Origin of the sequence: Streptosporangium pseudovulgare (genome assembly GCF_014648055.1) — a bacterium.
In the GTDB taxonomy this organism is placed as follows: domain Bacteria; phylum Actinomycetota; class Actinomycetes; order Streptosporangiales; family Streptosporangiaceae; genus Streptosporangium; species Streptosporangium pseudovulgare.
The window spans coordinates 225,268-281,727 of sequence record NZ_BMQJ01000013.1 but is presented as its reverse complement, the minus strand read 5'-3'; the positions used below and the strand labels follow the sequence as shown (position 1 = coordinate 281,727).

Below are 56,460 nucleotides of genomic sequence, written 5' to 3'. Positions count from 1 at the left end.
GCGCCACCTCCGCCAGCTCGTCGGAGCCGCGGACCGCGATCCTGGCCCGCAGCTCGCCCTCGCCCAGCAGACGCGCCGCCCGGCCGAGCTCACGCACCGGACGCAGCACGCCACGGGTGGCCAGCAACGCCAGGATGACCGCGAACGCCAGGGCCGCCCCGCCGATGAGCCAGGCACGTGTGGCGAGCTCGTCGATGCTCTGCTGTTCGGGAAGCAGGTTGCGCGCGACGTAGACCTCGATGCCGGACATCCGCGTCGTCCGGCCCCTCTCGGTGATCAGCAGCGGCGTGCCGATGAGCAGGAAGGGGGTGTCCTGCCACACCACGCGTTGCCACGCGGTGTCGCCGCCGGCCACCACCCGCCGCAGCTGCTCGGGAATCACCTCAAGGTTCAGGACCGCCGTGTTCAGGCCCGGACCCCCCCGTCTCGGAGGTGGGGGAGGGCCCGGCGGGAACGGCGAGTGCGTCCCGCGGTAGACGGCGACCGCGAGCATGCCCTGGTCGGCCGCGGCCGCGGCGATCCCACCGAGCTCCTCCGGGCCCGGCGTCGCGCTCCGCAACGGGTAGAGCGCCTGCAGGCGGCTGGTCGTCGCCTTCACCGCGGCGTCCTGGGTCCGCTGCAGGATGGCGCTGCGGGCCTGGACGTAGACGCCGCCGGCCACCGCCGCCGCGGTGACCACGCACAGCAGCGCGAAGGCGGACAGCAGCCGGGCACGCAGCCCCAGGCTCGGCCGAGGCGTCACCGGCGGTTCACACCGGCCCGAACCGGTACCCGAACCCACGCACCGTCTGCACGTAGACGGGCGCCGCCGAGTCGTCCTCGATCTTCGCGCGCAACCGCTGCACGCACGCGTCCACCAGACGCGAGTCGCCGAAGTAGTCGTGCTCCCACACCGACTCCAGCAGCTGCTGGCGGCTGTGCACCCGGCCCGGCGTGCCGGACAGTTCGAGCAGCAGGCGCAATTCGGTCGGGGCGAGGCCCACCGGCACGCCGCGGCGGGAGACCGTCAGCGCGGCCCGGTCGATGGTCAGGTCCCCGTGCCGCTCCAGCTCGGCCTGGTCCCGGCCGATCCGCCGGAGCACCGCGCGGATGCGCGCCTCGAGCACCCTGGGCTGCACCGGCTTGACCACGTAGTCGTCGGCGCCCGCCTCCAGCCCTGCCACCACGTCCATGTCGTCGCCGCGCGCGGTCAGCATGATGATCGGTGTCTCACCGATGGCCCGGATACGGCGGCAGACCTCGAACCCGTCCATGCCGGGCAGCATCAGATCGAGCACGACGACATCGGGAAGGTCCGCGCGCAGCCGCTCCATCCCCTGCTCGCCGGACTCCACCGCGCGCACCCGGTGCCCGTGCCGGCTCAGGGCCAGCTCAAGGCCCTCCCGCACGGCCGGGTCATCCTCGATCAGCAACACCCGCGACACGCCGCCGAGCACCACAGCACGCTCCGTAACTCGCCCCCGGTCAACCCCGTCCACTGTCGGCCGGCCATATCCCCGCCTCGTCCGCGCCGTGTCATGGTTGTGTCACGGTCGCGCCGGTGATGGCCGCCGTCGATGAACCATGACATGCGGCGGACGACGCGCGCACATCAGGCGCCAATCGTAGTTCGGCATGAGCGAACCACGCATCCTCCCACCTCGGCCACGAGACCGGCTGTTCGCCGTGCTGCTGCCCGCGGCGGCCGTGTCCGCCGTCCTCGCCGCCGCGGGCTGTACGGTCTACGGCGGCGCGCGGGGCAGGCCGTCGCCGTCGTCGAGCTCCAGGCCGGCGCCGGTCACCGCGGCCCGGCCGCCGGCTCCGCCCCGGCCGTCCGCTCTGCCCTGGCCGTCGACGGGGCAGGCGGCGGTCGAGTTCACCGGGCGGGTGAACGGCCTCAGGGTGCACGGCGAGCAGCGGCCCGTGCCGATCGCGAGCCTCACCAAGGTGATGACCGCCCTGGTGATTCTCCGCGACCACCCGCTCGGCGGGAACGCCGCGGGGCCGTCCATCCGGGTCGACCGGCAGGCGGCGATCGAGGCGGGGAACCGGGACGAGTCGACGGTGCCGATCACCGCGGGCCAGATCCTCACCGAGCGGCGGCTTCTCGAGCTGACGCTGATCCCCTCGGGGAACAACGCCGCGCGTCTGCTGGCGCGCTGGGACGCGGGCTCGGAGCGGGCCTTCGTCCGCAGGATGAACGCGGTCGCCGCCGAACTGGGCATGAGGGACACCATCTACACCGGGGCGAGCGGATACGAGCCCACCACGGTCAGCACGGCGGTGGACCAGCTCAAGCTGGCCAGGCAGGCCATGAGGAACCCGGTGCTGCGTGACATCGTCGCCACCGTCAGGACGACCGTCCCGGGCATCGCGGGCGAGATCGTCAACAGCAACAAGCTGCTCGGGCTGCACGGGGTGGTCGGCATGAAGACCGGCACCAGCACGGCGGCGGGCGGAGCGCTGCTGTGGGCCGTCCGTCCCGCTTCCGGGGACCGCGACCGGCTGATCCTCGGGGTGGTCCTGCGCCAGGGCGACCCCGGGGACACGCTCGCGGAGAGGAAGGAGGCCGCGTTCACCGCGAGCAGGAGACTGATCGCGGCGGCCCGGCGGCACGTGGACTCCGGAACACCGGCTTCGTGAACGCCCCGGCCGTTCTCGTCACACCACGGGTCCCGGCCCTGCGCTCGCACGGCCACGGCCACGGCCGACGGAGTCGATCCGGGACCGAGGGCCTTTCAGGCTCCGGGTGGTGAGCTCGATGAGGGTCGTCCTTCCCGTGGGAGGGCCTCCCAGGTGGCGGTGATGTCGCGGACGACATCACGCAGGAGGTCGATGAGCATGCCCGCGAGCGGTGTGAGGCCGGTGTCGGTTCTGGTCACGGCGTGGAGCCGGCGGTAGGGCCTGGGGTGGGCCGGTTCGCGATGGGTGGTGCCGGGCACATGGGTCAGGGCCAGGCGCGAGACCAGGGCCACCGCGATGCCTGTGCCGACGAGGGCCTGGGCGACGTCGTAGGACTCGGTCTCGAACCGCACGGTGGGGGTGAAGCCGGCTTCGCGGGCGGATATCTCACCGGCCTGATCACCACCCTCGGCAATCCCAAGGCGGGCGTGTTCGCCGTCTCGGTGCTGCCCCGGTTCGTGACCGCGGAAGGCCCGGGTTCCTGTCGACCGTCGCCCCTGGGAGTCCTGTGGGCGCTCGTCAGCGCCTCCTGGTACACGTTGCCCACCTGGGCCGTCAGCCGAGGGCGCGCCCTGGTGCCGCAGCCGGCCGTTCTGCGGGGACTCAGCGTGACCACCGGCGTCGTCCCGCTGGGGCCGGGCGCCGCGGTGGTGGCAGGCGTCTGAGGGCCGCATCGCCTCGCATCCCGCGTTCCCCGATCGTCCCACCGCTGTTTTGGGCCTTGTAGGAGCATCGGTGCGGAGTTAGCATCCGCCTAACTGTTAGTAAACTTTCCTAAAAGAAAGGGCTTCTACATGCGCCGATGTGTCTCCGTGCTGTTAGCCGCCGCCCTGGCATTTGCTTTCGCGGCCCTCGCCGTACCCGCTGAGGCCGCCGCCCGCCTCACCGCGGCCTTCACCCTGACCGGGACCCAGGGCAAGTTCGTGGTGAGCAACCCCAACCCGACCGCGGTCACCGGCTGGTCGATCGCCTTCGACCTGCCCGCCGGGGTCACCGTCAGCGGCGCCCAGAACGCCACCGCCTCCCAGACGGGAACGCGGGTCAAGCTGACCCCCGCCTTCTACATCAACACGGTGCGCGCCGGCGGCAACACCGAGCCCTACAGCCCCACGTTCACGCTCAGCGCCGCGGCCCAGCCCACGAGCTGCACGATCAACGGCGCCGACTGCGACGGCAGCGGTGATCCGCCTCCGCCTGACGCGCCCGTCACCGCGACCTACTCGGCCAACGGGACGCAGGGCAGGTTCGTGGTCAACAACAACACCGACGCCGCGCTCAACGGCTGGTCGATCACCTTCGACCTGCCCGCCGGGGTCACCGCGGGCAACGCCCAGAACGGCTCGCTCAGCCAGAGCGGACGTCAGGTCACGCTGAGCCCGGCCCACTACAACACGTCGGTGGCCGCGCACGGGTCCACCGAGCCGTACAGCCCCGCGTTCACGCTCAGCGCGTCCGCCGAACCGGCGAACTGCCGGATCAACGACGTGAGGTGCGACGGCTCGGCCGACACCCCGCCCGCCGCGCCGGGCAACCTGCGCTCACCGGTCAAGACCACCAAGACCGTGTCACTGGAGTGGGACGCCGCGACCCCGGGCAGCCTGCCCATCGTCGGCTACCAGATCTACAACGGCGCCGCCCTCGCCACGACGGTCACCGGGACGACGGCGACCCTCACCGGTCTGACCCCGAACACCGAGTACACCTTCACCGTCAAGACCAAGGACCGCAAGGGGACCCTCTCCCCCGCCAGTGCCGCGCTGAAGGTGACGACCAACAACGCAGGCGACGACACCCAGCCGCCCACCGCGCCCACCGGCCTGCGCAGCACCGGCAAGAACTCGTCGAGCGTCTCCCTCGCGTGGAACGCCTCCACCGACAACAAGGGCATCGCCGGATACGAGGTCTACACCGGGACGACCCTGGCCGCGACGGTGACCGGCACCTCGGCCACCGTGACCGGGCTGTCGCCGTCCACCGAGTACACCTTCACCGTCAGGGCCCGTGACCTGTACGACAACGTCTCGGCCGCCGGTGACGCGCTGAAGGTGAGCACCGACGACATCGTCGGCAGCGGCTACGCCAGAGTCGGCTACTTCGTGCAGTGGGGCATCTACGGCCGCCAGTACTTCGTGCGCAACCTCGACACGACCGGCGTCGCGGGCAAGCTGACGCACCTCAACTACGCCTTCGGCAACATCGACCCGGTGAACCTGACCTGCCTGCACGGCGTCACCAAGGGCACCACGGCCGACCCCCAGGATCCGAAACAGGGTGACGGCGCCGGTGACGCGGACGCCGACTACGGCAGGCCGATGAGCGCGGCCCAGTCGGTGGACGGCGTGGCCGACACCGGCTGGGAGAAGCTGCGCGGCAACTACAACCAACTGCGCAAGCTCAAGGCGAAGTACCCGAACCTCAAGGTGCTGATCTCGCTCGGCGGCTGGACCTACTCCAAGTACTTCTCCGACGTGGCCGCCACCGACGCCTCCCGCAAGAAGTTCGTGAGCTCCTGCATCGACATGTACATCAAGGGGAACCTGCCGGTCTACAACGCCGCGGGCGGCCCGGGAAGCGCCGCCGGGATCTTCGACGGCATCGACCTGGACTGGGAGTGGCCGGGCGCGGAGGGCCACGCCGGCAACCACATCGGCGCCAACGACAAGGCGAACAACACGCTGCTGATCGCCGAGTTCCGCAGGCAGCTCGACGCCCTGACCCAGGAGACCGGCAAGCGTTACCAGCTGACCGCGTTCACCCCGGCCGACCCGGCGAAGATAGCCGCCGGCTGGGACCTGCCCGAGGTCGCCAAGTCCCTGGACATCTTCAACGTGCAGGGCTACGACTTCCACGGCGCGGGGAGCGACAACTCCTGGGAGCCCAACCGCACCGGCCACCAGGGCAACCTGTACGCCGACACCGACGACCCCTACTCGTTCCACTTCAGCGTCGAGAACGCGGTCGACGTCTACCTTCGGGCCGGGGTGAACCCCCGCAAGATCACCGTCGGCCTCGCCTACTACGGGCGCGGCTGGCAGGGTGTCGCCGACGGCGGGAAATCCGGTGAGTGGCAGTCGGCCACCGGCGCCGCTCCCGGGCAGTTCCAGGAGGAGGCGGGCACCCGGGGCTACGCCAACCTGCTGGCGAGTGTGCCGGGGTGCACCGTCAAACACGACGAGCAGGCGGTCGCGACCTACTGCCACACCGGCAACGGCGGGCAGTGGTGGACCTTCGACGACGCGTGGTCGATCGGCAAGAAGACCGCCTGGCTGCGGAGCAAGGGCCTGCTCGGCGTAATGATCTGGGAGATGTCCGGCGACCCCGGAACTCTGACCACCGCGGTGGACGCGGGCCTGAGGTGAACCGGAGGCGGGAACCCGCGAACGCGGAGGAAGGGACAGCCGGAAGAAGCCGTGACACACGCGTGAAGTGAACCGTAGACGACCTCTTGGACGGGCCGCCCCCGCTGTGCCGCCGGGGCGGCCCGTAGGCGTGGTCACAGCGGTGGCGGCCGCCGCCGGTCAGGTGCGGCGCGGGTTCCGCGGCCCGGGTCCGGCTCGGCCGGCCGGGGTGTGCCGTCTCCTCACCTGGGGCGATGTGGTGGCGGTGCGGCCGGAGGCGGAGCGAGGACCTCGGCGATCAATTGGGTGTCGGTGTACTCGGTGATCTCGGCGACCTTGCCGCCGCGCATGACGAAAACCCAGCAGTAACGGTTGGGGTAGTCACGCCCTGACGCTGTGGCGCTGTGATTGCGGCCTTCGACGACAACTACGTCATCGTCGGCCACGAAGCGCTCGGCGCTGACGATGTTACGTCCGCCGAGCTGTTCCGCGAGCGGGCGGAGCAGTTCCTCCAGTACGGCACGCTTCCCCTCATAGGTGCGTGACCACGCGGTCTGCCCGATGATCGTCCAGCGGACGTCGTCGGCCAGGGCGTCGATGAAGGGCCGCCCGTTACCCTTCGCGGTCTCGGCGAAGACTCCCTGCAGAAACGCTCTGTTGTCGGCCTCGGACACCTTGGCGGACCTCCTAGTAATCCGGTAAGGCTTCGCGGTCTTCGTGGTGAGGTGGCATGGAGACGGCCATCGCGTGATCATTGGGAGTCTGTGAGGACAACCGAAGATCGCGTGATGGCCGCGGCTGACAGCGTGGACCCCGGAGGCTGGGTGGTCACCTTCAACGACCTGATGGGCCGGATCGCCGGTCGTTTCGGCCGCGTCGAGCCCCGTCGCACCGCCACCGCCTACGTTCGTGGGCTGCTGGACCGGCGCTGCCGCCACCGGCGCAGACTCAACCATGATCGTGAAGTGTCACTGGAGTACTAGCCGGCTACGGCTCGTCTTTCCTGTGATCTCACCCAGGCGGTGAAGCCCTCGATCGCGTCGACGAGTGCCTCGAAGCGGAGCGAGTGGTACAGGTCGAAGGCGTGGTTCCCGCCACGCAGCTCGGCGTAGACGACGGGGTTGGCCGAGGTCCGGCGTAGGCGGTCGGCGAATTGCCGGGCGTCGGTCACGGGCACCAGCGGGTCCAGATCGCCGTGGGCCACGAGGAACGGCGGTGCGTCCGGTGCGATGCGGGCCAGCGGCGAGGACTCGGGGCCCTGGCCGAAGTAGGCGCCGTACCAGCCGTTCAGGTAGATGGCGCCGGTCACGGAGGTGTCGGCGTCCTCGAAGCCCGGCTGGAAGGCGGGGTCGTTCTGGGTGAGCGCGGCCAGCGCCGCCATGTGCCCGCCCGCCGAACTGCCCGCGACGAACAGCGTCGACGGGTCGGCGCCGTACTCGTGGGCGTGCTCGCGCACCCAGGCGATGATCTTCTTGAGGTCGATCAGGTGGTCCGGGTGCTGGGCCTGGGGCCGTAGCCGGTAGTTGGCGCTGACGCACACCCATCCCCGACCGGCGAGGTGGTGGAGCAGGGGAAGTGACTGGCTGTTCTTGTGGCCCCCGGAGTAGCCGCCGCCGTGCAGGTGGATCATCACGGGCGCGCCGGACGGGCGCGAGCGGTGGTGGTAGAGGTCGAGCAGGTTGCGACGGCCCGCGTCGCCGTAGGCGAGATCGGCCACGCGCCGGACGTCCAGGCGGCGCCGGAAGATGGGCAGGAGCAGGACGCGGGCCAAAGGGGGACGGCGCCGCAGTCCGGCACTGAGGTCGGCGTCGATGGCGGCGCGCCACCCCGCGCCCAGCCCGACGTCCATCGCGCGCTCGATCCTGGCCCGCTCGCCCAGCGCGCGGTAGGCGATGACCGCGAGCCCGATCGCGGTCACGGCGGCCAGGGCGACGACCGCCCAGCCGCCCGCCGAGTCGATGTCACCCTCGGCGAACGCCAGCGCGGTCGGGAGCAGCAACAGCCAGAGGAAGGCCGCGAACGGCAGTTCGTTGGCGGCCAGGCCGAAGTAGTAGCTCGGGCGGCCGAGCGGGCGTGAGAACGGCACCGGCCGTAGCGCGAACAGCGTGCCGATCGCGACGAGCGCCACAGTGAACAGATACCCGACGGGCACCGAGCCTCCAAAGATCGAAATTCGGCACCGGGGCGTGACCGCCCAGGTGTGGTCAGAAGCAGCCGGGGCCTCGGCGAGGTCGGCGCTGCGGCGTTGCCACCGGCGGCGAGCGGGCGGACCCAGGGAGCGCAGGTGCGCGGCCGGAGGTGTTCACGTCGGCCATCCTTGCCCGGCCGGCCGGGTTGCCGCATCGGGCTCGTGGTCGTGCTTCACCCTTCCCCGGTGGGGTTCGGGTCCTCCTTTGGTAGGTGACGGCCACGCCGTGGCGACCACTAGCCTGAGCCGGTGAGTGAGAGGCGATCTCCGCGGTCCACGATCATGGTGAGTGCGATCCTCGGAGCGGGCGCGCTGACCTCCGCGATGCTGTGGGGGCAGGCCGGCGGACCCTTCGTGGGATTGGACGTCGTCGTCGCGGTGGTGAGCCTCGTCGCGATGCTCGCCCAGCTGCGGTGGCCGGTCCCCGGAGCGCTCGCCGCCACGCTCCTCGCGGTGATCTCCCCGGTGGCGACGCCGGCGGCGACGCTGGGGGCGATGCAGGTCGCTCAGCGCAGGCGGTTCGGCGTCGCTGCGGCGGTGGCGGCGGCGGGCATCGCGGCTCACCTGGTCCAGGCGCTGTGGCGGCCGAACTCCGGCATCTCCTTCGGATGGTGGCTGCCGCTGATCTGTGCCACGTACGGCGCCCTGCTCGGCTGGGGCGCGCTGGCCCGTTCCCGTCGAGCCCTGCTCATCTCGTTGCACGAGCGCGCCCGCCGCGCCGAGACCGAGCAGGGCCGGCGGATCGCCGAGGCGCGCATGGCCGAGCGCCGCACGCTCGCCCGGGAGATGCACGACGTGCTGGCCCACCGCCTGTCGCTGGTGGCCACCCACGCCGGGGCACTGGAATACCGCCCGGACTCCTCCCCCGACCAGCTCGCCCGGGCCGCCGGAGTGGTCCGCTCCGGAGTGCACCAGGCGCTGGAGGAGCTGCGCCAGGTGATCGGCCTGCTGCGTGAGGAGGACGACCTCCTGGACGAGCGGGAGCCCTGGCCCACTCTGGCCGACCTGCCCCGGCTGGTCGCCGAGGCGCGCGAGGCCGGCCAGGACGTACGCGTCAGCGACGAGACCGCCGGCGCCGTCCCGCCTCCCGCCGGAAGGACCGGCTACCGCGTCGTCCAGGAAGGGCTCACCAACGCCCGCAAGCACGCCCCAGGCCAGCCGGTGGAGGTGCTGCTGCGCGGTGCTCCCGGCACACCCCTGCTGATCACCGTCACCAACCCGATGCCGCCGCCGGGCGCGGCACCGGCCTCTCCCAGCAGTGGCACCGGGCTGGTCGGGCTCACCGAGCGAGTACGGCTGGCCGAGGGACAACTGGACCACCACAGCACCGGCGGACGGTTCCGGCTCCATGCCCGGCTACCATGGCCGGCATGATCCGCGTGCTCCTGGTCGACGACGACGCGCTGGTCCGCGCCGGGCTGGCCATGATGCTGGACGGCGCCGCCGGCATCACCGTCGTCGGCGAGGCGGCCGACGGACAGGAGGCCGTCACCGCCACCGACGCCCACGCCCCCGACGTCGTCCTCATGGACCTGCGGATGCCCCGCGTGGACGGCATCACCGCCACCCGCCGGCTCCGCGCCCGGGCCCGCCCGCCGGAGGTGATCGTGCTGACCACCTTCGACACCGACGAGAACATCCTGCACGCGCTGCGCGCCGGCGCCGGCGGGTTCCTGCTCAAGGACACCCCGCCGCCGCAGATCGTGGATGCGGTCATCCGGGTCGCCGCGGGAGACCCGATCCTGTCCCCGCGCGTCACCCGGCGGCTGATGGACCGCACCGTCGCCCAGGCCGGGGCCTACGAGCGGGCCCGCGCCGCGCTGGCCACCCTCACCCCCCGCGAGCACGAGGTGGCCCTCGCGATCGCTCAGGGCAGGGCGAACGCAGACATCGCCGCAGAACTCGCCATGGGCATCACGACTGCGAAAGCTCACGTCTCCAGCATCCTGACCAAGCTCGGCCTGGACAACCGCACCCAGATCGCGCTCCTCGCCCACGACGCCGGCCTCACCTGACCGGCCTGTGCCCACGGGAGCCGGGCGACAGCGGTGACGTCCGCCGGTTTCGGCCGGGACGGCGTCTCCGGCCGGTGCGCACCGGAAACGGTGCGGCCACCGCGTCGCCGAGCAGCACCGGCGGCCGGTCGCCATGAATTCATTCCGTTAATTCGCCCGCCATTTGCAGCATGCTAGATTCGGAGCGTCTAAATGCATAAAAGAGCATGAATTCCTCCCCCATTGGAGAAGCATGGAGTCGCTGGTCGTAGAACGGGTGGATGTATTCGTCGTTGAATTGCCGTCCATCCGGTCGTTCAGCATTTCCGGAGGAAGCGTCACCACGGCGGGAAAGCCCGCCGAGCGGGTTCTCGTCAAGGTGACGGCCGACGGGCGTACCGGCTGGGGGGAGGCGACGCCGACCCCCGCCTGGACCTACGAGACCGTGGAGTCGATCTCGACGACGATCGCCCGCTATCTCGCGCCCGCGCTGGTCGGACGACTCGCGTGGGATCTGGACGGCGCCTGCGCGGCCTACGAGAAGGTGATCAACCGCGGTCTGACGATCGGTTCCCCCATCGCCAAGTCCGCGCTCGACATCGCGCTGCACGACCTGCTCGGCCGGGCCCTCGGGGTCCCCGTCGGCGTGCTGTGGGGTCAGCGCCGCCTCGACCGGATCACGCTCGGCTGGATCGTGGCCGGCCAGACCCCCGACGAGGTACGGCAGGCGGTCGAGGAGGGGAGGGCGCAGGGCTATCACGCCTACAAGGTCAAGGTGGGCCTGCACGACGAGGCGACGGACGTCTCCGTCGTGGCGGCGGTCAGGGAGGCGGCCCCGGACGCGCCCATCTGGGTGGACGCGAACCAGGCGTACACCGTGGACGGCGCGCTGCGCATGGCGCGCAGGCTCGCCGACCTGGACGTGTCGGCGTTCGAGCAGCCGCTGCCGGCCAACGACCTCACCGGGCTGCGCAGGCTGCGCGACCACAGCCCCCTGCCGGTGGCGCTGGACGAGAGCCTGCGCCACCCCTCCGACCTGGCCACGTTCGTGAAGCTCGACGCGGTCGACATCGCCATCGCGAAAGTCCAGCGGTCGGGCGGTCTCACGCTCTCCCGCAGGCTGTGCCAGCTCGCCGAGGACGCGGGGCTGCGCATCATGGGGTCGGGGCTGACCGACACCGATCTGGGGTTCGCCGCCTCGCTGCACCTGTTCGCCGCGTTCGGCGTGGACACCCCGGTCGATCTCAACGGACGGCAGTTCGTCCGCTCGGCGTACGTCGGGGGGAGCACGGTGGAGGTCGTCGACGGCACGGCCCTGGTGCCCACCGGGCCGGGCCTCGGCGTCGAGGTGGACGAGGACGCGGTCCGCGCCCTCTCCACGGCGCACTGGAGCGTCTGACCGGCGGCGCACCACACCGCACCACGGTCGCGGCCCGGGGCCGGGGGACGCACTCCCCCGGCCCCGGGCCGCTGTTCATACGCGCTCAGCGCAGCCAGTCGTCCAGGCGGGCGGCGACGAAGTCGTCGTCCGACAGCCAGGGGTAGGCGGCGCGCACCCGGGCGATCTCCTCGGCCTGCCCCGGGGACAGCCCCTCCAGCGGGTCGAGGCACCAGGTGCCGGCCAGGAGGCCCTGCCCGCGCAGCACCTCGTGGACCCCGGCGATGCAGCCGCGGAAGCCGCCCGCCACGTCGAAGACGGCTCCGTTGGCGTCGATGAGGTCGGCGGCGCGGCCCAGCAGGGAACGGAGGACCTCGTCGTCCCCGGCCCAGGCCCGCCGTACCTCCTCGAACATGAGCACCGCCGCCCGGGTCCACACCGCCCATTGGCCGAGCAGCCCGCCGACGATGCGGCGCCCCGCGACGGGGGTGAGCAGGTCGGCCAGGATGTTGTCGTCGTTGCCGGTGTAGAGCGCGATGTCGTCGCCGCGCCCCGACGCCGCCACGGCCCGGACCACGTCGACCGTACGGTAACGGTCGAAGGGCGCCATCTTGATCGCCACCAGGGACTCCTGCTCGCTCAGCGAGCTCCAGAAGGACGGGCTGAGCCTGCGGCCGCCCACCGCCTCCTGGAGGTAGAAGCCGATGACGGGCAGCACCTCGCCCACGGCCCTGGCCCGCTCCAGCAGCTCCGGCTCGCCGGCGCCGGGCACCTTGGGCGACAGCAGCACGGCGTGGTAGCCCAGCGAGGCCGCGAGCTCCGCCTCGGCGACGGCCTGGGCGGTGTCGCCGCACGCGCCGGCGACCATGACGAAGGGCCGGTCCGTCTCCTTCGCCACCACCTCGGCGGAGATCTCCAGCACCGGCCGGAGCAGCCCCGCCTGGCGGATCTCGAACTGCGTCGTGTGCACCGCCACGGCCACGCCGCCCGCTCCCGAGGCGAGGTAGTAGCGGGTGAGCGCGCGCTGGCGGCGCTCGTCGAGCGTGCGCCCCTCGGTCAGCGCCAGCGGGTGGGCGGGGATGACCGTCCCCGCCCTGAGCAGGTCGATCGACATCTCAGAACCTCCCGTCGCGCACCGCGAACTTGGTCGGCTTCCCGGACAGGGGCAGCCCGCGTGACAGCCAGTCGGCCTGCCACGCGATCAGCGTGTCCAGCGGCACGTCCGGATAGCCGAACAGGCCGTGGCAGCGGGAGGCGTCGTTCAGCAGGGCGGTGCCGCTCTCCTCGCCGCTGAAGGCCGCCTCGACGCCGAGCGCGGCGGCGACCCGGGTCGCCGTGCGCCGCACCGAGGCGGTCTCCGGGCCGGTCAGGTTGAGCGTGAACGCCTCCGGGGCACGCGCGTGCCGCAGCGAGCGCAGCGCGACCTCGTTGGCGTACCCCTGCCACACGACGTTGACGTGCCCGGTGGTGACGTCGACCGGCTCGCCCGCGGCGACCGTGGCCGCGATGTCCGCGATCACGCCGTAGCGCAGGTCCACCGCGTAGTTGAGGCGCAGGATCGCGACCCGGGTGCCGTACACGGCGGCGGCGTGCTCGAAGATGCGTTCCCGGCCGAGGCAGCTCATCGCGTACTCGCCGACCGGTTCCGGCCGGTCGCCCTCCGCGCTCCCGCCGGAGGCCACGTCCACCAGCGGGTACACGTTGCCGGTGGAGAACGCCGCGATCGCCGAGTCGCGGTAGCGCCGGGCGACGGCGGCGGGCAGCGCCGCGTTGACCGCCCACGCCTGGTACGGCGCGGCCGACGTGCCGAACTTGGCCCCGACCATGAAGACGACGTTCGCCGCGTCGGGCAGCGCGGCGAGGTCGCCGTCGCCCATCAGGTCGTGGCGGACCACGTCGACGCCCTCGTCCGCCAGGGCCCGCGCCGCGTCGTCGTCCGACCAGCGCGACACGGCGTACACGCGGGCGGAACCCCGTCCCGCGGCGTCCAGCGCGCGCCGGGCCAGCCGGACCAGGCTCGGCCCCATCTTGCCGCCGGCGCCCAGCACGACGAGGTCGCCGTCCAGTTCGCCGGCATCGGTGACCAGTGCGGCCGAGGGGGTGGCCAGCCGGTCCTCGAGCTCCCGCTCGGATGTGAACATGTCACGCTCCTTCGTCGTGTGGCCGCCGGTAGCGCACGCCCAGCCGGTCGAGGAGCGGCAGGTGGGCGGTCAGCCGCCGGGTGAAGTCGCCGAGGTCCCGGCCGGAGGACCAGGCGGCTTCGGCGACGGCGCAGAGGCGGGGGAAGGCGTTGTAGTCGAGGCGTTCCCTCGTGGGGAGGTACTCGCCCCAGAGCTGCGCCTGCGTGCCGAGGACGGCCCCGCCGGCGTCGAATCCGTAGACGGTCTCCAGTGGAAGCGGCCCGGCGATGCTCACCGGCTCGCCAGGGGCGTCCGACTCGGCGTAGTCGAGGTAGGTGTGCGTGTGGGGCGCGGCGACCACCTCGTGTCCCGCCCGCAACGCCGCCTCGATCCGGTCCACGCCCCGCCAGGCCATGATCACCATGTCCTCGGGCGGGTCGTGGTCGAGCATGTCGTCCCAGGCCACCGCGCGGCGGCCGAGCCCGCGCAGGTGGTCGGCGAGGAGCCGGCCCCACCAGCCGTGCAGGGCCGCGGGGCCGGCGAGCCCGGCGTCCGCCACCCGCCGCGCGGCCTCGGGGCTGGTGGCCCACTCGTCGCCGCGGACCTCGTCCCCGCCGATGTGGACGAACCGGGACGGGAAGACGTCGCTCAGCTCGTCGAGCACGTCGCGGGCGAACCCGGCGGCGCGGTCGCCCACGTTGAGCACGTGCGAGGAGATCCCCCACGAGGTCCGCACCTCGACGGGCGTCGCGGACGGGTGGCCGAGCCAGGGACAGGCGGCGATCGCGGCCTGGGAGTGCCCGGGGAACTCGATCTCGGGGAGCACGGTCACGCCGCGCGCCGCCGCGTAGTCCACCAGGTCGCGCAGCTCCCGCTGGGTGTAGAAGCCGCCGTGCGGGGTCCCGTCGAACCTGCCCTCCCGCGCGTGCCCGGCCGGGGACTCGGCGCGGTGGGCGCCGATCTCGGTGAGCCGCGGGTGCCCGCGCACCTCGAACCGCCAGCCCTGGTCGTCGGTGAGGTGCAGGTGCAGGACGTTGAACTTGTGCAGCGACAGCAGGTCGACGTACGCGCGCAGGAAGGAGACCGGGCGCCACCAGCGGGCCACGTCGATCATGACGCCGCGCCACGCGTACCTGGGCACGTCGCGGACGGTGCCGCAGGGCACGCCGCCGGGGCCGTGGAGCTGGCGCAGCGTCTGGACGCCCCAGCGCAGTCCGGCGGCGCCCGCCGCGGCGATCACGGCCTCCTCCGGGGCGACGGTGAGGACGTACCCCTCCTCCCCGAGGGACGGGTCGGTCACGAGGCGGAGGACGATCTCCCCGGGGCCGTCGCCTCCCGCGTCCAGGCCGAGCAGGTCCCGCGCCGTCTCGGCGTGCGGGCCGCTCACCCGCGTGCCCCGGCCGAGCGGGAACCGCCCCTCCGCCGGATGCGACGAGCCGACCCGCGGGATCACCTGCGGGCTAACTCTGGAGGTCATCGCCCGAGCACCTCACGGAAGGCGGTGAGGGCCTCACCGATGGGCGGCGCGTCGGGGTACCAGGCGCGTTCCCATTCGAGCGCGAGGTAGCCGGAGTATCCGATGCGTTCGAGTTCGGCGAGCACGCCGGGCACCCCCACCGCGCCCCGGCCGGGCAGCACCGGCGCCAGTTCGGTGGGCGTCGCCGCGTCCTTGATCTGCACGTGCCTGAGGTACGGCGCCAGCGTGTCCGCGGTGGCGGCGACGGTCTCCCCCGCGCGCCACGGGTTGACCACGTCCCACAGCGCCCCGACCCGTGGCGAGCCGACCCCGGCGAGGACCCCGGCGATCGCCTCGCCGGTGAGGAAGACGTCGTGGGTCTCCAGCAGCACGTCGACACCGTTGTCCGGCAGCCGGTCCGCCACCTCCGCGAGCCTGCGGGTCGCGGCGGCGGCCGGATCGTCCTGCCCTTCGACCCCTCCGAAGACCCGCACGTACGGCGAGCCGAGCGCCTCGGCGATCTCGACGTGGCGCAGCACCTCGGCCACCGGGTCGCCGTCCGGCCGGGCCACGCGCGTGTAGGAGCAGACGGCGATGATCTCGACCCCGGCGGCGGCGAACGTGCGGGCCACCGCGCGCAGGTCGCCGGGGGGCGTCTCCGGCGAGACGATCTCACCGTCGGCGCAGCGCAGCTCCACTGCGGCGCAGCCGTACCGGGAGGCGGTGGCGATCACCTCGTCGGCGGAGGCGCCCGGCATGCCGAGCGTGCTGAACGCGAGCGGGTTCACATCTGTCCCTTCACTGTGACGGTGGAACCATGACGGGCGGACTCGTAGACGGCGAGGGCGACGTCCAGGACGGAGAGCGCGTACTCCGGCGTGACCTCGGGCGTGGTCCCCGTCGCGCAGGCCCGCGCGAAGTCGGCGAGCTGCGCGGCGAACGCCTTGGCCATCTCACCGGGTTCAGGTGCGGCGACCTGGGTGGCGACGCCGCCGCGGAAGGACCAGACGCCCTCGCCGCGGCTGATCCGTACCGCGCCCTCGCCGCACACGATCTCGGCCTCGTCGGTGAACGGCAGGCCGGTGCCGGTGACGGAGATCGTCGAGCGGGTGCCGTCGGCGTGCCGGGCCAGGGCCACCGCCTCCGTTTCCACCGATCCGCCGGCGGACCCGGCGATGTGGCCGGTGACCTCGACGATCGGCGAGCCGACGAGCATCTGGAGCTTGTCGATGCTGTGGGTGCCGACGTTGAGCACGATCCCGCCGCCGGCCATCTCCGCGTCGAGGAACCAGCGGGGCCGGGACGGGTCGGCGTAGTCGGCGGTGCGCCGTTCCGAGGCCACCACGACGTTGCCGAGCTCGCCCGAGGCGAGGAAGGCCGTGGCGGCGCGCAGCATCGGGACGAAGCGCAGGACGTGTCCGACCGCGCACACGACGCCGGCCGCGCGGCAGGCGTCGATCATGCGGACCGCGTCCTCGCGCGTGGTGGCGATCGGCTTCTCCACGAGCACGTGCAGCCCGGCCGCGGCGGCGTCCAGGGTGATCGGAGCGTGCAGGGCGTGCGGGACGGTGATCACGACCGCGTCGAGGCCGCCCGCGTCGATCATCGCCCGGTGGTCGGTGAAGACGCGGGCGCCGGCCTCCGCGGCCAGCTTCTCCGCCGCCTCGGCCCGCACGTCGCACACCGCGGCGATCTTCACCTGCCCGGCCGTCTGACGGGCGGCGGCCACGTGGAACTCCGCGATGGTGCCCGCACCGATGACGCCCAGGCGCAGCCCGGATGTTGTGGTCACGATTTCCTTTCTGGAACGGATGAGGATTCTCAGCCCTTGAGTCCCGCGGACATGGTTCCGCGGACGAAGTAACGCTGGGCCAGGACGAACACGACCAGCATCGGCAGCAGGCTCATCATCGCCGCGGCCGTGACGAGCTGGTCGTTCCCGACGAACTGCCCCTTGAGGCTCAGCACGCCGACCGGCAGCGTGTAGTTCTCGGGTGAGGTGAGATAGATGGTGGGTTCCAGCACGGCCTTCCACGACGTGGTGAAGGTGAAGACCGCGAGGGTGGCCAGGGCGGGCTTGGCCAGCGGGAGATGGATCCGCCAGAACACCTGCCAGGGGTTGGCCCCGTCGAGGCCCGCCGCCTCCTCGAAGTCCTGGGGGATGCCGAGGAACGTCTGCCGCATCAGGAAGATCCCGATGGGCGTGGCCAGCCAGTACGGCACGATGAGCGGCAGCAGGGAGTCCAGCCAGCCCAGCGAACGGAACAGCAGGAAGTTCGGGACGATCGTGATGACGGTCGGCAGCATCATGGTCCCGAGGGCCATGGTGAGCAGCGTCTGCTTGCCCGGCAGGCGCATCCTGGCCAGGGCGTGCCCGACCATGGCGCTGGTGAGCACGTTGCCGGCGACGGCGAGGACCGCGATCACGAGGCTGTTGACGAGGTAGAGCCCGAACGGGGTGCGCCGCCACACCTCCGCGTAGTTGTCCCACTGGACCGGGTCGGGGATCCACACCGGCGGGACCTGGATGTACTGCGCGAAGCTCTTGAGCGAGTTCCCGAGGGCCGCCGCGAACGGCAGCAGCATGACCACCGCGCCCGCGAGGACCAGCACGTAGGAAACGGTCTTACGCATAGTGCACCCATCTGCGCTGGAGCCGGAACTGCACCAGGGTGAGCGCGAGCACCATCACGAACAGCACCCACGCGATGGCCGAGGCGTAGCCCATCTGGAAGAACTGGAAGCCCTGCCGGTAGAGGTAGAGCACGGTCAGCTCGCTCGCGCCGTGCGGGCCGCCGTCGGTCATCACGAAGACCTGCTCGAACGACTGCAGCGTCTCGATGGAGGTGAGCACCAGCACCAGGAACGTGGTGCCGGAGATGCCCGGCAGGGTGATGTACCGGAACCGGTTCCAGGCCGACGCGCCGTCGATCTTCGCCGCCTCGTAGCGGTCCTCGGGGATGGCCTGGAGGCCCGCGAGGAAGAGCACCGTCATGTAGCCGACGCCCTTCCACACCGCGACCGCCGCGAGCGTGGGGATCACCAGCGCGGGATCCTGCAGCCAGTTCTCGGCGGGCAGCCCGAACAGGCCGAGCACCTGGTTGGCGATGCCCGTCTGCGGGTTGAAGACCGCGTCGGCGACGTACGCGACGACGACCCACGAGGAGACGACCGGGACGAAGTAGGCCGCGCGGAACAGGGCCATGCCGCGCAGCCGCTGGTTGAGCGCGATCGCCAGGGCCAGGGCCAGGGCCGTCTGGGTCGGCACGAACAGCACGGCGAAGTACGCGGTGTTGCCGAGCGTCCGCCAGAAGACCGGGTCGCCGAAGAGGCGGGTGAAGTTGTCGAACCCGACGAACTTCGGCGAGGACAGCAGGTCGTAGTCGGTCATGCTGAAGAACAGCGAGGCCAGCAGCGGCCAGGCGGCCAGCGCGACCAGGTGGAGGATGTAGGGCGAGGCGAAGGCGAACGCCCAGATCCGCTCGCCCGCGTGCCGTTTCCGGGCGGGTGGCCGCTGTTCGGCGGCCACCTTCCCGGTCTCTTCGGTGAGCACCGTCACTGCGTCTGCCCCGCGTAGAAGCGGTCGATGACCTCCTGGGCCTCCTTCTGGCCGGTCTGGAGCGCGGTGGCGACGGGCGTGGAGCCGGACAGCGCCTCGTTCATCCGCTTGGCCAGGGCCTCGGTGTACTCCGACCACACGGCGTTGGTGCCGAGGTCGGTGGCCTCGTCGAGCGATTCGAGGAACGCCTTGCCGCGGTCGGCGGGCAGGGCCGTGGTGGCGACCTTCTTGTTGATCGGGATCGCCTCGCCGAGCTCGGCCCACCTGCGCTGCGGCCCCTCGCCCGAGAAGAAGGTGATCCACTTCCACGCCGCGTCGGCCTGCGCCTGCGAGGCCGCCTTGCTGACCACCCACGAGTTGACGATCGCGACGTTGCCGCGGCCGGCCGGGCCCTTCGGCAGCGGCGCCACCCCGAAGTCGACGCCCGCACTCACCGCGGGCAGGGTACGGGCGTAGATCCCGTACGACATGGCGACCCGGCCGGTGGCGAACAGCGTGTGGACGACGCCCTTGCCCATGGCCTCGGTGGTCACGTAGTCGGGGGCGAAGCCGTCCTTGCCCATCGCGCCGAGCATCCAGTCGAGCGCGGCCGTGGACTGCGGGCTGTCGACGACCACCTTGCGGTTGCCGTCGGTGACGATGTCCCCGCCGAACGCCTTGATGATGGGCCACCAGCTCTCGGTGAAGCCCGGCGAGTACGCGCGGAAGCCGTACGTGTCGGGCTTGCCGTCGCCGTTGGTGTCCTTGGTGAGCTTCTTGGCCGCCGCGGCGAGGTCCTCGTAGGTCCAGTCGGCCGTCGGCTCGGCGACCTTCGCCTCGGCGAACATCTTCTTGTTGTAGAAGAGCACCGGGGTCTGGGCGCCCTGCGGGAAGCCGTAGACCCGGCCCTGGGCGTCCTTGTTCAGCTCGATGCCGGAGTAGTCGGCGGCGTTGACGGCCTTGACCCGGTCGGTCAGGTCGGCGAGGGCGCCCCGCGCGGCGAACTCCTGCACGAGCACGCCGTCGGACAGCCACACCTGCGGGGCCTGACCGCCGGCGATCTGGGTCCTGAGCCGCTCGAAGAACTTGACGTACGGCGCGACCTCGAGCTGCACCTTGATCGACGGGTTGGCGGCCGTGAACTCCTTGACGAGTTCCCGCATGGTCGTGTCGGCCTTGTCTCCGGCGGCGGCGTAGAAGCCGAGCTTCAGGGTGACCGCCCCGGAGTCGTCGGCCGAGCCGCCACATGACGCCGTGCCTGCCATGGTGAGGACGGCCACCGCGGCGGCGGCGAGCATGCGCACTCTCATTGGGTCCTCCAGAACAAAGGGGGAAGGGGGGTGAGGATGACGGCCGGCGTCACATCGGGACGCGGACCTCGACGAGGCTGCCGGAGGCGGCTCCGCAGGAGGCCCGTACGGCCAGGCGGGGCTGTAGCACGACCCGGCAGACCGGGGCGACGGGGCCGAGCTCGATCCGGCGGAGCAGCAGCTCGGTCGCCATGCGGCCCACCTCGGCCTTGGGGGGCGACACCGCGGTGAGCGGCACCTCGGACAGATCGGCGACCTCGTCGTCGTAGGCGACCACGGCGATGTCGTCGGGCACGGTGAGGCCGACCCGGCGCAGGTAGGGCAGAAGTGTGGTCGCCTCGCGGTCGCCGAGGCACACCACCGCGCGCACCTTCTCCGTGACCAGCGAGTTGGCGTACGCGAGCATGTCGGTCCCGGTCCAGACGGGCTGCCTTGCCACGGCCTCCGGGATCTCCGGAAGCCCCAGGTCGGCGATGGCCTGGCGGTATCCCGCGAAGACCTGCTCCGAACTGGCGGTGCCGAGCCGGCCGAGGTAGCCGATCCGGCTCCGGCCGAGCCGGCTGAGGTGCTGGACCGCGGCGTAGCCGCCGCCGTGCACGTCGGTGCAGACGTACGAGGTCGGGTCGGCCGGGCGGGGGTCGGCCGGCCGCCGCTCCACCAGCACGTACGGCACCGGCAGCTCGCGCAGGCGGGCCAGGTGCGCGTCGGGGTCGGCGGCGAGGTGCAGGTTGGGCACCAGCAGCAGACCGGAGACTCCGACGTCGACGAGCTGCTGGATCTGCGCCGGCTCGACGTCGGGGTCGTAGTTGGAGCACGCGAGCACGAGCTGCACTCCGGCGGCGGTGGCCGCCCGCTCGATGCCCTGGACGACCTGGGGGAAGTAGTAGGTGTTCGACGGGACGAGCACGCCGATCAGGCGTGGCTTGGCCCCGGCGGCGACGGAGGCGGTCACGAACGTGCCCGACCCCTGACGGCGCCGGACGAGTCCCTCCTCGACCAGGAGGTCGACCGCGCGGCGCACGGTGTTCACCCCGACCGCGTAGGTCTGCGCCAGCTCGGCCTCGGTCGGCAGTCTGCCGCCGACCGGCCAGCGGCCCTGCACGATCTCCTGCCGCAGGCGTGCCGCGAGGGTGCGGAACCTTCTCCCCCTTGGGAGAGAATTCATTCCATCGAGTGGCTCCATAACGGGATTCTTCTCGCCAAACAGGAGCAATGTCAATGCTAAATTCATCCCTTGTTTGTCACCTGAAAGGAATGAATTCAACCCCTAAGGCATGGCGAAAGGGCCGCCTCCGGCGGGAGGCGGCCCTTCGGCGGAGCCGGCGTCACCAGCGGACGGTGACTCCCCTGCCCCGGTCATAGGCGCCGGCCCAGTAGTGGCCGGCGGCGGTCAGCCGATGACCGGCGAAGCCGACCTCGCCGGTCGGCTGCTTCAGCGCCTCCGACGTCGCGGTGGCCCAGCCGTCGGCGTTCGCGGTCACCGTCACGTAGCGTCCGGCGGAGAAGGTGAAGCGCCCGCGTACCGTGGCGGCCACCGGCCGCCCGGTCTCCTCGTCCACGACCCGCAGCCGCACCCGCGCCGCGCCGCCCTCCAGGGTGACGGTCATCGACTCCACGACCATGGGACGCAGGCCGGTGGCGCCGGTCGTCACGGTGACCGGATCGGACGCGGGACCGCGGTGTCCGGCCACATCCACGGGCACGATCCGGTAGTGGTAGGTGGTGCCGGGCAGCAGCCCGGCGTCGGTGTGGGTGAGGCCGCGCGCCCTGCCGGCGAGCGTGCCGGGGCCGGGGGTGAAGTCCGGCTCCGCCGACCGGTGCACCTCGTAGAAGTCGACCTCGGTGTCGTCGCGCGCCCGCCCGTAGGTCAGGTCGACCGTGGCGTGGTCGAACGCGACGGCCTTCGGCGGCGACCCGACGCCCGTGGGCGGCCCGGAGTCGGCGGGAGGCTCGGGCCATCGCGCCGAGGGACCCCAGATCGTGGGCAGCTCCCGGTAGGAGTCGTAGTGGTGCAGCGCCACCCCGGCGAAGGCGGAGCGGCCGGAGAACGCCTGGTAGACCTTCGCCAGCTCCGTCTCCAGCGCGTCCCGGCCCTCCTCGCGGAAGGTGATGCTGGACGGGTCGCCGCTGGTCGCGATGTCCAGCGTCTCCACCCCCACCACCACGGAGAGCGGCTTGCCGATCCGCTCGGCATAGGCGATCTCACCGGCCGCCTGCGCGATGATGCCGACGCCGCCGTCCGCCTGGTCGCGGTAGTCCATGATCGCGATGTAGTCGCTGATGTCCTGGATGTGCTCGGACATGGCGCGGGTGGTCCCGCCGTACGGGATGTCCGTGCAGCAGGCGGAGGTGTCCAGCCAGCGGGGTACGGCGGGGCCGAACAGCAGGGGCTGCCCGGACGCGTCCCGGCGCGCGATCATCGCGCGGAGGGTGTCCAGCCACTGGATCTGCACGTCGGGCTTGGCGCTGTTGAACCAGGGCAGGCTGTACGGCTCGATGTCGACGTTGATCCCGTCGAACCGCTCGGCCGGCTTCGAGGAGAAGTTGTAGTCGAGGACCCGCTCCATCTCCCCGACGGCGCGGTCGCGATACCGGGAGAGCGCGCCGAGGTAGGGCGGGCGCGTCCCGCCGGCCACCGTGGCGTGCACCTTCATCCCCCGGCGGTGCGCCCAGGCCACGAGGTCGCGCAGTTCGGGACGCGCGTCCTCGATCATGTCGCGCCCCGCGTACGTGTCCACGCCCAGGTACATGGTCGAGCCGGGCGGGAGAACGGTCTCCAGCAGGCGGCGCGACCCGGGGTTGAGCACCAGGTTGTAGGACGCCTTCTCCCAGATCCACATCGCCCGGTCCTGCCGGTGCGGCACCGGGCGCTCCTTCTTCGCCGCGCCGAACGCCACGTACCTGCTGGCCGACCTGGAGACGTGTCCGCGCGCGTCGGTCGCCTCCGCCTCCAGGCTCGCCATGACGTCGCCGTACTCCGCCGGTTTCACCAGCGCGACGTACCGCCCCCTGGCGCCGGCGGCGCGCTGCCAGGGGCCGCCGTTGACCCGGACCCGCACCGAGCGCACGTCCGCCCCGGCGACGTCGATCCGCACCGGCGTGGGCCGGGTGAGCCGCGCCCCGTCGGCGGGCTCGGAGATCGACACCTCGGGCGCCCTGGCCCGCGGGTTGTCCACCCGCAGGGTGAGCGGCTCCGACCACGTGCCGTACCGCGTCTCCGCGGCCGTCGCCTTGGCGTAGACCTCGATCTCGCCGTCCATCGCGCCGGTGTCCAGGTCGTACGACCACGTCCCGCTGTCGTCGGCGTCCGGGTCGCTCACCCTGGCGCGCTCGATCCGCTCGCCGTTCACCACGACGGACACGTCGTACGCCCCGGTGAAGCGCCCGGCGAGCCGTACGACGCCGGGGGCGGCCTCGGAGGAGTCGATCACCACCGACGGCGGGTCCGCCGCGCGGGCGGCGGCCGGGACCGCCGTGACGACCGGCACGGCCGCCACGGTGAGCATGAGCGCGCCGACGATCCTCGACAGCCCCGCATGCCCGCCTTCTCCGGTCCTCGGAGGGAGCGGCTTCCCGCCTCCCCCGGCCGGGGTGGGCGACGGACGGGCCCTGCCCGTTCCGGGCGCGGGAACCGGACCAGGGAAGCGTTTTCCCCGCCGGGTGAACCCGGCGGTCCTCTTGCTGGCTCTGATGGAAGCCACCTCCATAGGAATGAATTAACACCGGATTACGAAATATCCGGACAGTGGATCCGTGAGATGGCGAAACAATAGCCCCGAAGCAAGGGAAGAAAAATGGCATGAATTCCCGCCCCGCGCCACCAGGCCCCGCTCCCCTTCCGTGACCCGGAGGTCGCCGACGACGAGGACCGACGGCCGGCACACCGGACGCCGGCAGGTCTCGCGTGGCCGGACGCCGTCCGGCCGGGGGCGGGGAGGGAGGCGTCCGCCCCCGTCCGCCGCGAATTCAGTCGGGGATGGGGCGGAGCCGGGCGCGCAGGAGGCAGAACTCGTTGCCTTCCGGGTCGGCCAGGACGTGCCAGCTCTCGGCGCCGGTCTGGCCGACGTCGGCGGGTTTGGCCCCGAGGGCGAGCAGCCGCTCCAGCTCGGCGTCCTGGTCGCGGTCGGTGGGGTTGACGTCGATGTGCAGCGGGAGCTTCCCGGTCCGCGGGGCGCTGCTGGGGCTGAGGACGAGGGTGGGCTGCGGCCCGCCGAAGCCGGCGTCGGGCGGCCCGATCTCGATGCTCCCGTCGTCCTCCCTGCCGAGTTCGGCGTAGCCGAGGACCTCGCTCCAGAACACGGCGAGCCGCTCGGGGTCGGCGGCGTCGATGACCAGCTCGCTGATGCGGCATGCCATGCCCGTGAGTGTACGCGGAGGACCCGAGAGTCGATCATCGGCCACGCGCTCCGCCCGCGGCCGGGATGCGACGCGACCCGCTCCGCGCGGACGGCCCCGGCCAGGTGGCCGGGGCCGTCCGCGATCGGCCTCGGCACCTCGCCGGGTGGCCGGTCAGAAGCGGAACGTCTCGACGAACCGGTGGAGCAGCGCGGGATCGCCCTCCACCCGCACGCTGCCGTCGGCGAGTGCTTCGTCCGGGGTCTTGACGCCCGTCATCAGAGCGTGGATCCCCTGGTCGTTCAGCCTCTCGACGACCAGGTCCGGGGCGGGGTGCGGGCCGATGCCGACCGTGAGCGCCCCGGCGGTGATCTGTATGCGGAGGGTGAACTCACCCATGCGGACCTCGTAGCCGACCGTGGCGTCCTGGTTCGCCTCCGGCCGGTAGGTGGTCCGGAAGGCCATGGCCACCGACTCGGCGGTGACGACCTCGCCGGCGCGTGGCTCGGTCATGGTCCGGGAGCCCCAGCGGCCGAGCGCGATCAGGGCCGGTTCGAGGTCGCGCCCGTGGTCGGTGAGCTCGTAGACGACCGAGCGCTCGGGATGGGGCAGCGCGCGGCGGAGGACCAGCCCGGCCTCTTCGAGCTGTTTGAGGCGGGCCGACAGGATGTTGGTCGGGATGGAGGACAGGCCCCTGCGCAGGTCGGTGTAGCGCTGGGGCCCGGACAGCAGGTTGCGGACGATCAGCAGGGTCCAGCGTTCGCCGACCATCTCCAGCGCGCGGGCCAGGCCGCAGAACTGTCCGTACTCACGAACCGTCATGGGCACATCCTACAGCGACCTTCAGTTGACAAACCATGCTTGCAAAAGACAAGCTTGCTGCTCGTTCCGCCATATGGCCGGTCCACCCGGTGACTTTCGAGGAGTGATCGCATGACGGCGCGGAAGATCGCGGCCGGGCTGTTCGTCTCACTGGACGGCGTGGTGGAGGCGCCCGAGACGTGGCACTTCCCCTATCTGAACGAGGAGATGGGGGCGGCGGTCGGCCAGATGTACGCCGAGGCCGACACCCTGCTGCTGGGGAGAGTGACCTACGAGGCGTTCGCCGCCGTCTGGCCGCACCGGACCGGCGAGATGGCCGATGCGATCAACGGCATCCGCAAACTGGTCGCCTCCACCACGCTCACCGAGGTCGGCTGGACCAACGCGACCCTCATCAAGGGTGACGTCGTCGCCACGGTGAAAGAACTCAAGGGGCGGCCCGGCGGCACGATCTCGGTGGCGGGCAGCATCAGCCTGATCCGCGCCCTGCTCGGGGCCGGGCTTCTGGACGAGCTGCGCCTGCTGGTTCACCCCCTGGTGGTCGGCGCCGGGCAGCGTCTGTTCCCCGACGGCACCGCGCCCGTGCCTCTCAAGCTCGCCCGGTCGGTCACCTTCGCCACCGGTGTGCTCGACCTGACCTACCAGCCCACCTGACCGCTCCGCCATACGAAATGGAAGACATCACGATGAACGACGTTCAGATCAGGACATTCCAGGTCCCCGGCGCCCGCCTGCACTACGAGGTCCGGGGAACCGGGCCGTTGCTGTTGATGATCCCCGGCGCACCCGCCGACGCCGGAGCGCTGGCCGGGCTCGCCGCGTGCCTTTCCGACCGCTACACCGTCGTCACCTACGACCAGCGCGGCCTGTCCCGCAGCGTCCTGACCGAACCGCCCGCCGACCAGGACGTCGCGGTCTTCAGCGACGACGCTCACCGCCTGCTGGCCGCCCTGGGTGACGAGCCGGCCTACGTGCTGGGCAACAGCGGCGGCGCGCTCACCGCCCTTGACCTGGCCGCACGCCACCCCGAACGGGTGCGCGCCCTGGTCGTGCACGAGCCGCCGCTCCCCGAACTGCTTCCCGACCGCGAGCGCTGGCGGGCGGTGTTCCAGGACGTGTACGACACCTACCGCGACCAGGGCGCGGGCATGGCGATGGGCAGGTTCATCGCCACCGTCGAAGGGGACGGTGCCGCGCCTCCCGCGATGCCCGACCCCTCGCAGATGCCGCCCGAGGCGCTGGAGATGATGGGCCGCATCCAGGGCAACCTCGACCACTTCCTGGCCCACGTGCTGCTGCCCGTGCTGCGCTTCGAGCCCGACATCGCCGCACTGCGTTCCGGTCCCGTACCGGTCACCGTCGGCGTCGGAGCGGCCTCGGGGGACGGCGTTCCCGCGCTGTCGGCCCGGGTGCTGGCCGAACGGCTCGGCGTCGAACCGCTCGTCTTCCCCGGAGACCACCAGGGCCTGGCCACCGACGCCGCCACCGGCGCCGAGATCATCCACAAGACCCTCGCCTGACCCCCACCACCATCAGAACGGAGTTCCGCGACATGACCGCACCGGCCAAGGGCGATCCCTCCAGCTACTTCCCCGCCATCGAGAAGAGGTACGGGCGCCCGGTCCAGGAATGGATCGACCTCATCGGCTCCTCCCCCCTGACCAGGCACATGGAACTCGTCGGCTGGCTCAAGTCCGAGCACGGCCTCGGGCACGGCCACGCCAACGCACTGGTCGCCCACACCCTCGCCGGCGGGAGATGAGCCGGCCGCATGGGAACCGGGCACCGTCCCGCGCGGACCCGATCCGAGAATCCCGCCTCGGCCGGGCGGGTCCGCCGGACAGGTTCGCCGACGCGGTGAACCCGTCCGGCGGACCCGGCCCGGCGGGGCTCCGGGTTCAGCGGCTCACCGCGGTCTCCCGCTCCACGCGCGACGGCTTCGCCGTACGCGTCGACGGTCCCCGGAGCGCCGCGGCGGAACCGCGGATCGGCGCTCAGACGGCCGGTGACCGGCGCCGAACGCGGTCGGCGTCCTCGGCGCGGTTCTGGGCTTGGTAGAGCCGTAACGCCTCGCGCCACGCGCTGCGGGCCTGCTGCCCGTCACCCATCGCGGCGTGGACTTCTCCGAGGTGTTCCCAGGTGTTGGCTTCGTCGAAGGCGTTGCCGATCTCCTGAAGCAGCCTGAGAGCCTCGTTGTAGTGACTCAGGGCCTGGTCGTACCGGCCCGTGTGGTGGGCGATGTATCCCAGGCTGTCGAGCGTGTTGGCCTCCCCGTCGCGGTGCCGGTGGCGGCGGAACAGGGCCAGGGCGGCTTCGCAGTGGGCGAGGCCCTCGGTGTGCAGTCCGAGCCTGCTCGCGTACCAGCCCATGTCGTTGAGCGCGTCGGCCATCCGCACATGGTCGTCGAGGGCCCGGTAGCGGTGCAGGGCCTGGGCGGTGTGCTCCAGAGCCCGCCGCAGGTCCTCCCGCTGCGCCCAGGACACCGCCATACCTTGATGGATCTGGGCCTGGGCGGCGAGGTCCCCGGTGCGCCGGGTGAGGGTGAGAGCCTGCTGGAAGTGATCCATGGCCAGGTCGTGCCGGCCCAGCCGGGCGCAGGCGTTGCCGAGGATCCGGTGGGCCAGCGCCTGGACCTCGGGATCGCCGAGATGGCGAGCGGCCTCCAGTCCCGCCAGCCAGCCGTCGAACTGGTCCTGTATGGCGCCGCGCCGGAAGTGGAAGGTGTCCAGGCTCCAGGTGAGCCGCCATACCGCTTCGTGCCGGTTCTGCTTCGTGGCGAGGTCCCGGGTGGCCAGCAGGCAGGCGTGTTCGTCGGCGAACCACGTCCAGGCGGCGGCGTGGTCGGCCGGCGGCCCCTGCCACCATCCGGGAGCGGGGGCGTCGAAGGTGATCGGTGCGCGGTGCGGCGCGAGAAGCCGTTCGGCGGCGTAGGCGGTGTGCAGGTGGAAATCGACCAGCCGCCGCAGCGCGGCCTGCCGGGCGATCTCGGACCGGTCCTCGCGGACTTGTTCGGCGGCGTAGAGACGGACCAGGTCGTGCATGCGCCACCGGCCCGGAATGTGCTGATGGATCAGCGACATCCCCTCCAGTTCTCGCAGCGGTCCGCGTACCCGGGTGGGCGGCAGGCCGGCCAGGGCGGCGACGGCGCCGAGGCCGATGTCCGGGCCCGGCGCCAGGCCCAGCAGTCCGAACACCTCGGAGGCCCGCGCGGAGAGGCCACGGTAGGAGGTGGTGAACACGGCGCGCAGGTTGGTCCGCAGGTCCCCGGTGTCCCACGCGTCCAGCCGGCCGGCGGTGTCCCGCAGTTCGGTGGCGAGTGCGGCCAGCGGCAGCCGCGGGCTGAGCACGGCGCGGGCGGCGAGGACGGCCAGTGCCAGCGGCAGACCCGCGCAACAGTCCAGCAGGTAGGCCACGGCTTCCGGTTCCGCCGCCAACCGGTCGGCGCCGAGCCGGTGGAGGAGCAGCCGGTGGGCCTCGGCGTCGTCGAGTACGTCCAGAGCCACCGGCCGGGTGTCGTTGGCGGCGGTCATTCCGGCCAGCTGGTGGCGGCTGGTCACCACGACCGTGCAGGTGGGGCTGCCGGGTAACAGGGGGGTGGCCTGGTCGGCGTCGCGGACGTCGTCCAGCACGATCAGCATCCGCCGTCCGGCCACCAGACTGCGGTAAAGGCCCACCTGCGCGTCCAGGTCCGTCGGTGTCCTCTCGGGGGCGACGCCGAGTGCCTCCAGGAAGCCGCGTACGGCGATGGCCGGGGACAGCGGCTGCTCGATCGGATCGAAGCCTCGCAGATCGGCGAACAACTGTCCGTCGGGGAAACGGTCGATGTTCTCGTGCGCCCAGCGCAGGGCGAGCCACGTCTTCCCGATGCCCCCGATCCCGCCGATGGAGGAGATCACCACCGTGCCCCCCGGCCGGCCGGATTCGTCCAATGCTCTGCTGAGCTGCTCGAGTTCGGCTCTCCGGCCGGTGAACCTGGCCGGCGGGGCCGGCAACTGACGCGGCACGACGCCGGGCGGCCCGGACGGTGTGGCCGGTGTGGGGGCGGGCGGTGTGGGGGCGGGCGGTGTCGTCGTGGGGTCGGCGGTCAGGATGCGGCGGTGCAGGTCCTGCAGTGACGGGCCGGGCTCGGCGCCGAGTTCCTCGACCAGGTGCAGCCGGATTCGCCGGTAGTGCCGCAGGGCGTCGGCCGGCCGGCCGCTGCGGTACAGGGCGAGCATGAGCTGACCGGCCAGTCGCTCGTCCAGCGGATGGCGCGCCGCCCGTATCGTCAACGCGGGCACCAGTTCGGCATGCCGCCCCGAGCGGAGGTGGACGTCGGTGAGGTCCAGTTCGGCGGCATGCCGCTGCTGGACCAGCCCTTCGCGCAGCGTGTTCAGCCAGGGGGTGTCCAGGCCGGCGAGGGCGTCCCCGCGCCACAGGGCGAGCGCCTGCTCCAGCAGACGCCGGGCGTGGGCGTCGTCGGCGGTTCGGGCTTCTCCGACCCAGCGCTGGAACCTGTGCATGTCGACCGTCATGGGATCGACGCTGATCACATAACCGCCGCTCCGCGGTGCGATCCGCGCACCGTCGACCGCCGCCAGTGTCCGCCGCAGGCGGGACAGGTAGCTGTAGAGCGTGTCGCGGCCGTGCCGGGGCGGGTGGTGACCCCACACCCGGTCCAGGAGCTGATCGATCGACACGCGCCTGCCGGCCTCGGTCAGCAGCACCGCGAGTACGCACCGCTGGCGGTGATGTCCGAGTTCGACGCGTCGACCGTCCGCGCGAACCTCCAGGTCACCCAGAAGTCGGAATTCCGCCGGCACACCGCACCCCAATCTCTCGATCACCCGTGTGTAACCGGCTGCGATCTGCCGATTCAAGGTTATTCGCAAGGATTTTTCAGGGTCGGCCGCGCATCGTCGTCTACGAACCCGGACGCGGTCGTCGCCGGATCCACTTCCCGGACCGAGGCGGCCGGCTGCTGCCACCGAAGGAGATCCCATGAAACACACGCTGCTGCGCCTGGCGGCCGCCGTACTGCTCGCCGCCTCCGCCACGGCCGGCGGGGTGGCCATCGCATCGTCCGCGTCGGCCGACATGGCCCACTGCTGCTGACGGAGGAGATCCCATGAAACGCACTCTGCTGCGCCTGGCGGCCGCCCTGCTGCTCGCCGTCTCCGCCACGGCCGGCGGGGTGGCCGTCGCATCGGTCGCGTCGGCCGATGACCAGCACTGCTGCTGACGAACACACGGCGAGGCAAAGCACCTTCGACAAGGAGATCCCATGAAACACACGCTGCTACGCCTGGTGGCCGCCGTACTGCTCGCCGCCTCCGCCACGGCCGGCGGGGTGGCCATCGCGTCGTCCGCGTCGGCCGACACGATCTACTGCTGCTGACGAACACACGGCGAGGAGAAGCGCCTTCGACCGGGAGGCACAGCGGACGCCGAGGACCCCGCCGGCGTCCCGTCACACGAAGGAGATCCCATGAAACGCACTCTGCTGCGCCTGGCGGTCGCTCTGCTGCTCGCTGCCTCCGCCACGGCCGGCGGAGTGGCCGTCGCATCGGTCGCATCGGTCGCGTCGGCCGATGACCAGGACTGTTGCTGACGAACACACGGTGAGGAGCGGCACTGCCGCTGATGAACCGCGGTGAGGAAAGCGCCTTCGACCGGGAGGCACAGCGGACGCCGAAGGTCCTGTCAACGCCCGTCGAAGGCGCTTTTCACGTTCAGGAGCGGGGGCCGGCGGCCGCGGACCACGGATGCCGCCGGCCGCCGTGATCGGGGGCGTGCGCGTCGAGCCGGGGACGGACGCTTCGGGGACCGTGCCCGTGCGGGGCCCGTTCAGGGCCGCGCACGGGCACGGTCCGAGGGGCCCGGTCAGGCGCCTCAGGCTCCGATGTAGGCCGCGAGGTGCTCGCCGGTGAGGGTGGAACGGGCGGCGACGAGGTCGGCGGGGGTGCCCTCGAAGACGATCCGGCCGCCGTCGTGACCGGCGCCGGGACCGAGGTCGATGATCCAGTCTGCGTGCGCCATGACCGCCTGGTGGTGCTCGATGACGATGACCGACTTGCCGGAGTCGACGAGCCGGTCCAGCAGCCCGAGCAGCTGCTCGACGTCGGCGAGGTGCAGGCCGGTGGTCGGCTCGTCGAGGACGTAGACGCCGCCCTTCTCGGCCATGTGGGTGGCCAGCTTCAGCCGCTGCCGCTCACCGCCGGACAGCGTGGTGAGCGGCTGGCCGAGGCTGAGGTAGCCGAGGCCGACGTCGGCGAGCCGGGCGAGGATGGCGTGCGCGGCCGGTGTGCGCGCCTCACCGGCGCGGAAGAACTCCTCGGCCTCGGTCACCGACATCGCGAGCACCTCGCTGATGTCACGGCCGCCGAAGCGGTACTCCAGTACCGACGCCTGGAACCGCTTGCCCCCGCACTCCTCGCAGACGGTGGCGACGCCGGCCATCATCGCCAGGTCGGTGTAGATGACGCCGGCGCCGTTGCAGTTGGGGCAGGCGCCCTCGGAGTTGGCGCTGAACAGCGCCGGCTTCACGCCGTTGGCCTTCGCGAACGCCTTGCGGATCGGGTCGAGCAGCCCGGTGTAGGTCGCCGGGTTGCTCCGCCGCGACCCGCGGATCGCGCCCTGGTCGACCGACACCACGCCCGCGCCCGCCGGGATCGACCCGTGCACGAGCGAGCTCTTGCCGGAGCCGGCGACGCCGGTGACGACGACGAGCACCCCGAGCGGGATGTCGACGTCGACGTCGCGCAGGTTGTGCGCCGTCGCGCCGCGGATCTCCAGCTTCCCGGTGGGCGTCCGCACCGTCTCCTTGAGGGCGGCCCGGTCGTCGAGGTGGCGGCCGGTGAGGGTGCCGCCGGCCCGCAGCCCCTCGACGGTTCCCTCGAAGCAGACGGCGCCGCCCGCCGTACCGGCGCCGGGGCCGAGGTCGACGACGTGGTCGGCGATCGCGATCATCTCCGGCTTGTGCTCCACGACGAGCACCGTGTTGCCCTTGTCGCGCAGCCGCAGCAGCAGGTCGTTCATCCGCTGGATGTCGTGGGGGTGCAGGCCCGTGGTGGGCTCGTCGAAGACGTAGGTGACGTCGGTGAGGGAGGAGCCGAGGTGGCGGATCATCTTGGTGCGCTGCGCCTCGCCGCCCGACAGGGTGCCCGAGGGCCGGTCGAGCGAGAGGTAGCCCAGCCCGATCTCCACGAACGAGTCGAGGGTCTGCTGCAGCGTGGCCAGCAGCGGCGCCACCGACGGCGCGTCAAGGTCGCGGACCCATCCGGCCAGGTCGCTGATCTGCATCGCGCAGGCTTCGGCGATGTTGACGCCCTTGATCCGCGAGGCGCGGGCGGCCTCGTTGAGCCGGCTGCCGCCGCACTCGGGGCAGGCGGTGAAGGTGACCGCGCGGTCCACGAACGCCCGGATGTGCGGCTGCAGTGCCTCCCGGTCCTTGGACAGGAACGACTTCCTGATCCGCGGGATCAGCCCCTCGTAGGTCAGGTTGATGCCCTCGACCTTGATCTTGGTCGGTTCCCTGTGGAGCAGGTCGTGGAGCTCGCCCTCGGTGAACTCGCGGATCGGCTTGTCGGGGTCGAAGAAGCCGCAACCGGCGAAGATGCGGCCGTACCAGCCGTCCATGCTGTAGCCGGGGATGGTGAGCGCGCCCTCGTTGAGCGACTTGCCGTCGTCGTAGAGCTGGGACAGGTCGATGTCGGTCACCCTGCCCATGCCCTCGCAGCGCTGGCAGGCGCCGGCGGGCTCGTTGAAGCTGTAGTGGAACGACGGCCCGGCGCTCGGCTCGCCGAGCCGGCTGAAGAGGATCCGCAGCATCGCGTTGGCGTCGGTGGCCGTGCCGACGGTGGAGCGGGAGTTGGCGCCCATCCGCTCCTGGTCGACGATGATCGCCGTGGTCAGCCCCTCCAGCACGTCGACCTCCGGCCGCGCCAGCGTCGGCATGAAGCCCTGCACGAAGGCGCTGTAGGTCTCGTTGATCAGCCGCTGCGACTCCGCGGCGATCGTGCCGAACACCAGCGAGCTCTTGCCCGAGCCGGAGACGCCGGTGAACACCGTCAGCCGGCGCTTGGGGATCTCGATGCTGACGTCCTTGAGGTTGTTCTCCCGCGCACCCTGCACGCGGATCAGGTCGTGGCTGTCGGCGAGGTGCGGCGAGGGCGACTGCGGGTCCGTCCTCGGGGCCATGCTGTGTCTCCATTCGTTGCGGGGGATGAGAGGGCCCGCCTTCGGTCTCCACCGGCGTCGCCCTGCATGATCTAACCAGGTACGGGCGACATTTCCGGTTTTCTCCCGCGGGTGGGGCCCGGCTCCCCGGGCGGGCGGCTCAGCGCAGCTCGTTGATGCGGACCAGGTTGCCCGCGGGGTCGCGGAAGGCGCAGTCGCGGACGCCGTACGGCTGCTCGGCCGGCTCCTGGACGACCTCGGCGTCGCCGGCCCGGATCCGCTCGAAGACGCCGTCGAGATCCTCGGTGGCGAAGACGATGGCGGCGTAGGTGCCCTTGGCCATCATCTCGGCGATGACGCGGCGCTCGTCGTCGGTGACGCCGGGGTCGGCGGCCGGCGGGTACAGGACGATGGACGTGCCGGGCCGGCCGGGGGGACCGACCGTGATCCAGCGCATCCCGCCGTAGCCGATGTCGTCGCGGACCTCGAAGCCGAGGGCGTCGCGGTAGAAGGCCAGGGAGGCGTCCGGGTCGTCGTGCGGCAGGAAGACCGAATGGATGGCGATGTCCATGCCGGTCACCCTAGCCGCGGCTCCGCGACCCGGGCTTCTCGATTCCTGACCGGTCTGGTCACCTGTTTGGCCACGCACGACGGCATCCCCTCCGTCGCGCCCGCCGCGTGGCGGCGGTAGGCGCTGGGCGGGATGCCGACCAGTTCGGTGAAGCGGGTGCTGAAGGTGCCGAGCGACGAGCAGCCGACCGCGAAGCAGACCTCGGTGACGCTGAGGTCGCCCCGGCGCAGCAGCGCCATGGCGCGCTCGATGCGCCGCGTCATCAGATAGCTGTACGGAGACTCGCCGTAGGCGAGCTTGAACTCGCGGCTGAGGTGCCCGGCCGACATGTTCGCGCCGCGGGCGAGCGCCTCGACGTCCAGTGGCTGCGCGTACTCCCGGTCGATCCGGTCGCGGACGCGGCGCAGCCGCGCGAGGTCGCGCAGGCGTTGCGCCGAGGGGGATCTGCCGGTCACACCGGAATCGTACGGCCCGCCCGCCGTCGCGGCTCCCGCCCGCCCGCGGTGGCGGGGTCGGGCGTGACGCGGCGGCCGGCGCGTTCAGCGCCGCGCGGTCCGGCCCGCCGTGGCGGGCCGCCGGGTCAGCGCGGCGGCCCCGACCAGTCCGGCGTCGCCGCCGAGTGCGGACGGGCGGAGCCGTACGCGGCGCAGGAAGTCCAGCCCGGCGAGCCGCTCGAACCAGGTCCGCAACGGGGTGAACAGCACGTCCCCGGAGCGGGCCACGCCTCCCCCGACCACGACGAGGTCGAGGTCCACGGCGGCCGCGGCGGACAGCATTCCTCCGGCCAGGGCTCGTGCGGCGCGGTCGAACGCGGCCGTGGCGACCGCGCGGCCCTCGCGGGCGGCGAGCCGCGCCACCGTGCGGAACACCTCCTCGGGGTCGTCGGTGCGCGGGGTGGGGCGGGTCCGGCGGTGCGAGACGGCGCCGCGGGGATCGACGAGCGCGGCAGCGATCTTGGTGCCGCCGATGTCGACGGCCAGGGCGTGGGTCACGGGGACTCTCCGTCAGTGGCGGTGGTGGCCGGCCGCGCCCCCGGGAGCACCGGGGGCACCGGGGGCACCGGGGGCACCGGGGGCACCGGGGGCACGGCCGGACGGGTGGCGCGCGTTACCGCGCTACCTCCCCCACGCCTCGAACTCGTAGATCCGGGCGGCGGGGTCGGTGTTCTGGGTCGGCTTGGTGATGGACAGCCGGAGGTACCGGGCGGTCAGTGCGACGGGGTGGGTGGTGGAGGCCGCCGTGTTGCCGGTGACCGTCACGGCGGTCTGCCACGGGTCGGAGGAGCCGGAGCGCACCTGGATCGTGAAGTCCCGGGTGTTGAACTGCGCGGACTCCCCGCCGGCCTGGGCGTGCCGGACCACGAGGCGGCTCAGCGAGCGGACCGAGCCGAGGTCCACCTCCAGCCGCTTCTCACTGGTCGTCGTGCACCACTTGTCGGAGTTCCCGCCGGTGACGCTGCCGTTCACGGCCTTGGCGGGGCCCTCGTTCGCGTTGCACTGCCCGGAGGCGGTCGCCGTACGGCCGAGCGCGACGTTCTCCTCGCCGGGCTCGCCGGACCAGGTGACGGTCGCGGTGGCCGCGGGCGAGCGGCCGTACTCGGTGGAGACGGCCTCGACCTCGATCGTCGTACCGGTCTCCGAGCCCGCCCGGTCGAGCTGCGGCACGAAGTACACGTCGTTCGGGGTCGCGCCCAGGTACGTCCGGGAGCCGCCGGCGTTGCGGCGGTAGACGTCGTAGTGGTGGACCTGGCCGGAGCCGGACGCGCTCCAGGCCAGGCGGAGCGACTTGCGGGACGGGGACACGTCGGCCGCGCCGAGCACCTGGAGGCCGGAGGGCGCGGCGGGCGCGTCCACGGCTCCGTCGTACACGGCGAGCTGCCCGACCCGGATGTCGTAGGAGGCGGCCGAGCCCTCGGCGCGCAGGCCGAGCTGGGCGATGGTCCTGCCGGCGTACGCCGACAGGTCCAGGGTCCTGCGCTCCCAGCCGGTGCCGCCCGTCGATCCGAGGTCGAGCGTGGTGAAGGCGGTCGGCGCGTCGGTGAAGGCGACCGCCGCCTTCAGGCGGGTCGGGCCCGCGGCCGGGGTCTTGACCACGACGGACAGCTTGGTGTCGGCCGCCACCGGCAGCCTCGCCTGGTAGAGCCGCACGGTGTTGGCCGCGTCGAGCCTGCCGGTGAGCCGCAGCGAGGAGCCGCCCTCGTACGCGTCGCCGTAGTCGATGGACGGCGTGAGCCGGGTCCCGGCGGACTCCACCACCCACCGGTAGGTGGGCGGCACGTCCTGCACCGACAGGTTGTTCCAGCCGCCGGTGCGCACGCGGGTCCCGGCGACGTTGTAGAAATCGCCGTGGCCGGTGTTGAACCCGGTGACGAACGGCTTCGCGGTCACGGCCGTGGACTCGGCGACGTAGTGCGCCAGACCCTTCCAGGAGGAGGAGGTCGCGGTGTCGGACGGGTCGGCGTTCGCGCCCACCCAGAACCGGGAGTCACGGGTGCGGAAGTCGGCCGGGCCCGAGGAGGACTTCCACGTCCATTCGGGCCGGTAGATGCCCAGCGAGGTGACGTGCGGCTGCCCGGTGGGGAACACCGCGTCCCAGTTCACCCCGGTGTCGTATCCGTTCGCCTCGGTGTCGATGCCCGCGTACAGCTCGTGCTCGTCCCGGCCGAGGCCCCGGGCGTGGGTGCGCGAGGAGGCCAGGGCTCCGGCGCCCCAGCCGAAGTCCAGGAACATGGAGTCCGCGACGCGGCCGCCGTCCTCCAGGAACGCGTCGTTGTTCCCGTTGAGCGCGTCCTGCCAGGAGACCGAGCCGCTCTCGGTCATCGCGTCGTACCACATGAACTCGACCGGGCCCTTGGCGCGGGCGTACTTCATCAGCGAGCGGATCTCGGTCGCCAGCGCGGCGTCGCCGCCCGCCGTCTCCTGGTTGATGAACCAGCCGTCGAACCCGTAGTACCGGGCCGCCTGCACCAGTTTGTCGGCGACGGGGTAGGACGAGCCGGATTTCCGGGCGAAGTCGCGTACCCACTGGATCTGCCCGCCGTACGCCGTGGGCGGGAAGAACACCGTGCCGTACACCTTGACGCCGTTGCGGTGGGCGGCGTCGATCACCGTCGCGTTAGGGGCGAGGATCAGGCCCTCGCCCGCGGAGCCGCCCCAGAAGACGAGCGTGTCGATGTACTGCCAGTAGGTGAAGGCGTAGTGGTTCGGGTCAAGCGAGCCCTGCGAGGGATTGCCCGAGGTGGGCGCGAACGACACCAGCGAGGCGACCTCGCCCTCGCCGGCGCGGGCGTTCGCGTTCGCCTTCAGCGCCGGGTCGGAGGTGCGCGGCCGGAGCGGCACCCGGGACCTGTTGAACCGCGCGTCCGGGTCCGTCGCCGGATCCCAGTCGAGGATCGTGTTCGGGTACCAGTAGGAGGCGTACGGCTGGGTGCCCGGCTCGGCCGCCTCGGCCACGCGGGCGGACCGCGCGGGCGTCCCGGACGGCCGCGGGCCCGCGGTGGGCGCGGCGGACGGGGTGATGGAGGGGATGGTGGAGCCGGCCGGGGACGGGGTCCCCGGCGGTGCCGTGAGACCGGGGTTCTCCGGGTTCGCGTGGGCGGGGAACGCGACGAGGAACGTCGCGATCACGGCCCCGCACACGGCGGGTAACACACGACGACGCATCGGTGGCTCCTTACTCCTGGGTGACAACCACGTCGATCCCCCGAGTCCTGAGGTGTGGCGCGTCGTCGGCGCGGTCGCCGGCGACGACGGCGAGCGGGCCGGCCTGGCGCAGCCGTACCCACTCGGTGTGGAAGGGGCCGCCGGGCGCGACCTCGGCCCGGCGCTCCGGCTGGGTCCGCAGGTCGACCGGGCAGCGCAGGGCGCGCCGGCCCCCGGCGGCGCGGCCCGCCCCGGCGATCCGACCTGTCCCGGCGATCCGACCGGTCCCGGCGATCCGACCGGTCCCGGTGGCGCGGCCCGTCCCGGCGGCGCGGCGGACTTCGCCGATGACGGCCTCCAGTTCCTTGGCCGCGGGCTTGGGACGGTGGTCCACGGTGAACAGGCCCAGGTCGTACTCCCGCTCGGGGTAGTCGGCCAGGGACCGGTCCAGGTCGTGGGAGCACCACCAGGTGACGCCCCACAGCGCCGGGTTGGCGGTCACGGCGCCGAGCGTGCGGCGGACGAACTCCGCCGCGTCGGCCCCGGGCACGTCGGGCAGGGGCACGCCGATCTCCTGCAGCCACACGGGCCGGGCCGGGTCGAGCGCGGTGGCCGCGGCCAGCTCGACGAGGTAGTCGGCGTGGGTGACGGTGGCGGGCCCGAGCGGGCCGTCGATCTCCGAGACGCCGTTGAACACCCACGAGTGGACGGTCGTCAGGTCGCCGAGGTCCACGTTGTCGGCCGGGTGGAACGGGTGCCCCGGGTCGTACCACGTGGCGTCGTACAGCGAGTGCAGGGCGAGCAGGCCGGGTGCGGCGGCGCGGACGACGTCGATCAGCTCGGCCGCCCAGCTCCGGGACTCCTGCGGTGTGGTGGGGTTGGCCGGGTGGAGGTTGTTGACCTCGTTGCCGAGCGTCACGGCGAACACGTTGTCCCGGCTCGCCACGGCGCGCGTCAGCGTGTCGGCGTACGCGGCGATGCCGTCGCGGACGTCGCGGTCGGTGAAGACGCTGCGCCGGTGCCAGGTCAGCACCCACGACGGCAGGAAGTCGAAGCTGGACAGGTGCCCCTGGAGCAGGTCCACCGCGACGGACAGGCCGAACTCGGCGGCGACGTCGATGAGCGCGAGCACGTCGTCGACGCCGCGCCGCCGGATCAGCGCGCGGTTGGGCTGGATCCACGGCCAGACCGGGAACACGCGCACGTGGTCCAGGCCGATCCCGGCGAGGTCCTCGAAGTCCCGGCGGTAGGTGTCGGGCGAGGGGTCGAGCCAGCTGTGGAACCAGCCCGCCGAGGGCACGTAGTTGGCACCGAAGCGGATGGGTCGGGACAGGAGCACACGTCCTCCGGGGGTCGTCCGATCTCCCGGCGGAGCCTAAACCGATTTAGTTATCCTGCCAAGTCCCCGGGCGGAGCCGTGCTCTCCCGGACGGTGAGGCGCGGGGTCGCCGTCCTGACGTCCCGGTGCAGGCCGGGCTCGTCGATCACCTCCAGCATCACCTCGGCGAGCCGCCTGCCGAAGACGAAGGTGTCGCGCGAGAGCGCGGTGATGGCGGGGTGCGCGATGCGGGTCAGCACCGAGTCGTCGAAGGCGACGATGGACAGCTCGTCCGGCACCCGCACGCCCATCTCGCCCGCGACGCCCAGCCCGGCCAGCGCCATCACGTCGCTGTCGTAGACGATGGCGGTCGGCCGGCGGGGGCGGGACAGCAGCGTCCTGGTCGCCGCGGCGCCCTCGGAGTCGCTGAAGTCGGTGGGCACGGACACCGCGTCCTCCAGCCCCAGGCGGAGCACGGAGTCGCGCAGCGCGCGCACGCGGCGCCGGGTGTGCCGGAACCCGGGGAGTCCCGCGACGTGGGCGACCCGGCGGTGGCCGAGCGCGGCGAGGTACTCCAGCACCGACAGCATCGCCTCGCGGTCGTCGGCCCACACGCTGGACAGGCCGCCGTGCCCGCCCGGCCCGCCGAGCACCACGGCGGGCACCCCCAGCTCCTCCAGGACCTCGATACGCGGGTCACGGACCTTCAGGTCCACCATGACGAACCCGTCCACCCGGTGCGCGGAGGCCCACTCGCGGTAGACCTCCATCTCGGCCTCGGCGTTCTCGACGATCAGCAGGTGCAGGGCCACCGACCGCGCCGACAGCCCCGCCTGGAGCCCGGACAGCAACTGGGCGAAGAACGGCTCCACCCCGAGGGTGCTGGCGGGCCGGGCGATGACCAGGCCCACCGCCTCGGCGCGGGCCCCGCCCAGGGCCCGGGCGGCGCTGTGCGGACGCCAGTTCATCTCCTTCGCGACCTGCAGGATCCGCGCGCGGGTGGCCTCCGCGACCCCGGGGCGTCCGTTGAGCGCGAAGGACACCGCGCCCTTCGAGACCCCGGCCCGCTCGGCGATGTCGGCGATCGTCGGCCGGTTCACCGCGGCTCCTTCACAAGTTCGTCTCAGCTATTGACACACGAGTCTAGCCGGGGAGATAGTCCGGCAACTAAAGCGATTTAGAGACCAAGGAGAGTACCATGCGCAGGCGCTGGACAGGGCCGGTCCTGGCGACGGTCATGATCGCCTCGGGGTGCGGGCTCGGCGGGGCGGACCCGGAGGGCGGTGCCGCCCCGGCCGCGGCCGCCACCGGCGAGGTGAAGGGCAAGGTCACGCTGCAGACGTGGGCGCTGAAGCCCAAGTTCACCCGGTACATGGAGGGCGTGATCGGCGCCTTCGAGAAGAAGTACCCGGGCACCGACGTCGAGTGGCTCGACCAGCCCGCCGACGCCTACTCCGACAAGGTCCTCAGCCAGGCCGCGGGCGGCACCCTGCCCGACGTCGTCAACCTGCCGCCCGACTTCGCCCGGCCGCTGGTCAAGCAGGACATGCTGCTCGACGTCGCCCAGGTGGACGCCAAGCTGGCCGACGAGTACGTCGCGGGCGGCCTCGACGCGTACCGGTTCCGCGGCCACCAGGGCACCTACGGCTACCCGTGGTACCTCAACACCGACGTCAACTACTGGAACTCCGAGTTGATGACGAAGTACGGCCTGGACCCGGAGAAGCCGCCGGCGTCCTTCGACGAGCTGGTCGAGCAGGCCCGGATCATGAAGGAGAAGTCGGGCGGCAAGGTCCTGCTGATGAGCCGCCGACCCGAGCTCGGGGACCTGAAGGAGGCGGGGGTCGAGATCCTGTCCGAGGACGGCACGAAGTTCGTCTTCAACACCCCCGAGGCCGCCGCGGTGATCGACAAGTACCGCGCCGCCTTCAAGGAGGGCCTGATGCCGCGCGACGTGCTGACCGACACGTACGCCGGCAACGCCAAGCTGTTCAACGAGGGCGCGGTGGCCTGGACCACCGGCGGCGGCAACCACATCACGAGCGTGGCCAACGAGAACCCCTCGCTCGCGCCCAAGATCGTGGCCTCCCCCGACTTCGGCGTCCCGCCGCTGTACGTCCAGGGCCTGTCGGTCTCGAAGAGGACCAGGAACCTTCCGGCCGCGATCGCGCTGGCCCGCTGGGTGACCAGCCCGGAGAACCAGTCCGCCTTCGCCCACCTGGTGAGCGTCTTCCCGAGCACGAAGGCCTCGGCGAACGACCCGTTCTTCAGCAGGAGCGACGGCACCAACGCCGGGGACGCCAAGGTCATCGCCTTCACCTCCCTGGCCAAGGCGGAGGTCCTCCAGCCCTTCGAGGTCACCGACGCGATGAGCAAGTTCATCCGGCAGCAGGTCTCGGCCGCCCTCACCGGTGAGATCTCCGCCAAGGAGGCCCTCGACACCGCGGTCGCCGAGTGCAACAAGCTGCTCAACCAGTGACGTCCCCCGCATCGGCACACCGGGGGCGGCTGCGCCGTCTGTTCACGCCCTGGGCACTGATGGCGCCCGCCGCGCTGTGGCTGCTCGTGTTCAACGTCTGGCCGTCGATCAACACGATCGTCCTGGCGTTCACGAACTCCAGGCCGCTGGGCGGCGGGCGCTTCACCGGCCTGGACAACTTCGCCCGGGTGCTGAGCGACGCCCAGCTCGCCGACGCGCTGCTCAACAGCATCGTGTTCATGCTGGTCTGCCTGCCGTTGCTCACGATCCTGCCGCTGCTCCTGGCGATCCTGGTCGAGAAGAAGATCCCGGGCATCGCGTTCTTCCGCACCGCCTTCTACACACCGGTCGTCGCCTCCGCCGTGGTGGTCGCGCTGATCTGGAGCTGGGCCCTGAACGACCGCGGCCTGGTCAACGGGTTCGCGCAGTGGCTCGGCGTCATCGCCGAACCGATCCCGTTCCTCACCGAGCGCTGGCTGCTGGTGTTCAGCGCCATCTCGCTGACCGTGTGGAAAGGGCTCGGCTACTACATGATCATCTACCTCTCGGCGCTCGGGAACGTCCGGCGGGAGCTGCACGAGGCCGCGGCCGTGGACGGGGCCGGACCGGTCCGCCGGTTCCGGAGCGTGACGATCCCCGGCGTGCGGAACACGATGCTGCTGGTCTCGGTGATGGTGGCGGTCTCGGCGCTGCGTGTGTTCTCGGAGCTGTTCATCCTCTCGAACGGCACCGGCGGCCCCGGCGGGCGCGCCCAGTCCGTCGTGATGCTCATCCAGATGTACAGCCGCGGCTTCTACGGCCACTTCGGCTACGCGTCGGCGCTCAGCATCGTGCTGTTCGTCATCACGGTCGGCCCGATGCTCCTGCTGCTCCGGCTCAACAGGAAGGCGGCCTGACATGCCCGACGTCACACCACGCGCCGCGCCCCGGCCGCACGGCGCACCCGATGGGGAACCGGAGCCGGAGCCCGGCCCGAGCCGGCAGGCGAGCCGTACGCGGCGGCGGGGGCGGGACGGATTCGGCAGCCCGGGACCGGGCGAGCTGGTCCTGCGCTACGCGCTGCTGGTGCTGGTCCTCCTGCTGCTGATCTCGCCGTTCCTGTGGCAGTTGTCCACCTCGCTGAAGAGCCTGAATGAGGACATCTACACCGGGACCCCGAGCTTCCTGCCGGAGCAGCCGACATTGGACAACTACGCCCAGGTCGCCGAGACCATCCCGGTGTGGTCGTACGCCGTCAACTCGCTCATCGTGGCCGCCATCGTGGTCCTGGGCAACGCCGCCGGAGCGACCCTGGCCGGCTACGCGCTGGCCCGGCTGAGGTTCCGGGGTGCGAAGCTTCTGCTCGTGGGGTTCCTGGCCACGCTGGTGCTGCCGGGCGAGGTGACGATCATCTCGCAGTACATCACCGTGCGCGGGCTCGGCCTGGCGGACACCCTGCTGGGCGTCGCGCTGCCCGGCGCGATCGGCATGCTGAACGTGCTGCTGATGCGCACCGCGTTCCAGGCCATCCCCCAGGAGACGGACGAGGCCGCGGTCATCGACGGCGCGACCCCGTGGCAGCGGCTGATCCACATCGGCCTGCCGAACGTGCGGGGCATGCTGAGCGTGATCACGATCTTCGCGTTCATCGGGGCCTGGGACGACTTCCTGTGGCCGCTCATCGTCCTCAACGACCCGGAGAACTTCACGCTCACCGTGGGCCTGCAGTACCTCAACGGGACGTTCACCAACAACCCCCGGCTGCCGGCGGCCGGAACCATGATCTCCTTCATCCCCATCGTGATCCTTTTCGCGTCGTTGCAGAGGTTCTTCTTCCGCGGCGTCGAAGAGGGCGCGATCAAGGGCTGATCGACAACCTGACCGAGGAGTCTCCCATGCACGACGACCGCGCCCTGGTCGAGAACCGGCTCAAGCGGGTGCTCGACGAGCGGATCCGTCCCGCGGTGTACCCCGCGTCCACGCCGCTGGACGTGGCCGTCTGGCACGCGCCCGGCGAGCCCGTGCCGGTGGCCGAGGGCCTGACGGCCTCCCCCGCGCCGATCGCGGTCGGCGACGCGTGGGGCGCGCCGTGGGGTACGAGCTGGTTCACCGTCACGGGCACGGTGCCCGCCGAGTGGGCGGGCCGGACCGTGGAGGCCGTCCTCGACCTGGGCTTCGACGAGAACATGCCGGGCTTCCAGTGCGAGGGCCTGGTCTACCGGCCCGACGGCAGCCCGGTGAAGGGCCTCAACCCGCGCAACCAGTGGGTACGGATCGGCGCCCCGGTGGAGGGCGGTGAGGAGGTGCGGCTGCACATCGAGGCCGCCTCCAACCCGGTGATCCTCGACTACCACCCGTTCCTGCCCACGAAGCTCGGGGACAGGGAGACGGCCGGGAGCGAGCCGCAGTACACGCTGGCCCGCATGGACCTGGCGGTCTTCGACGAGACCGTCTGGCAGCTCGTGATCGATCTGGAGGTGCTCGGCGAGCTGATGGCGGAGCTGCCCGTGGACGGCGCCCGCCGCTGGGAGCTGCTGCGCGCCGTCGAGCGGGCCCTCGACGCGATCGACCTGCAGGACGTCAACGGCACGGCCGCCGCCGCCCGCGCCGAGCTGGCCGGGGTGCTGGCCACGCCCGCCGCGCCCTCGGCCCACCGGATCAGCGCGGTCGGGCACGCCCACATCGACTCGGCCTGGCTGTGGCCGCTGCGCGAGACCGTGCGCAAGGTCGCCCGTACGGCCTCCAACATGACCGCGCTGCTGGAGGACGAGCCGGAGTTCGTCTTCGCCATGTCCCAGGCGCAGCAGTGGGCGTGGGTCAAGGAGCACCGGCCGGAGGTCTGGGCCCGGGTCGTCAAGGCCGTGACCGATGGGCGATTCGTCCCGGCCGGCGGCATGTGGGTGGAGTCGGACACGAACATGCCGGGTTCGGAGGCCATGGCCCGGCAGTTCGTCCACGGCAAGCGCTTCTTCCTCGACGAGTTCGGCGTCGAGAACGAGGAGGCGTGGCTGCCCGACACGTTCGGCTTCGCCGCCGGGCTGCCGCAGATCATCAAGGCGGCCGGGTCGAAGCGGCTGCTCACCCAGAAGATCTCCTGGAGCCAGGTCAACAAGTTCCCCCACCACACGTTCCTGTGGGAGGGCATCGACGGCACCCGGATCTTCACCCACTTCCCGCCGGTGGACACGTACAACTGCTCGATGAGGGGCGGCGAGATCGCCCACGCGGCACGCAACTTCAAGGACAAGGGCGTGGCACGGCACTCACTGGCCCCCACCGGCTGGGGCGACGGGGGCGGCGGCACCACCCGCGAGATGGTCGCCAAGGCGGCCAGGATGCGCGACCTGGAGGGGTCGGCCGCCGTCGTCTGGGAGACGCCCGCCGAGTTCTTCACCAGGGCCGAGGCGGAGTACCCCGCCCCGCCGGTCTGGGTCGGCGAGCTCTACCTGGAGCTGCACCGCGCCACGCTCACCAGCCAGGCCAAGACCAAGCAGGGCAACCGCCGCAGCGAGTCGCTGCTGCGCGAGGCCGAGCTGTGGGCGGCCACCGCGGCCGTGCGCACCGGGTTCGACTACCCCCATGAGCGGCTCGACCGGATCTGGAAGACGGTGCTGCTCCACCAGTTCCACGACATCCTGCCCGGCTCGTCCATCGCCTGGGTGCACCGCGAGGCCGAGAAGACGTACACCGCCGTGGCCGCCGAGCTGAACGAGATCATCGACGACGCGCAGCGGGCCCTCGCGGGGGACACAGGCTCCGGCGAGCTGGTCTTCAACGCCGCGCCGCACGCCCGCAACGGCGTCCCGGCCGGTGGCGCGGCCACGGCCCCGGCCCCCGCCCGCGGCGGACTCCGCGCGCGCGACGAGGGCGGGTACGTCCTGGACGACGGCCTGCTCCGGGTGGAGATCGACGACCGCGGCCTCGTCGTCTCCGCCCGCGACCTGCGGGCCGGGCGGGAGACGGTCGCCCCGGGGCAGGCCGCCAACCTGCTGCAGATCCACCCCGACTTCCCGAACATGTGGGACGCCTGGGACGTGGACCGGTTCTACCGGAACACGGTGACCGACCTGGTGGACGCCGACGAGGTCACGCCCGGCGACGAGCCGGGCTCGGTCCGCGTGGTGCGCTCCTTCGGGAGGTCCAGGGTCACGCAGGTCCTCACCGTGGAGGCCGGGCGGCTCGACATCCGCACCGAGGTGGACTGGCACGAGACCGAGAAGTTCCTCAAGCTGGCCTTCCCACTGGACGTGCACGCCGACCGGTACGCCTCCGAGAGCCAGTACGGCCACGTCTTCCGCGCCACCCACACCAACACGAGCTGGGAGGCGGCCAAGTTCGAGGCGTGCAACCACAAGTTCGTGCACCTGGAGGAGCCGGGCTGGGGCGTGGCGCTGGTCACCGACTCCACCTACGGCCACGACGTCACCCGGACCGTGCGCGCGTCCGACCCGGGCACGACCACCACGTTGCGGGTGTCGCTGCTGCGCGCGCCGCGGTTCCCCGATCCCGAGACCGACCAGGGCCTGCACCGGTTCCGGCACGCGCTGGTGCCCGGCGCGACGATCGGCGACGCGGTACGCGAGGGCTGGTTCCTCAATCTGCCCGAGCGGCGGGTCCCGGGCGCCGCCGAGGTCGCTCCGCTGGTCACCGTGGACGACGACGCGATCGTGGTGACCGCCGTGAAGCTGGCCGACGACGGGAGCGGGGACGTCGTCGTCCGCTTCCACGAGTCCCGGGGAGGCAGGGCCCGCGCCCGGATCTCCACCGGCTTCACCGCCACCGGGGTCGCCGTCACCGACCTGCTGGAGCGCCCGCTCGCCGGCACGGCCGCGCCAGAGCCGGCCGACGGGTCGGTGGCGGTGTCGCTGCGCCCGTTCGAGCTGGTCACGCTCCGGTTCAGCCGTCCCTGATCCGTGGGTTCCGGGTCCCCGGCGACCCCGGCCTTTCAGAAGGCGGTGATGGTGGCCGGGGCGCGTTCGGCGCGGCTGAGTGCCCGCAGGACGTCGGTCGGGCCGTGGCGGCGCACGGCCAGGCGGGCCAGCAGGCCGATCACCGTGTCGACGGCGCCCGGCGGGAACGTGGGTGTCGCCACGCCCACGCTGACCGCCAGGTCGTCGGAGTGGACGGCGAGCTCCATCATCCGGGTGATCAGCATGTCGTCGAGCGCCAGTGACCACGGTCCCCACAGCGAGATGCGCACCGGCCGGTTCGCCGTCGAGGCGAGGGTGCCGTCCAGTTCCGCGAGGGCCGAGTCCACGCGCGCCACCAGTGCCGCGTGTCCTTCCGCTGAGACCTTCTGACCGCCTCGCCGGACGCGGACGTTGATGTCGTCGTCGAGGCTCGCGCCGATCCAGCCCACCCGGGAGTAGTGCTCCATCAGGGCGATGGTCTCCTCTTGCGGCACCGGGCCGGTCAGAAGCCGTGGGATGGCCAGGATCTGGTAGGCCATGTGTCCCGCCAGACCGGCCACGCTGAACTCCGGCAGCGCGCTCGGCCGGCTCCAGGCGGCGGCGACCGCCGGATCGCGCAGCAGATCCGCGGCTGAGCGGGCAGTGGACAGGAAATCGGCTCTGATGTCGGTCATTTCCTACTCCTTCCAGCGAATTCCACCTGTGCGGGCCAGGCGGCATCCCACCGGCGGCGACGGTTGAGGACAGCAGGGTACGACGTTCCCCGCCTCTTGGGGCGGCCGCGTCTCAGTAGCCCTCCCGCCTCTCCCGCGGGCCTCCCCGGCCGGGCGCCGAACGTCGCCGGAGGCCGACGCCACCTGGAGGCCGAACGCCACCTGGAGACGGCCCGCAGGGGCGATCTAGGATCGGGTCATGCCCCTGACCGTGAGTGACCTCGACCGGTTCGAGGCGTCCAGGCCGCGCCTGGAGGCCATCGCCTACCGCCTCCTCGGCTCCGCCGGAGAGGCCGAGGACGCCGTGCAGGAGACGTTCCTGCGCTGGCAGGCCGTCGACGTCGAGCGCGTCGAGGTGCCGGAGGCCTGGCTGACGAAGGTCCTCACCAACCTGTGCCTCAACCAGCTCACCTCCGCGCGGGCACGCCGCGAGACGTACGTGGGCCAGTGGCTTCCCGAGCCGCTGCTCGCCGGGGACCCGATGCTCGGCCCGGCCGAGACAGCGGAGCAGCGCGAATCGGTCTCCTACGCGGTCCTCACCCTGATGGAGCGCCTCTCCCCCGGCGAGCGCGCGGTGTACGTGCTGCGGGAGGCCTTCGACTACCCGCACCGGGAGATCGCCGAGATCCTCGGCATCACCGAGGCCGCCAGCCAGCAGACCTTCCACCGCGCCAAAAAGCACGTCGCGGACGGCAGAGCCCGCACCGAGATCGACGAGGCCGCCGCCCGGCGGATCGTCGAGGAGTTCCTGACGGCCGCCGCCGGCGGCCGGACCGAGCCGCTCGTGCGTCTGCTCGCCGGGGACGCCGTCGCGATCGGCGACGGCGGTGGCAAGATCCCGGCCCGCGCCAGGGCGTTCGAGGGCGCCGTCGCGGTCGCGAAGTTCCTGCGGGGTCTGTTCAAACCCAGTGGGGCCAAGCGCGCCCTGGCCGGCGGCTCGCCCGGGGTCCACATCTGGACCGCCAACGGCGAGCCCGCCATCGTGGCCGTCGTGGACGGCCGGGTCGTCGGCGTCACGTGCCTGGAGATCACCGCCGAGGGCATCGTCGCGGTCCGCAACCAGATCAACCCCGACAAGCTCGAACGCGCGACCGCGCGCTGGGCGGCCGCCGACCACGGGGAGCCCCTGTTCACCATCTTCTGAGCGCGATGTGAGGTGCTTCACCCCGACTTCCTGTCAGGAAACGGCGGGCCGCCCGGTTCAGGGGGCGAAGCCGTACACGACAGGAGCAGGGAAATGCGGCACCGCATCCTCGCCCTCGGAGCCGGATGCACCGGAGCCGTCGCCGCCTGGGGCGTCGCCAACCCGATGCTCGGGCTGCCGGCCCGGCGCCGCCGCGTCACGCGGGAGCGGGCCGCGGCGGGCGAGGCCGTCAAGGCGCCGGCGTAGACCGGTGGCGGGACGGGCGCCCTGTCCTCCTCGCCTCCTTCGCCGATCCGGCCCGACGCCGCGGGCGGACCGGCAAGGAGGCGGAACGCCCGATGAAATAATCCGATCATGGAAGCAGGAACGCCGACCACGATGGTCACCGTCCCCGCCGGGCGGGTGACGCTGTCGGACCGGCGGACGCGGCGCAGCTGGCCGGTCGAGCTCGCGCCGTACCGGCTCGCGGCCGTCCCGGTCACCCGGGCGCTGTACGAGGAGGTCACCGGCGAACGTCCGGGCACCGCGCGGGGCGGCCGGCTGCCCGTCGAGGGCGTCTCGTGGCAGGACGCGGTCCGGTTCTGCAACACCCTGTCCCGGCGCGCGGGACTCACTCCCCCGTACCGCCTCCGTCCCGGCGGGGAGGGCGTCGAGTGGGACGCCTCCGCCGACGGGTACCGGCTCCCGACCGAGGCCGAGTGGGAGCACGCGTGCCGGGCCGGCACGACCGGTGCGCGCTACGGACCGCTCGACGAGATCGCCTGGCACCGCGGCAACTCGGATGAGCGGATCCACGACGCGGGCGGCAGACGGCCCAACGCCTGGGGTCTGTACGACATGCTGGGCAACGTCTGGGAGTGGTGCTGGGACGTCTACGACCCCGAGGTCTACGGCGCCTACCGGGTGCTGCGCGGCGGCGGGTGGTTCGACGAGCACTGGAGCTGCCGGGCCTCGGTACGGCGCCGCAGCCACCCGTCCCTCAGGATCGACGACGTCGGGTTCCGCCTCGCGCGTACGGCGTGACCGCCGCTCCCCCGAAGGCCGCCGCTCCCCCGAAGGCCGCCGCTCCCCCGAAGGCCGGCGCGGTCACCGGCCGCCGGTGAGCCTGCCGTCGGTCATGGTCAGGACGGTGTCGACCAGCGGCAGGGCCGAGGCGTCGTGGGTGACCATCACGGTCGCCAGGCCGTTGTCCCTGGTGAGCTCGGCCAGCAGGGTGACGATCCGCTCGCCGCGCTGGTGGTCGAGGGCGCTGGTGGGCTCGTCCACCAGCAGGACGCCGGGGGCGTTCATCAGGGCGCGGGCGATGTTGACCCGCTGGCGCTCGCCGCCGGACAGCTGGTGGGGCCGCCTGCCCTCCTTGCCGGCCAGGCCGACGGCGTGCAGGAGTTCGCGGGCCCGCGGGGCCGCGGCGGCGGGCCTGGTGCCCGTGAGGTGGGCCATGACCAGGAGCTGGTCGAGCGCGGTCAGCGAGGGCAGCAGGTTGGGCTGCTGGAAGACGATCCCGATGTGATCACGGCGGATCCGGGTCCTGGCGGCCTGGCCGGCGTCGGTGACGTCCGTCCCGGCCACCGACACGGTGCCGGAGGCGGGGCGGATGAGCGTGGCGGCGACGGCCAGCAGGCTGGACTTCCCCGAACCGGACGGGCCGACGACCGCGGTGAACTCGCCGGGCGCGACCGCCAGGTCGACGTGGTCCAGGGCGGTGAGGACGCGGTCGCCGTCGGGGTAGGTCAGGACGACGTCGGTGAGCTTGAGGGTCATCGGGAGGCTCCCAGAGCGGTCAGCGGATCGACGGAAGTGATCTTTCGGATGGCCAGGGCCGCGCCGGCGGCGCCGAGGACGACCATCACGGCCACGGGGACGACCGTGGTGGTGGCGGACAGCACGAAGGGCACGGTGCCCTCGGCCAGCGCGCCGAGGGCGGCGCCGAGCAGGCCGCCGAGACCGGCGCCGAGCAGCAGCACGATGACGGCCTGGGCGAGCGCGTCGCGCAGCAGGTAGCCGGTGCCGGCGCCCAGCGCCTTGAGGACGGCGACGTCGCCGCGCCGCTGGATGGTCCACACGGTGAAGAAGGCGCCGATGACCAGGGCGGAGATGGCGAACAGCAGGCCGCGCATCAGCTGCAGCGAGCCGTTCTCCGAGGTGTAGGAGCCGATCGCGGCCGACGCGTCGGCCAGCGGGACGGTGACGGTGCCGAGCCGGGCGTCGGCCGCGGCGAGATCGGCCCGGCCGCCGGTGCGCAGGGCCAGGACGGTCGCCGCGGTGCCGGGGCCGGTCTGGCCCCGCAAAGCGGCGGCCCAGTCCTCGATGGCGATCCAGGCGACCGGGGCGTGGCTGTAGGAGGCCGGACCGGTGGTGCCGGCGACGGTGAGGTCGCGGCCGAGCAGCCGCACCGTTTTCCCCACGTTCCCCACGTCCCCCACATCCCCCGCCGCCGGGCCTCCATTGCCTGCCAGGGCCTCCGACAGCACCACGGTGCCGGGGCGCAGCGACCGCGGGGCGAGGCTCCCTCCGGGCTGGACGGCGAAGACGGCCGCGGCGGCGCCGCGGTCGCCGCGGGTCAGACGGGCCATGGACACGCCCAGGCGTTCGGCCCGGACGCCGTCGAGGTCCCGCCAGGCGCGCCAGGCGCTCTCGCTGATCCGGCTGTCGGCGAAGGAGGGATCGCCGCCGGCGGCGAAGACGACGTGGTCGGCCGGCAGGTCCTCGATCGCGGAGACGTTCTCGCGGGCCAGGCCGGCGGTCAGTCCGGACAGCATGGTCACCAGCAGCGTGATGAGCACGACGACGGTCCCCATGAGGGCGAACCGCCCCTTGGCGAAACGCAGGTCTCTGAGCGCCACGAACACGGCGCATCCCCCCGGTCGGTTGTCGGATGGTCCGGGTCTCTCCCGGCGCCCGGAGTCCGGCTCCGGGCTCTTCCCGACGTCCGGAGGCCGGATGCCGGGGCTTCCCCCAGCGTCCGGGATCCGGCCCGCGCGGCGCGTCGTGCCCGCGGCCCGCACGGGGTCGCCCGTACGGTGACCCGGGATACACCTTTCGGACGACGCGACGGATAGAATTTTTCGCCTACTCTGAGCGAGAAATGATGAACCATCCGTTTCCGCCGGCGTTGCGGCTGCTGCGGTGGACCGTCCACGGCACCTTCGCGGCCCTGCTGGCCGTCGCGCTGATCAATCTGCTCCGCCACGGCCACGGGCCCCTGGCCGCGGCCGGCGTGCCGCTGGGCGTGCTGTACGCGGCGGGGATCGTCATCGAGGGACGGCTGCCGCGCTTCGGCGGCCGCGCGCACCTGCTGCTGGGCCGGATCTGGCTCGTGGCGATCACCCTCGGCTGGGCTGGGCTGGCGCTGGCGGCACCGCAGTACGTCTGGCTGGCCTTCCCTCTGTTCTTCGCCTACCTGCATCTGCTGCCGCCGCCGGTCGCCCTGCCCGGAGTGGCCGTGCTGACCGCCGCCGCCATCGCCGCGACCGGCTGGCACACCGGGGGGCTGACCGGTGCCCAGGTGATCGGCCCGGTCGTCGGCGCGGTCGTCGCCACGCTGATGGGCCTGGTCTACAAGGCCCTGCACGCCGAGAGCGAGCAGCGACGCAGGCTGATCGACGACCTGGTGCGCACCCGGGACAGGCTGGTCGAGGCCGAACGCGAAGGCGCCCGCCTGGCCGAGCGGGAACGCCTGGCCCGGGAGATCCACGACACCCTGGCCCAGGGGATGTCCAGCATCATCCTGCTGCTGCGCGCCGCCCGCGGCGACCTGGCCCGCGACCCGGAGCTGGCCGGGGCGCGCATCGACGAGGCCGAGCGCGCCGCCCAGGACAACCTGGAGGAGGCGCGCAACTTCGTGCGCGCCCTGGCGCCGCCCGCCCTGCAGCACTCCTCGCTCACCGCGGCGCTGCGCCGTATCAGCGACGCGGCGGTGGCCGGCACCGGCACCGAGGTGCGCTTCGAGGTGTCGGGCACCCCGCTCCCGCTGCCCGCCGACTACGACCAGGTGCTGCTGCGCATCGCCCAGGGCGCCCTCGGCAACGTCAGCCGGCACGCCGCCGCCCGGCACGCCGCGGTCACCCTCACCTACCTCGACGACACGGTCGTGCTCGACGTCGTCGACGACGGCCGCGGCTTCGCCCCCGGCCGGCCCGCCCACCCCCGCGAGGACGACACCGGCCGCGGAACCGGCTTCGGCCTGCGCGCGATGCGCGACCGCGTCACCACACTGGGCGGCGCCCTGACCGTGGAATCCGTCCCCGGCGAGGGAACCGCGATCGTGGCGGCCCTGCCGCTGCCGGCCGGGGGCGCGTCATGACGGCGGTGATCCGGATCCTGCTGGTGGACGACCACCCGGTGGTCCGCTCCGGGCTGCGCGCCATGCTGGCCGGACAGGACGACTTCGAGCTGGCCGGCCAGGCCGCCACCGGGGAGGAGGCCGTCGAGATGGCCCGCCGTCTGTCCCCGGACGTGGTGCTGATGGACCTGCGGCTCGGGCCCGGCATGCACGGCAGCGAGGCCACCCGCCGCATCGTCGCCACCGGCGGCCCGCGCGTGCTGGTGCTGACCACCTTCGACACCGACGCCGACATCCTGGCCGCCGTCGACGCCGGCGCGACCGGCTACCTCCTCAAGGACGCGCCCCAGCACGAACTGCACGCGGCGATCCGCTCGGCCGCCGCCGGCGGCAGCGCCCTGGCCCCCAGCGTCGCCTCCCGGCTGCTGGGCCGGATGCGCGCCCCCGACACCACCCTGAGCCCCCGCGAGCTGGAGGTGCTCACCCAGGTCGCCGGCGGCCTGTCCAACCGGGAGATCAGCAGGCGGCTGTTCCTCAGCGAGACCACGGTCAAGACGCACCTGGTGCGCATCTACGCCAAGCTCGGCGTCGACTCGCGCACCGCCGCGGTGGCCGCCGCCACCAGGCGCGGCCTCATCCGCCCCGCCTGACCTCGGCCCGCCTGTTCCCGGCCCGCGGGAGCCCGGCCCGTCGCCCGCGCCGCTCCGGCTCCTCGCATCCGGCCGAGGTCCGGAGGGGTCAGGGTGCGGTCAGTACCGCTTCGAGGGCCGCGCCGTTGCGTTCCAGCCAGGCTTCGCGGCGTTTGATCCGGTCGCCGACGCCTTCGTCCCACATCCTCGCCCAGCCGCCGCCCCGCTCCTCGGCGAGCTGCCTCATCGAGAACCACGACCGCCGCGCGCGCAGCACGGCCACCTCGACGAGGCGGGAGCGGTCGGTCCCCGACATCCCGTAGGCGTCGGCGAGGATCCGGCAGCGGCGCGGCACGTCCAGCCCGCGCAGCGGCGGGTCGGCGTCGGCGGGGTCGCCCAGCGGTGCCCAGTGCAGCATCGCGTTCAGCGGCTCCTCCACCCGGGCGACCGGTTTGGCCAGGTCGAAGTCGATCAGCGCGGCCGCCCGGCCGTCCCGGAAGACGATGTTGTCCGGCGTGTAGTCCATGTGTCCGACCAGCTCGGCCGGGTAGTGCGGCGCGGGCGGCATCCCCGGTCTCTCCGAGGCACCGGCGCCCGGGCGCACTCCTTCGGGGACGGTGAAGCCCGCGACGGCCTCGTCGTAGTCGCGTACCAGGCGTCCGACGGAGGCCAGTCGATCCTCGTCGGCGACCCACTCCGGCCGGGGCCGTCCGGCGACCTCGCCGGGGACGAAGGTCAGCACCTCGCGCCCGGCCGCGTCGACGCCGAGGAACCGCGGGGCGCCCGCGAACCCGACCTCCTCCAGGTGGCGCAGCAGCGCATGGACGAGCGGGGCGTTGGGGCCGACCGGGCGGCGCACCGTGTCGCCGACGCGTACGACCCCCTCGGTGACGTCCCCGCCGAGGAGCGGGATCTCGGGCTGCGGCTCGGCCGGTTCGGCGTACGTGACGGGATGCATGGGGGTCATTGTCCCCCGCGGCCCCCGGGGGAAGACCCGCTTCGGTGGTCCTCCGGGGGAACGCCTGTTTCCGGAGGCTCCCGGGGAAAGGCCGCTTCCGGGCCCCGGGGGGGCCCGCTTCCGGATCCGGGGGAGGCCCGCTTCGCCGTCGTTCAGCCGCGCAGGGCGGCGGTGAGCTCGTCGGTGCGGGCCCGGCTGCCCCAGAACCACTCCACGTGGGCGTGCCGTCGCCGCTCGGCCAGCCAGTCGTCGAAGATCCGCCCCGCCACGAGCCCCCGGGTCACCTCGTCGAGCACCGCCGGCTCCACGGCCAGCACGTACGCCACGCACAGCCCGCCGTCCGGCAGCGGCGCGGGCCCCAGCACCCGGCCGGCCTCCGCGTCCGCCGCCGCGGCTCCGAAGAGCGCGACCAGGTCGCCCCGGCCGTTGGCCTCCATCCGGCAGGTGGCCGCACCCGCCAGCACCTCGTCGGTCGCCAGCGCCACCGGGCCGGCCGGCCGTACGGCGCGCAGCCGGGCGGCGGCAGCGGCGGCGCGATCGGGGTCGGCGTAGCGCAGCCGCAGCACCCGCAGCCGGTCGAACTCCGCGCGGTGGGCGGCGAAGAAGTCCTCCACCCGCCCTTCGGCCACCTCACGGCGCAGGGCGGCCACCGCCGCCTCGGCCGCCACGATCTCCTCCAGGCGGGCGTGGCTCAGGCCGCGCTCGGCCATCCACCGCCGCGTCGCCTCGGCGGTCAGCAGCCCCCGCGCCCGGCGGAAGGCGTCCATGGCCTCCTGGAGCCGGTCGGCGGCCGGGTCCGCGCGCCGGACGGCCAGGGCCTCCTCCACCAGCGCGGCGTCCACCAGCCGCCGGGCCAGGCGGGCGTCCTCCCACAGCACGTCGAGCACGGAGACGGCCCGCTCCATCGTCGTCTCCACGCCGTTGACGCGCAGCAGGAGCTGCTCGCCGGAGCGCTGGCTGCCCCGCAGCGGCCACGGGATCGCCCGGTCGGGTGCGAACGACAGCGAGACGCACCCCCCGATCTCCGGGAACAGCAGGTCATAGTGGTACTCGCCGGTGACGGCCTCGCGTTGCCACAGCAGCCGCGCCCGCGTCCGCGGGTGGCGGTCGCGCAGCCGCGCCAGCCGTTCCTCGGCGGCCTCCGGCTCCAGGCCGTCCAGCCCGCGCAACCATTCCAGGGCGTCGTCGAGCAGGCCGGGGGACGTGATCGGGGACACGGGTCAGGCTCCTTCCAGCAGCAGGTCGCAGACGGCCTCGCTGATCGGCAGGCCGGTCAGCTCCTCGGCCCACAACCACTGGCCGTTGGGGTTGACCTCCAGGAACACGTACCGGCCGTCCGGGGTCAGGATCAGGTCGAACGCCCCGAAGGCGAGCCCGAGGCGCTCGGTCATCGCCAGGCACCGCCCGGCGACCTCGCCGGGGAGGCGGTGCACGCCGTACGGGGTCGCCTCGAAGTCGTAGCGGCGCCAGTCCACCGCCGAGCGGTTGCTCTCCTGGGAGTGGATCTCGGCCGCGAACACCCGCCGGCCGACGACGGTGACCCGCAGCTCCAGCCGTTTGGGCACGTACTGCTGGGCGATGACCGGGCAGAACCGCAGCGCCCCTGCGTAGGCCAGGTCGCGGGCCGGGACGATCTCGCAGTGGCGGGTGACCGTGTGGCCCGCGGCGAGGTTCTCCACCCACGGCTTGCCCATGGGCTTGGTGACGATGCGGCCGTCATGGCGGTTGGCGAAGTCCCAGAGGGCGTCGGCCCGGGTCGCGATCAGCGTCTCGGGGATCTCGAACCCCAGCTCGGCCGCCAGGGCGAGCTGGGACGGCTTGCCGGCCGCGCGGCGGAGCACCGACTCGCGGGCGGGCACCTGCCTGCACGGCAGGTGCTCCCACAGGTCGGTGACCAGGTGTTCGCTCTCCCCCGCGGTGTAGGCGGCCACCGCCGGGTCGGTGAGGCCGGGATGCGCCGCGTGGGGGGACGGGCGCCGCCACCACAGCGCGGTCAGGCCGTCCAGGTCCAGCGTTCCGGAGGCGGTGTGCAGCAGCCGCCGGGTCAGGCCGCGGGCGGTGTAGGCGAGTTCGAAGTGCGCCGAGGTGAGGTGGTCGCGGTTGTCGAAGACGGTGGTGCGGGCGCCGCGTCCGGCCAGCAGGCCGCGGACGCGGTCGGCGTGCGGGTCGTGGGCGCCGGTGAGGACGAGGACATGCGGGGCTGACACGGGTCTCCTTGCGCGGCGGGAAGGCCTTCGCGCGGGCGGGGTGACGGGGAGACGGGGCTCGTACGGGCTCGGGGCCCTCCGGGTGCGGTGCGGGCGGCGGGGACCGCCGGCCGTGGCCGCCGCCCGGGTGGGCGGGCGGCGGCCACGGCCGGTTTCCTCAGTCGGTGCCGCAGTAGCCGGGCGGGTCGGCGTACCAGCCCGTGGTGATCTCGACCTTCTGGCCGCCGCTGATGCCGCTCAGCGCGCTCTCGTCCAGTTCGGTGCCGGCCGGGGTGATGTCCCCCAGCTCGGTGCGCGGTGCTCCGTTCATGGAACGTTCCTCCTTGTCGCAG

General features: G+C 72.5%; 51 protein-coding genes and 1 pseudogene (1 of these 52 only partly in view). 20 read left to right on the top strand and 32 right to left on the bottom strand.

Going from position 1 to position 56,460, the window contains the following annotated elements:
* Together IEZ10_RS25375 and IEZ10_RS25370 are read right to left on the bottom strand one after the other, a co-directional pair.
* Nucleotides 1-742, bottom strand: the 5' end (the start) of a protein-coding gene (locus IEZ10_RS25375) for an ATP-binding protein (RefSeq protein WP_189249008.1). 743 nt of this gene lie to the left of the window's left edge; the window shows 742 of its 1,485 coding nt (coding positions 1-742); it begins with the start codon at nt 740-742; its stop codon lies beyond the left edge, outside the window.
* Nucleotides 743-749: 7 nt separating this feature from the next.
* On the bottom strand, nt 750-1,424 hold the full coding sequence (locus IEZ10_RS25370) for a response regulator (protein WP_189249049.1): 675 nt from the start codon (nt 1,422-1,424) through the stop codon (nt 750-752).
* A 190-nt stretch (nt 1,425-1,614) separates the two neighbouring features.
* Here IEZ10_RS25370 and IEZ10_RS25365 point away from each other — a divergent pair, with 190 nt between their 5' ends.
* Nucleotides 1,615-2,622: a D-alanyl-D-alanine carboxypeptidase family protein gene (locus IEZ10_RS25365; RefSeq protein WP_189249007.1), complete on the top strand. Its 1,008-nt coding sequence runs from the start codon at nt 1,615-1,617 to the stop codon at nt 2,620-2,622.
* 95 nt (nt 2,623-2,717) lie between these two features.
* On the opposite strand, the gene IEZ10_RS25360 is transcribed toward IEZ10_RS25365, so the two are convergent.
* Nucleotides 2,718-3,047, bottom strand: a complete 330-nt coding sequence (locus IEZ10_RS25360) for a LysR substrate-binding domain-containing protein (protein ID WP_268246368.1) — start codon at nt 3,045-3,047, stop codon at nt 2,718-2,720.
* A gap of 42 nt (nt 3,048-3,089) precedes the next feature.
* Here IEZ10_RS25360 and IEZ10_RS39210 point away from each other — a divergent pair, with 42 nt between their 5' ends.
* Together IEZ10_RS39210 and IEZ10_RS25350 are read left to right on the top strand one after the other, a co-directional pair.
* Entirely contained in the window at nt 3,090-3,326 is a 237-nt protein-coding gene (locus IEZ10_RS39210; RefSeq protein ID WP_229811633.1) for a hypothetical protein, read from the top strand.
* 147 nt (nt 3,327-3,473) lie between these two features.
* Nucleotides 3,474-6,020: a glycosyl hydrolase family 18 protein gene (locus IEZ10_RS25350; protein WP_229811632.1), complete on the top strand. Its 2,547-nt coding sequence runs from the start codon at nt 3,474-3,476 to the stop codon at nt 6,018-6,020.
* Nucleotides 6,021-6,241: 221 nt separating this feature from the next.
* Here IEZ10_RS25350 and IEZ10_RS25345 read toward each other — a convergent pair whose 3' ends face one another.
* Nucleotides 6,242-6,673, bottom strand: coding sequence for a nuclear transport factor 2 family protein (locus tag IEZ10_RS25345; protein ID WP_189249003.1), 432 nt, complete (start codon nt 6,671-6,673; stop codon nt 6,242-6,244).
* 114 nt (nt 6,674-6,787) lie between these two features.
* Here IEZ10_RS25345 and IEZ10_RS25340 point away from each other — a divergent pair.
* Nucleotides 6,788-6,919: pseudogene (locus IEZ10_RS25340) on the top strand (IS701 family transposase); the annotation flags it as partial.
* 59 nt (nt 6,920-6,978) lie between these two features.
* On the opposite strand, the gene IEZ10_RS25335 reads toward IEZ10_RS25340, so the two are convergent.
* Nucleotides 6,979-8,151: an alpha/beta hydrolase gene (locus IEZ10_RS25335; protein ID WP_189249001.1), complete on the bottom strand. Its 1,173-nt coding sequence runs from the start codon at nt 8,149-8,151 to the stop codon at nt 6,979-6,981.
* Between the two features lie 285 nt (nt 8,152-8,436).
* On the opposite strand from IEZ10_RS25335, the gene IEZ10_RS25330 reads away from it, so the two are divergent.
* The 3 genes from IEZ10_RS25330 (at nt 8,437) to IEZ10_RS25320 (ending at nt 11,580) form a co-directional block, all read left to right on the top strand.
* A complete protein-coding gene (locus tag IEZ10_RS25330; protein ID WP_229811631.1) occupies nt 8,437-9,561 on the top strand; it encodes a sensor histidine kinase in 1,125 nt (374 codons plus the stop codon).
* On the top strand, nt 9,549-10,202 hold the full coding sequence (locus IEZ10_RS25325; RefSeq protein ID WP_189249000.1) for a response regulator: 654 nt from the start codon (nt 9,549-9,551) through the stop codon (nt 10,200-10,202). Before IEZ10_RS25330 ends, IEZ10_RS25325 begins: the two co-directional genes overlap by 13 nt.
* Nucleotides 10,203-10,434: 232 nt before the next feature.
* Nucleotides 10,435-11,580 carry a mandelate racemase/muconate lactonizing enzyme family protein gene (locus tag IEZ10_RS25320; protein ID WP_189248999.1) on the top strand — a complete coding sequence of 382 codons (1,146 nt, stop codon included), beginning with the start codon at nt 10,435-10,437 and terminating at the stop codon, nt 11,578-11,580.
* 85 nt (nt 11,581-11,665) lie between these two features.
* Here the strand turns inward: IEZ10_RS25320 and IEZ10_RS25315 are convergent, their stop codons facing one another.
* The 12 genes from IEZ10_RS25315 to IEZ10_RS25260 form a co-directional block, all read right to left on the bottom strand.
* Nucleotides 11,666-12,673 carry a dihydrodipicolinate synthase family protein gene (locus IEZ10_RS25315; RefSeq protein WP_189248998.1) on the bottom strand — a complete coding sequence of 336 codons (1,008 nt, stop codon included), beginning with the start codon at nt 12,671-12,673 and terminating at the stop codon, nt 11,666-11,668.
* A 1-nt stretch (nt 12,674) separates the two neighbouring features.
* Entirely contained in the window at nt 12,675-13,700 is a 1,026-nt protein-coding gene (locus IEZ10_RS25310; RefSeq protein ID WP_189248997.1) for an NAD-dependent epimerase/dehydratase family protein, read from the bottom strand.
* Nucleotide 13,701: 1 nt separating this feature from the next.
* Nucleotides 13,702-15,156, bottom strand: coding sequence for a beta-N-acetylhexosaminidase (locus IEZ10_RS25305; RefSeq protein WP_189248996.1), 1,455 nt, complete (start codon nt 15,154-15,156; stop codon nt 13,702-13,704).
* A complete protein-coding gene (locus IEZ10_RS25300; RefSeq protein WP_189248995.1) occupies nt 15,153-15,923 on the bottom strand; it encodes a sugar phosphate isomerase/epimerase family protein in 771 nt (256 codons plus the stop codon). The genes IEZ10_RS25305 and IEZ10_RS25300 overlap by 4 nt, the downstream gene beginning before the upstream one ends.
* On the bottom strand, nt 15,920-16,927 hold the full coding sequence (locus tag IEZ10_RS25295; RefSeq protein WP_189248994.1) for a Gfo/Idh/MocA family protein: 1,008 nt from the start codon (nt 16,925-16,927) through the stop codon (nt 15,920-15,922). The genes IEZ10_RS25300 and IEZ10_RS25295 overlap by 4 nt, the downstream gene beginning before the upstream one ends.
* Nucleotides 16,928-16,956: 29 nt before the next feature.
* Nucleotides 16,957-17,769: a carbohydrate ABC transporter permease gene (locus tag IEZ10_RS25290; RefSeq protein ID WP_189248993.1), complete on the bottom strand. Its 813-nt coding sequence runs from the start codon at nt 17,767-17,769 to the stop codon at nt 16,957-16,959.
* Nucleotides 17,762-18,688 carry a carbohydrate ABC transporter permease gene (locus IEZ10_RS25285; protein WP_229811630.1) on the bottom strand — a complete coding sequence of 309 codons (927 nt, stop codon included), beginning with the start codon at nt 18,686-18,688 and terminating at the stop codon, nt 17,762-17,764. Before IEZ10_RS25285 ends, IEZ10_RS25290 begins: the two co-directional genes overlap by 8 nt.
* Before the next feature lie 2 nt (nt 18,689-18,690).
* Nucleotides 18,691-19,983, bottom strand: a complete 1,293-nt coding sequence (locus IEZ10_RS25280) for an extracellular solute-binding protein (RefSeq protein ID WP_189248992.1) — start codon at nt 19,981-19,983, stop codon at nt 18,691-18,693.
* A gap of 49 nt (nt 19,984-20,032) precedes the next feature.
* Complete coding sequence (locus tag IEZ10_RS25275) at nt 20,033-21,148, bottom strand: GntR family transcriptional regulator (protein WP_229811629.1); 1,116 nt, start codon at nt 21,146-21,148, stop codon at nt 20,033-20,035.
* Nucleotides 21,149-21,308: 160 nt separating this feature from the next.
* Nucleotides 21,309-23,489, bottom strand: coding sequence for a fibronectin type III domain-containing protein (locus IEZ10_RS25270; RefSeq protein WP_189248990.1), 2,181 nt, complete (start codon nt 23,487-23,489; stop codon nt 21,309-21,311).
* A gap of 460 nt (nt 23,490-23,949) precedes the next feature.
* Nucleotides 23,950-24,339: a VOC family protein gene (locus tag IEZ10_RS25265; RefSeq protein ID WP_189248989.1), complete on the bottom strand. Its 390-nt coding sequence runs from the start codon at nt 24,337-24,339 to the stop codon at nt 23,950-23,952.
* A 153-nt stretch (nt 24,340-24,492) separates the two neighbouring features.
* Nucleotides 24,493-25,140: a winged helix-turn-helix transcriptional regulator gene (locus tag IEZ10_RS25260; RefSeq protein WP_189248988.1), complete on the bottom strand. Its 648-nt coding sequence runs from the start codon at nt 25,138-25,140 to the stop codon at nt 24,493-24,495.
* A 111-nt stretch (nt 25,141-25,251) separates the two neighbouring features.
* On the opposite strand from IEZ10_RS25260, the gene IEZ10_RS25255 reads away from it, so the two are divergent.
* From IEZ10_RS25255 to IEZ10_RS25245, 3 genes are read left to right on the top strand one after another with little or no spacing between them, the layout of a single operon-like run.
* Entirely contained in the window at nt 25,252-25,794 is a 543-nt protein-coding gene (locus tag IEZ10_RS25255) for a dihydrofolate reductase family protein (RefSeq protein ID WP_189248987.1), read from the top strand.
* A gap of 32 nt (nt 25,795-25,826) precedes the next feature.
* The gene (locus tag IEZ10_RS25250) at nt 25,827-26,660 is read left to right on the top strand and encodes an alpha/beta hydrolase (RefSeq protein ID WP_189248986.1); all 834 of its coding nucleotides are present in this window, start codon (nt 25,827-25,829) and stop codon (nt 26,658-26,660) included.
* Nucleotides 26,661-26,692: 32 nt separating this feature from the next.
* The gene (locus IEZ10_RS25245; protein WP_189248985.1) at nt 26,693-26,902 is read left to right on the top strand and encodes a DUF4287 domain-containing protein; all 210 of its coding nucleotides are present in this window, start codon (nt 26,693-26,695) and stop codon (nt 26,900-26,902) included.
* A 232-nt stretch (nt 26,903-27,134) separates the two neighbouring features.
* Here IEZ10_RS25245 and IEZ10_RS25240 read toward each other — a convergent pair whose 3' ends face one another.
* Nucleotides 27,135-29,942 carry an AfsR/SARP family transcriptional regulator gene (locus IEZ10_RS25240; RefSeq protein ID WP_189248984.1) on the bottom strand — a complete coding sequence of 936 codons (2,808 nt, stop codon included), beginning with the start codon at nt 29,940-29,942 and terminating at the stop codon, nt 27,135-27,137.
* A 665-nt stretch (nt 29,943-30,607) separates the two neighbouring features.
* On the opposite strand from IEZ10_RS25240, the gene IEZ10_RS40045 reads away from it, so the two are divergent.
* On the top strand, nt 30,608-30,730 hold the full coding sequence (locus IEZ10_RS40045; protein WP_268246366.1) for a hypothetical protein: 123 nt from the start codon (nt 30,608-30,610) through the stop codon (nt 30,728-30,730).
* Between the two features lie 281 nt (nt 30,731-31,011).
* On the opposite strand, the gene IEZ10_RS25235 is transcribed toward IEZ10_RS40045, so the two are convergent.
* The 7 genes from IEZ10_RS25235 to IEZ10_RS25205 all read right to left on the bottom strand — a co-directional run bounded on the left by IEZ10_RS25235 (nt 31,012) and on the right by IEZ10_RS25205 (nt 39,927).
* Nucleotides 31,012-33,318 carry an ATP-binding cassette domain-containing protein gene (locus IEZ10_RS25235; protein ID WP_189248983.1) on the bottom strand — a complete coding sequence of 769 codons (2,307 nt, stop codon included), beginning with the start codon at nt 33,316-33,318 and terminating at the stop codon, nt 31,012-31,014.
* 139 nt (nt 33,319-33,457) lie between these two features.
* The gene (locus IEZ10_RS25230; protein WP_189248982.1) at nt 33,458-33,868 is read right to left on the bottom strand and encodes a VOC family protein; all 411 of its coding nucleotides are present in this window, start codon (nt 33,866-33,868) and stop codon (nt 33,458-33,460) included.
* A gap of 5 nt (nt 33,869-33,873) precedes the next feature.
* A complete protein-coding gene (locus tag IEZ10_RS25225; RefSeq protein WP_189248981.1) occupies nt 33,874-34,323 on the bottom strand; it encodes a helix-turn-helix transcriptional regulator in 450 nt (149 codons plus the stop codon).
* 84 nt (nt 34,324-34,407) lie between these two features.
* Nucleotides 34,408-34,860 carry an ROK family protein gene (locus IEZ10_RS25220; RefSeq protein WP_189248980.1) on the bottom strand — a complete coding sequence of 151 codons (453 nt, stop codon included), beginning with the start codon at nt 34,858-34,860 and terminating at the stop codon, nt 34,408-34,410.
* 123 nt (nt 34,861-34,983) lie between these two features.
* Nucleotides 34,984-37,530: an endo-beta-N-acetylglucosaminidase gene (locus IEZ10_RS25215; protein ID WP_229811627.1), complete on the bottom strand. Its 2,547-nt coding sequence runs from the start codon at nt 37,528-37,530 to the stop codon at nt 34,984-34,986.
* A 10-nt stretch (nt 37,531-37,540) separates the two neighbouring features.
* Nucleotides 37,541-38,848: a glycoside hydrolase 5 family protein gene (locus IEZ10_RS25210; protein ID WP_189248979.1), complete on the bottom strand. Its 1,308-nt coding sequence runs from the start codon at nt 38,846-38,848 to the stop codon at nt 37,541-37,543.
* A 50-nt stretch (nt 38,849-38,898) separates the two neighbouring features.
* Entirely contained in the window at nt 38,899-39,927 is a 1,029-nt protein-coding gene (locus tag IEZ10_RS25205) for a LacI family DNA-binding transcriptional regulator (protein WP_189248978.1), read from the bottom strand.
* Nucleotides 39,928-40,025: 98 nt separating this feature from the next.
* Between IEZ10_RS25205 and IEZ10_RS25200 the strand changes: the two genes are divergently transcribed.
* The 4 genes from IEZ10_RS25200 to IEZ10_RS25185 are packed head-to-tail and all read left to right on the top strand — an operon-like array spanning nt 40,026 to nt 46,195.
* On the top strand, nt 40,026-41,306 hold the full coding sequence (locus IEZ10_RS25200; protein WP_189248977.1) for an ABC transporter substrate-binding protein: 1,281 nt from the start codon (nt 40,026-40,028) through the stop codon (nt 41,304-41,306).
* The gene (locus IEZ10_RS25195) at nt 41,303-42,202 is read left to right on the top strand and encodes a carbohydrate ABC transporter permease (RefSeq protein ID WP_229811626.1); all 900 of its coding nucleotides are present in this window, start codon (nt 41,303-41,305) and stop codon (nt 42,200-42,202) included. The genes IEZ10_RS25200 and IEZ10_RS25195 overlap by 4 nt, the downstream gene beginning before the upstream one ends.
* A 1-nt stretch (nt 42,203) precedes the next feature.
* Nucleotides 42,204-43,154 (top strand): carbohydrate ABC transporter permease, encoded by a 951-nt coding sequence (locus IEZ10_RS25190; protein ID WP_229811625.1) that lies wholly within the window; start codon nt 42,204-42,206, stop codon nt 43,152-43,154.
* 26 nt (nt 43,155-43,180) lie between these two features.
* The gene (locus IEZ10_RS25185; RefSeq protein ID WP_189248976.1) at nt 43,181-46,195 is read left to right on the top strand and encodes an alpha-mannosidase; all 3,015 of its coding nucleotides are present in this window, start codon (nt 43,181-43,183) and stop codon (nt 46,193-46,195) included.
* A gap of 35 nt (nt 46,196-46,230) precedes the next feature.
* Here the strand turns inward: IEZ10_RS25185 and IEZ10_RS25180 are convergent, their stop codons facing one another.
* On the bottom strand, nt 46,231-46,869 hold the full coding sequence (locus tag IEZ10_RS25180) for a maleylpyruvate isomerase N-terminal domain-containing protein (RefSeq protein WP_189248975.1): 639 nt from the start codon (nt 46,867-46,869) through the stop codon (nt 46,231-46,233).
* Between the two features lie 238 nt (nt 46,870-47,107).
* On the opposite strand from IEZ10_RS25180, the gene sigJ reads away from it, so the two are divergent.
* The 3 genes from sigJ (at nt 47,108) to IEZ10_RS25165 (ending at nt 49,075) form a co-directional block, all read left to right on the top strand.
* Complete coding sequence (gene sigJ, locus IEZ10_RS25175) at nt 47,108-48,052, top strand: RNA polymerase sigma factor SigJ (protein WP_189248974.1); 945 nt, start codon at nt 47,108-47,110, stop codon at nt 48,050-48,052.
* 93 nt (nt 48,053-48,145) lie between these two features.
* Entirely contained in the window at nt 48,146-48,298 is a 153-nt protein-coding gene (locus tag IEZ10_RS25170; protein WP_189249052.1) for a hypothetical protein, read from the top strand.
* 132 nt (nt 48,299-48,430) lie between these two features.
* The gene (locus IEZ10_RS25165) at nt 48,431-49,075 is read left to right on the top strand and encodes a formylglycine-generating enzyme family protein (RefSeq protein WP_229811634.1); all 645 of its coding nucleotides are present in this window, start codon (nt 48,431-48,433) and stop codon (nt 49,073-49,075) included.
* 63 nt (nt 49,076-49,138) lie between these two features.
* Here IEZ10_RS25165 and IEZ10_RS25160 read toward each other — a convergent pair whose 3' ends face one another.
* Together IEZ10_RS25160 and IEZ10_RS25155 are read right to left on the bottom strand one after the other, a co-directional pair.
* Nucleotides 49,139-49,813: an ABC transporter ATP-binding protein gene (locus tag IEZ10_RS25160; RefSeq protein WP_189248972.1), complete on the bottom strand. Its 675-nt coding sequence runs from the start codon at nt 49,811-49,813 to the stop codon at nt 49,139-49,141.
* The gene (locus IEZ10_RS25155) at nt 49,810-50,901 is read right to left on the bottom strand and encodes an FtsX-like permease family protein (protein ID WP_189248971.1); all 1,092 of its coding nucleotides are present in this window, start codon (nt 50,899-50,901) and stop codon (nt 49,810-49,812) included. The genes IEZ10_RS25160 and IEZ10_RS25155 overlap by 4 nt, the downstream gene beginning before the upstream one ends.
* A 239-nt stretch (nt 50,902-51,140) precedes the next feature.
* On the opposite strand from IEZ10_RS25155, the gene IEZ10_RS25150 reads away from it, so the two are divergent.
* Complete coding sequence (locus IEZ10_RS25150; RefSeq protein ID WP_229811624.1) at nt 51,141-52,355, top strand: sensor histidine kinase; 1,215 nt, start codon at nt 51,141-51,143, stop codon at nt 52,353-52,355.
* On the top strand, nt 52,352-52,984 hold the full coding sequence (locus IEZ10_RS25145) for a response regulator transcription factor (protein ID WP_308426300.1): 633 nt from the start codon (nt 52,352-52,354) through the stop codon (nt 52,982-52,984). Before IEZ10_RS25150 ends, IEZ10_RS25145 begins: the two co-directional genes overlap by 4 nt.
* Before the next feature lie 88 nt (nt 52,985-53,072).
* Here IEZ10_RS25145 and IEZ10_RS25140 read toward each other — a convergent pair whose 3' ends face one another.
* The 4 genes from IEZ10_RS25140 to IEZ10_RS25125 form a co-directional block, all read right to left on the bottom strand.
* Nucleotides 53,073-53,921 (bottom strand): aminoglycoside phosphotransferase/kinase family protein, encoded by an 849-nt coding sequence (locus tag IEZ10_RS25140; RefSeq protein WP_189248969.1) that lies wholly within the window; start codon nt 53,919-53,921, stop codon nt 53,073-53,075.
* Between the two features lie 152 nt (nt 53,922-54,073).
* A complete protein-coding gene (locus IEZ10_RS25135; protein WP_189248968.1) occupies nt 54,074-55,138 on the bottom strand; it encodes a TIGR04500 family putative peptide maturation system protein in 1,065 nt (354 codons plus the stop codon).
* A gap of 3 nt (nt 55,139-55,141) precedes the next feature.
* Complete coding sequence (locus IEZ10_RS25130) at nt 55,142-56,128, bottom strand: MvdC/MvdD family ATP grasp protein (RefSeq protein ID WP_189248967.1); 987 nt, start codon at nt 56,126-56,128, stop codon at nt 55,142-55,144.
* A 157-nt stretch (nt 56,129-56,285) separates the two neighbouring features.
* Nucleotides 56,286-56,438 carry a hypothetical protein gene (locus tag IEZ10_RS25125; protein ID WP_189248966.1) on the bottom strand — a complete coding sequence of 51 codons (153 nt, stop codon included), beginning with the start codon at nt 56,436-56,438 and terminating at the stop codon, nt 56,286-56,288.
* Between the last annotated feature and the right edge of the window lie 22 nt (nt 56,439-56,460).

What these genes read in the sequence shown, in the direction of transcription:
- IEZ10_RS25305 (WP_189248996.1), bottom strand. Translation starts at nt 15,156, where the DNA reads ATGACCTCCAGAGTTAGCCCGCAGGTGATCCCGCGGGTCGGCTCGTCG.
- IEZ10_RS25310 (WP_189248997.1), bottom strand. Translation starts at nt 13,700, where the DNA reads ATGTTCACATCCGAGCGGGAGCTCGAGGACCGGCTGGCCACCCCCTCG.
- IEZ10_RS25185 (WP_189248976.1), top strand. Translation starts at nt 43,181, where the DNA reads ATGCACGACGACCGCGCCCTGGTCGAGAACCGGCTCAAGCGGGTGCTC.
- IEZ10_RS25140 (WP_189248969.1), bottom strand. Translation starts at nt 53,921, where the DNA reads ATGCATCCCGTCACGTACGCCGAACCGGCCGAGCCGCAGCCCGAGATC.
- IEZ10_RS25160 (WP_189248972.1), bottom strand. Translation starts at nt 49,813, where the DNA reads ATGACCCTCAAGCTCACCGACGTCGTCCTGACCTACCCCGACGGCGAC.
- IEZ10_RS25190 (WP_229811625.1), top strand. Translation starts at nt 42,204, where the DNA reads ATGCCCGACGTCACACCACGCGCCGCGCCCCGGCCGCACGGCGCACCC.
- IEZ10_RS25290 (WP_189248993.1), bottom strand. Translation starts at nt 17,769, where the DNA reads ATGCGTAAGACCGTTTCCTACGTGCTGGTCCTCGCGGGCGCGGTGGTC.
- IEZ10_RS25250 (WP_189248986.1), top strand. Translation starts at nt 25,827, where the DNA reads ATGAACGACGTTCAGATCAGGACATTCCAGGTCCCCGGCGCCCGCCTG.
- IEZ10_RS25270 (WP_189248990.1), bottom strand. Translation starts at nt 23,489, where the DNA reads ATGCTCACCGTGGCGGCCGTGCCGGTCGTCACGGCGGTCCCGGCCGCC.
- IEZ10_RS25320 (WP_189248999.1), top strand. Translation starts at nt 10,435, where the DNA reads ATGGAGTCGCTGGTCGTAGAACGGGTGGATGTATTCGTCGTTGAATTG.
- IEZ10_RS25315 (WP_189248998.1), bottom strand. Translation starts at nt 12,673, where the DNA reads ATGTCGATCGACCTGCTCAGGGCGGGGACGGTCATCCCCGCCCACCCG.
- IEZ10_RS25265 (WP_189248989.1), bottom strand. Translation starts at nt 24,339, where the DNA reads ATGGCATGCCGCATCAGCGAGCTGGTCATCGACGCCGCCGACCCCGAG.
- IEZ10_RS25125 (WP_189248966.1), bottom strand. Translation starts at nt 56,438, where the DNA reads ATGAACGGAGCACCGCGCACCGAGCTGGGGGACATCACCCCGGCCGGC.
- IEZ10_RS25215 (WP_229811627.1), bottom strand. Translation starts at nt 37,530, where the DNA reads ATGCGTCGTCGTGTGTTACCCGCCGTGTGCGGGGCCGTGATCGCGACG.
- IEZ10_RS25245 (WP_189248985.1), top strand. Translation starts at nt 26,693, where the DNA reads ATGACCGCACCGGCCAAGGGCGATCCCTCCAGCTACTTCCCCGCCATC.
- sigJ (WP_189248974.1), top strand. Translation starts at nt 47,108, where the DNA reads ATGCCCCTGACCGTGAGTGACCTCGACCGGTTCGAGGCGTCCAGGCCG.
- IEZ10_RS25280 (WP_189248992.1), bottom strand. Translation starts at nt 19,983, where the DNA reads ATGAGAGTGCGCATGCTCGCCGCCGCCGCGGTGGCCGTCCTCACCATG.
- IEZ10_RS25260 (WP_189248988.1), bottom strand. Translation starts at nt 25,140, where the DNA reads ATGACGGTTCGTGAGTACGGACAGTTCTGCGGCCTGGCCCGCGCGCTG.
- IEZ10_RS25165 (WP_229811634.1), top strand. Translation starts at nt 48,431, where the DNA reads ATGGTCACCGTCCCCGCCGGGCGGGTGACGCTGTCGGACCGGCGGACG.
- IEZ10_RS25145 (WP_308426300.1), top strand. Translation starts at nt 52,352, where the DNA reads ATGACGGCGGTGATCCGGATCCTGCTGGTGGACGACCACCCGGTGGTC.
- IEZ10_RS25365 (WP_189249007.1), top strand. Translation starts at nt 1,615, where the DNA reads ATGAGCGAACCACGCATCCTCCCACCTCGGCCACGAGACCGGCTGTTC.
- IEZ10_RS25150 (WP_229811624.1), top strand. Translation starts at nt 51,141, where the DNA reads ATGAACCATCCGTTTCCGCCGGCGTTGCGGCTGCTGCGGTGGACCGTC.
- IEZ10_RS25230 (WP_189248982.1), bottom strand. Translation starts at nt 33,868, where the DNA reads ATGGACATCGCCATCCATTCGGTCTTCCTGCCGCACGACGACCCGGAC.
- IEZ10_RS40045 (WP_268246366.1), top strand. Translation starts at nt 30,608, where the DNA reads ATGAAACGCACTCTGCTGCGCCTGGCGGTCGCTCTGCTGCTCGCTGCC.
- IEZ10_RS25255 (WP_189248987.1), top strand. Translation starts at nt 25,252, where the DNA reads ATGACGGCGCGGAAGATCGCGGCCGGGCTGTTCGTCTCACTGGACGGC.
- IEZ10_RS25235 (WP_189248983.1), bottom strand. Translation starts at nt 33,318, where the DNA reads ATGGCCCCGAGGACGGACCCGCAGTCGCCCTCGCCGCACCTCGCCGAC.
- IEZ10_RS25170 (WP_189249052.1), top strand. Translation starts at nt 48,146, where the DNA reads ATGCGGCACCGCATCCTCGCCCTCGGAGCCGGATGCACCGGAGCCGTC.
- IEZ10_RS25325 (WP_189249000.1), top strand. Translation starts at nt 9,549, where the DNA reads ATGGCCGGCATGATCCGCGTGCTCCTGGTCGACGACGACGCGCTGGTC.
- IEZ10_RS25180 (WP_189248975.1), bottom strand. Translation starts at nt 46,869, where the DNA reads ATGACCGACATCAGAGCCGATTTCCTGTCCACTGCCCGCTCAGCCGCG.
- IEZ10_RS25200 (WP_189248977.1), top strand. Translation starts at nt 40,026, where the DNA reads ATGCGCAGGCGCTGGACAGGGCCGGTCCTGGCGACGGTCATGATCGCC.
- IEZ10_RS25275 (WP_229811629.1), bottom strand. Translation starts at nt 21,148, where the DNA reads ATGAATTCTCTCCCAAGGGGGAGAAGGTTCCGCACCCTCGCGGCACGC.